Here is a 48,208-nt window from a genome sequence, read left to right as displayed (position 1 = left end):
TCGGGACCGTTGAAAAATTTGCGCGGGCCGCGAAAACTTTCAGGCATAGGATTACGAAGTTCCGTCAGTGTCTCATCTGCGTTATCAAACCATCGATGAAGCCTTCGTCATCCAGCTCTTTCACCCAGTGGAGATCCCATAGAGTCAGCGGATTGATTTCGGCGGCGCCGAATTCCCCGGTCGCGATCTCGAAAGTATTGGCGATCGCCTGCGGCGTCGGATAAGGCTTCAATTGCAGTCCCTTGACAATAGAGGCGAACTGCCTTTCCAGCTCCGCTCGATCCGAGATCTTCATCCGCCTCATCGGTTCCTGAGCGACGATCTCCAAAGCTTCGTCTTTTCTGAGGATCATCAAACAAACACCGTGGATCACCGCTTTGATGTAATCTCGCAGAAGATCGGAGTTCTCCCTGGCAAACTTCGAGAGACAGGCCTGGGCGTAATGAGCGACCACCGGGAGATCAGGAACCGGAAGGACTTGCAACCCGGCAGCAAGAGCGTGAGGCAAGTAAAGCGAAGACATGAAGGTAGCAACGCATTCGCCGCTCTGGACTTTCTTCCACTGGCCCCACCTGCCGACCTCATCATCGTGGACGGTCAGGAGCTTCACATCCTTCTCGAGCCCCATCATCCTCAGCCACAGCACGAGCGAGTGCGGCCTGCCGGAGGCGCGCACCGCCAGAGTTTTGCCCCTCAGGGCCTCTACGTTGCGCACGTCGGCGGGGACAACCAACTCCAAACCGCGCCCCAGGCTCGGGGCGCAGAACATGACCACCTTCTCGCCGCGCGCGGCCGCTGGATACAGGTACTCGGTGTGCTCAATGATCACGTCGCAAGAATCATTGAACAGCGCCGCTTCGTATTCTTTCGTCCCTTTGATGCGCAGGACCTCAACATCCACGCCATAGTGCCGCCGCGCCATCTCTTTGACGCAGAAAATGACCGGCGTTCGGTCATCGTCTCTATAGGCGAGCCTTACGGTTGGCATGAGCGAAGCTCGGGCGCAGGATGGATCAAGTCCGGACCGGAGAACCTTGCGCATCCTGCCGATGAATCATCTCGTCTTTTGTCCATGCAGCCGGGCAAAGAATCCCTCGCTTTCCAATTCCTTCAAAAGCGACGTATCCATGAAGTCGGAAGCCTTCTTGCCCCTGAGCTCGGTGATGCTCGAACTCAAGTCTTCTATATCCGCCTGAATGGCGTCCTCTATAGGATAGGGTTTGGGAGGGATGGAGATCAAAAAGTAGTTCCGATGCATCGATTCGAGCAGCTTGGGCTCTTCGATCCTCATATATTTGCGGTAAGCGCGAAAGGCCGCTTCTTTGTCATTTCTTCCCAGCCAGATCGCTTCGCAAAAAGCCTTGAGAAAGGCCTTTGCCCGATCGCGGTGTTTGGCCAAAAACTGGCGCGTCGTGGAGATGTCGCTGGCGGGAGTCGGGACTCCCAATTCCTGCGGGTCCGCCAGAACGTTCACCTTCAAGCCTTTCAACTCGATCTGCGTGACGTTGTCTACGGTGCCGAGCGTCGCCTGTATCTTGCCCTGAAACATCAAGAGCAGTCTGTCGTCGGACCGGCTCAGTCCGGTCGGCAGGACCGTGACATCTTTTCCGGGCACGAGGCCGAGCTTCAAGAGAAGCCGCTGGAGCACGAAGTCCGTCGTCGTGCCGGGCCGAAGCCCGCCGATCACTTTGCCTCTGAGCCCTTCGACGGAGGAGATCGAAGGATGCGCCATGAGCTTGTAGGCAATCGGCCCCAGAGTCGCCACCATCACCACGGGCGCGCCCTTTGCGGCCGCCGCCGCGACCACCGATCCGCCGGTGGCGATGAAGTGAACATCGCCGCTGATCAAAGCGCTCACGGAAGGGTAGCCTGCGGGGACATAGATGGGTCTGCCGTCCAAACCATACTTCTCAAAAATGCCCATCTCTTTTGCGACCCACAAGGGTCCGCGGCTGCCCGAGACCGAGGCATAAGAGACTACCAGAGGCTCCAGTTTTTTCTCCTGGGCGTGGACCGGCTGCGAAGAGATCAAGAAGACGATAACGAAGAAGCGAACTTTTCTCGTCAGCTTCACGCCGGATCCGCGTCTCATTTCCCACCTACCTAGTCTCGCGTCTTAAAGTTCGTTTAAAAACATAGACGGCTGACCGTGCGTGAGATCCCCCTTTGAAAAAGGGGGATTTAGGGGGATTTGGTCTGCCGCCGGGCTCGAAATCCCCCCTGACCCCCCTTTGCCAAAGGGGGGAATTCCGAGATGAACCAGTGAGATATTCAGCCAGTCTCTGAGACCACACTGTCGCTTCTAAACATTTCCACTTAGACTTCTTCCCCCGCCGCCTCGGCGGCTTCATGGTAAACGTCGTAGTTGATCCATTGTTTTGCCTGGCTTCGTTTCAGCCTCAGCCACATCTCGGTCTGCGCTTCCCTGGTTGCGGCCCGGCTCAGAACCACCCTCTGGCCGACTTTTCCATGATCTTCGTCGACCGCGTGGGCGTAAAAGAAATCCAACGCCTTCTCGGGAACGTGATACTTGTCGCGCAAAACCTCGGCCCAAATCGGGAAGACCAGGGCATTGATTCTTTCGCCTAGGCGAAGGTTGGACGGCAGTCCGCCGATCGTAAGGCGCAACCCCCGATAGCGCTCTTCGTCGATGATCAACTGCATCAGTGCCGAGGGCTCGGAGTTGAGAATCTCCTCCCGCTTCAGTCCGAGCCCCTCTCCCATTCTGACAAAGAGCTCCGGATGGGCCGGGTACTTGCCGCCGCAGATATCCTCGCCCGCTTCTTCAATCAGGACGCCGAGCTGCTCGCGGATCTCCTCCAGTGTACCGGCATTGGCGACAATATGCGCGTCGTTTCTGAGCGTCTGCATGACTGCGTGGTACTCCTGCTTGATCCAGCCGTGCAGCTCTTTCACCGTCCACTCGCCGCGAAATAATTTGACGCAGAAGGGATGATTGATCTTGGTGTGGTGCGCCAAGACGGCTTCTTTGGCGAGCTCCAGAAACTTTTCCGGCGGCAAAAACTCCGCGGGCGGCTCCGGAAAACGCGGCCGCTTCCAAGGGTTCTTGATCGATCTGTAGAGATCGCGTACTCTCTCCATGTCTTCGGCGGTCGTTCCCATGATTGAAATTCTCCTTGAGGCTGCGTTAATCTACGCCTCTAACACGGTCTGAAATCACGCGTCAAGACGAGTCGGACTGTATTCGTAAGGACGCCAAGGAGGCTAAGATGAGATTCGGATTCTTACCGAAGCTGTTCGCTTTGGCTCTGGCGTGGGCGGCGATGCCGGCTCTGGTTGCAGGCGCGGAAAAGCCCAAACGCGGCGGCGTTCTGACCCTGGCGATAGGCAAGGACATCACTGCGACTAATCCGCTGATACGGACCATCTCGACGGACGAATCGGTGCGCGATCTCATGTTCGAGTCGCTGCTGGCGGTCGACGAGCGCGGCAATATCCAGCCGAACTTGGCCGAGTCCTGGGAGGTGTCGGGCGGCGGGAAGACGTATGTCTTCAAGCTCCGCAAAGGGGTTAAATTTCACAACGGCCAGGAGATGACCGCTGAAGACGCGAAGTTCGCCATGGATTACACCATGAATCCCAAGAACGGCGCGCGCGGCTACGAGAGACTCACCATAGTCGAGCGGGTGGAAGCCGTGGATAAAAACACTTTGAGAGCCACCTTGAAAAAGGTCAGCGCCGCGTTCCTTTACGACCTGAGCGAGATTCAAGCCTTCTCGGTGGTTCCCAAGGGATCGCTCCAGGAGGGAGTCGATAAGCCCAATCAATTTCCTGCGGGAACCGGGCCGTTTAAATTCGTCGAATGGCAACCGCAGCAGAGGTTGATCCTGGAACGGTTCAATGACTATTGGGGGCCCAAGGCTTTTCTGGATAGAGTTATTCTCAAGCCGATTGCCAATACCACGGTCCGGATGAACGCCCTTCGCGCCGGGGACGTCGACATGATCGAGCGCTCCCCTTACGAGTGGGTGGAGCAGATCAAGTCGGGAAAAATCAAAGGACTGACCACGGTCGAGGCGCCTTACGCCGCTTATCATCAGCTCGTTTTCAACGTCGTAGTTCCGCCCTTCAACAATAAAAAATTCCGTCAGGCGATCGCCTATGCGCTGAACAAGAAGGAGATTCTCCAGGCAACCTTCTACGGTTTTGGCACGGTTGCGGATCAGAAGTATCCGCCGGGGCACGCCTGGAATATTAAAGGAATCCCGACGCCCACGAATGACCTGAACAAAGCGCGGGCCCTTTTGGCCGAGTCCGGCTACGATGGGAAGCCTGTCGACATCATGATCAGACAGGGCAGCGATGCCGAGACCGCGGCCAGCACCATCCAGGCGCAGCTCAAAAGAATCGGGCTGAACATCAACATCAGGCTCTTCGAGTATTCGGCGCACCGAACGCTCATCCAAAAAGGCACTTTCACGTTCGATTTTATGGGAAGCGGCCTGCATCCCGACCCTTCGTCAACTTACGGCGTCGAACTGGGCTGTATACCCGACCTCAAGAGCCGAGCGAGCAATTATTCCGGCTGGTGCGACAAGGAAGTGGACGGGCTCTTGGAGAAAGCCGAGGTCGAGCTGGATGCGCAGAAGCGAAAGGAGCTGTTCAAGCAGATATTGACTCGAACCAGCGAAGAGGTTCCGGTCATCCCGATTACTTTCGTTTCGCGCTTCTTTGCTCTGCGGGATTACGTTAAAGACTTCAGCACCGGACAGGATGGCGAGTTCCGCGTCTATAAAGGCGGGCTCAATTACACCTGGCTGGATAAATAGGTGGCCGGGATTATCGCCGTTTCCCTTCGCGCCCCCTTCGACTTCGCTCAGGACATGCTTTGCGCCTTTGCGCGCGAGTTTGCCCTCTCCCTCACCCTCTCCCGCGAGCGGGAGAGGGAAGGGGTGAGGGACGCCAAGATCGCAAAGAATGTTTTCTCTTCAATCTCCCCTGCGCCACGAATAACGCGGCTGCCACTGAAGCGATCGCTTGGCGCGCTCGTTGGTCACACCCGGCCGGTCTCCGGTCAATGTTTTCGCCATGTCTCCCAGAACAGGCATGAGACGCGGGAGGATCTCGCACAGGGGCTCGGCAGCGGTGCTGTCGTCTGCGGCGACAAAGAATACGCTGGCACCAAGGTCAGGGAGTTCTACGGCTCGACGGTAAGCGCCGGCGAGATCGCGCGCGTCAATGTACCCGCAAAGATCAAATTTTTTTGGGCGGGTTCCCCCTTGCTCCCTCAGTTGCTCGGCCCCGTCCGGGAACAGAACCCTGGGCGGACGGAGCGCGATCGCCTCCATACCGCACTTGAGAGCGTAGGCCCGCGCGATTTCTTCTCCGCATAACTTGGACATCCCGTACGGATCATGAGGGCTCACCGGGTGGTCTTCGTCAATCGGCAAATATTTGGGGATCAGTTCCCGCTCTCCATAGGTCCAACCGAGAACGGCGCCGCTGCTGGTTGAAACGACGCGCTTGATGCCCAAGCGATAGCAGGCTTCGTGCACGTTGTAAGTGCCGAGCGTATTGGTGCGGAAAAGAACATGGTCGGGGACTTTGCCGGGTATGGGGATCCCGGCCAGGTGGACAACCGCATCGGCGCCGGCCAATGCTTGAACGACTTCGTCGAACTCCTCAATGTTGCCCCTGATCCATTGAGCGTCTTTGGCATCGGCTGGAGGCAGCCGATCAAAAACTGTAACGGTATGGCCGGCGCTCAGCTCACGGATAACATAGGCCCCGATTTTACCGGAGCCGCCGGTGACAACGATTCTCACGTTCTATAACACTTTCTCATCACGAAGATCATGAAGGCCACGAAGGATTCGTAAATTTTATAACTCTTGAACTTCGTGCTCTTCGTGACCTTCGCGGTGAAATGTCTATTTCTACTTTGGTTGCGGCGTAGCCGCGCTAGGTCCTTCGTGGTGAGATCAGCCTTTCTGCCTTGGTTCCGGCTATGCCGCGGTTGAGGAAGACGCTAAAGCCGTTCGCTCCCTCCCAGCGCAGTACCTTGGTCTGAAGATTTTTCTTCCGCGCCGTTGACGGCGGGGCTGGCCAATGAACGGGCCTGGCGCGCAATCTTCGGGGCGAGACGGCGCCAGTTGATGACGCCCACGTCGCTGGCTGAAAGCGTCTCTCGGCTGCGATCCTGGACCTCGAGCAGGCGTCTGTCCTGGAAAAGGAAACGGCGGTGCATCGGCCAGAAGTAGGCATGGTACCAAGCCGTAAGCAGCGACTTGTGGATGATGTTCTTGGGGTAGGTGACGATGAAGTTGAGATGGCGCGTGGAATTTTCGTCCACCGGAACCGGCCAGCCGAGATTGGCCATCCGGACGCCGAAATAAGGGTCTCGCAAATTCAGGACGATGTAACCGGGCATGCGGATGTCCGCGCCGGCGGTTCGCGATTCGCTTCTGCGCGCGAGAACCCGCCACCAGAGGCGGCGCGGAAATGTGCCGAGACCGGGATAGTTTGCTTGCATGCTGCCGCCCACTCCCTGGACGTATATTCCCTTTTTGTCCGGCAATAGCTCCATCTTCATCTTGCCCCACACGGGGAGCTTGTTGAAAAGCACCTCAAGGGATGTGCGGTGAACGTAAAAAGCGTGGAGCATATCGGGATAGTTATCCTCCACGTAACGCCAGTTGCATTTCCATTCCGTGAAGGCAAAGAACGTGAAGAGATCCGGTTCTTTCAGCTCGGGCGGCAAGTCTTCTTCCAGAGGCGGCGGATCGCCTTCGCCCATGTAGATCCAGATAAGGTTGAAGCGCTCCTCGGTCGGATAGACGCGAGCGCAGACCTTCTTTGGGCCGAGCGCTTCGGGGCCTTCGACGATGGCGCCGACGCACTCGCCCTGCGCATTGAAGGTCCAGCCGTGGTAACCGCAGCTCAATGTTCCGGGGAAGATAATACGCCCGCGCGATAGCTTGGTTCCCCGATGAGGGCACCGATCGGCGAGCGCGCTCACCTTTGCTTCGGCGCGAAAGAGGACAATCTCGTCGCCGAGCACGCGGACTGCGACGGGCGCTTTGTCTACCTGCCGCGAGCCGATGGCCGGATACCAGTAGTTGCGAAAGCCAAGCAACGGCAAGTCGTCTGCTTCGTTCCTGCTTGGCTCAGCGATCTCCGTTTGACCTTCCACAGCCGGCTCGACCTTTGAGTGGACTTTTATGTTTTTAACACTCCGTCTGCGCGGCGGTCAAGCTGCGTATTCGAAGCGGCCGCCCAATCGAGGCTACACGGTACCGCGCCAAGACGCCAAGAACGCAAAGAATCGAGAAATCCCCCTTCATCCCCCTTTGACAAAGGGGGAAAGAGGGGGATTTGAGAAACCTTGGCGCCCTTTGCGCCTTTGCGCGAGTCACTGCGAGTGTTGCGCGTAAAGTCCCTTTGCTTAAGGTTTAAAATGGATGTAGATTCGCGTGCGGGAGGCTGTTAAAAAACTATTCTCGTGCTTCGACGGGCTCAGCACGAACGGAAATTTGTTTGCGATATCAAAAACTCCTCCGTTCGCCCTGAGACTTGTCGAAGGGTGAACGTACGTTTTTCAGCAGCCTCAATACCGAAACAAAAGAGGAGGGCGAAGCAATGAGCGAATACGAAAATCTGGCGCCGTCGAGGCTGGCGGGAATGTACAACGCCGTCAACCATGAGTTCAAAAGACTTCAGGAGGCGCTCGCCGGCAGGCGCGCCGAAGACCGCCACGTCATCAAAGCCAAAGATTGGGTGTGGAAAACATCGGGAGAAACGATCGGTCTCGACTTCAAGAAGACGCATCAGGTGGCTTATCTCGTCGCGCCGGAGCTTGGGTTCAACATTTATAACTTTCACGCCTTTGTCGTCGAGATCCCGCCGGGCGGGCAGGAGGGAGCGTATCATTCCCATGGCGAAGCGGTAAAATTTTACTTGAAGGGCCGCGGCAGGGAGATTATCGGAGACAAAGTGTATGAGGTAGAAGCCGGTGACGCCATGTTTGTCCCGGCCGATGTCTGGCACGGCACCCAGAACCCGTACGACGAGGCCTTTCGCTTTTACGCCGTGGCCTATACCGACATCGGCGTTCCGCTCATGCGCTCGGTGATATTCCGCTCGCGCAAGGACTTGGAAAGCGATGAGTTCAAGAAGACTGCCATTGCCAAGCCGGTACGAGGGAACTATGAGCGGATGGATGCCTGGGAAATGATCTCGGCGCGGCGCGCTCTCCTCAAGCAATTGGGCCGGCTGGAGGAAGAGATGGAGCGGCGGCGCAAGCTGGACCGCCACCACGTCAAGGCCGCGGAGCTAAACTGGGAGCCCTCCGGGCGCTCGACCGGCATGAAAGAGCGCTCCGGCCGGCGCAACGCCAAGGTGGTATCTCCCGAGATGGGCTTCAACGTCCACAATTTTCAATCCTTCTTCGTCGAGATCGATCCGGGAAAAAGCGAAGGCGCCTACCACAGCCACAGCGAGGCGTTGAAGCTTTACGTCAAGGGGCGGGGCCGGGAGATTATCGGCGGCAAGGAATACGACGTCGAGGCGGGAGATCTCGTCTTTATCCCCGCCAACACGTGGCACGGCAGCCAGAACCCGTCCACGGACGAGCCTTTGCGCTTTTTTGCCGTGACGCAGGGGCGCAGGACCCCTCTAGCGGTTCAGGTTCCTTTTAAAATACGCGAGGACTTGCAGGATTAAAAAGTTTTGACGGCTGTACTTCATCGACCCTATGCTGCTGACAGCGGACTTACCTTGACAGTCGTCGATTGTTTTGGGTATACGGCAACGAACCATTTATGGAACGAAACGTGCGCAGCCCGACAAAGCCGGAGCATCAATCTTGCGAAGTGGCGCCGGAATACGAAGCGCGGCCGTCGAGTGAGCTCCTGAGCCGCGCTTGCGCTTCAAATCTGCAGCGGTATGACTGATCAATACGGCACGCTAAAGGAATGGGTGGAGTCCTGCCGCAAGACGGGCGGCGTCGTCGAAGTCGGCGGAATCCATTGGGACCGCGAGATGGGCGTATTGGCCCAGCTCGCGCGGAGACAACATCAAGGGCCCGCCTTTCTCTTCGACCGCATCCCCGACTACGAAGCCGGCCACCGCGTGCTGGTAAATACTTTAGGATCGACTCGAAGGCTTGCCCTTACCTTGCGCCTTGGCGAGGCTTCCGGCCATCGGGAGCTCTGCGCGCAATGGAAAGCCAAGTGGAACGAGTTAAAGTTGGTCGCGCCGCGGCGGGTTACAGATGGCCCAGTTTTGGAAAATCGACTCGTCGGCGGCGAAGTGGACCTCGGTATCTTTCCCGCTCCCCGGTGGCATGAGCTGGACGGCGGACGCTATCTCGGCACCGGCTGCGTCGTTATTTTGAAAGATCCGGACTCGGGCTGGATCAATTTAGGTACTTACAGGATTCAGCTCCAGGGCAGGAAAGAGGTGACCTGCTTCATCGGCGCAACGCACCACGGCGCCATGATCCGTGAGAAATACGCCCGGCGCGGTGAATCCTGTCCGGTTGCAATCGTGCTCGGAGCCGATCCTCTTTTTCTGCTCTGCGCGGGTTCCTTAGGCGTTCCGCAAAATAAAAGCGAATACGAGTACGCCGGCGCCATCCGTGGAGAAGCAATCCCGGTAATAGAGGGGGAAGTGACCGGTCTCCCGATTCCTGCCGAGGCCGAAGTCGTCTTGGAGGGTGAATTCGATTTTACCGAGCGCCGGACCGAAGGTCCTTTCGGCGAGTTTACCGGTTACTATGCATCGGGGCAGCGCGAGGAAGCGCTCGTCCACGTGAAGGGGACCTATTACAGTTCCCGGCCGATTCTGTTGGGATCGCCACCCACCCGCCCGCCCAACGAAAGCACATTCATCCAATCGATCCTTCTTTCCGGAGCGCTCGAAGAGGAGCTCAAAGGCGCCGGGATTCCGGCTGTCGAAGGCGTCTGGTGCCACGAGGTCGGCGCCGCGCGGATGCTCATCGTCGTCGCCATCCAGCAGCGCTATCCCGGCCACGCCAAACAAGCTCTGGTCGCGGCGTCCAACACTTACACCGGCATTCTGAGCAAGATCGTCATCGTGGTCGACGACGACGTTGACATCACCGATCTGGAGGAAGTGATGTGGGCGGTGTGCACGAGGATCGATCCGGCGCGCGATGTCGAAATCCTGCGCCGCTGCCCGAGCAACTATCTCGACCCGGCGGTCGCTCCGGGGCAACCGACGATGACTTCGAGGCTGCTCATCGACGGCACCAGACCCTACGAATGGCGCGAACGATTCGCCCCCGTGATCTCGCTGGACAAAGAGGCAGAACTCAAGGTGCGTGAGAGATGGGGTCACATTCTCGCGTTGGACAAATGAAGGAAATCTCCCCTTGCCCCTATTTTCCAAAGAGGGGAATCGGTTGAGAGGAGGAACTGAAGACTGGAGTTTTTTCTAACGTCGTGCGTGAAATTTCTCCTTCCTGCTCCCCCTTTGAAAAAGGGGGATTAAGGGGGATTTTGGGTGAAGGAGAAGATTGAGAGAACTGGAACGTAACTTGACTTATGATGTTCTGACGAGCACACGGAGAAAAAATGTTTGAACATTCACTGCGCCTTCTATTTGCGTCGGTCGTCGCCGTCATCGCCGTAGCCGGCCTGGTTTCGGCCGCGGAGGCGCCCAAGACAAACTGGAAGGCGGAATGGGATAAAGTCGTCGCCGCGGCCAAAAAGGAAAGGCGTGTGGTGGTGGCAGAGTCCGGCGGCGCGGGAGCCGAGACCCGGCGCCTCTACACCGAGGGATTTCAAAAGCAGTTCCCGGAAATCAGAGTGGATCTCACGGTCTCCGGCGGCGAGGGGAGCATTGCGCCCCGGATGCTCACAGAGAGAAAGGCGGGGAGATTCGAATGGGATGTGCTTACCGGCGGCACCACGACGCCGATCGAATACTTGCTGCCCGCAGGCGTGCTCGACCCGATTCGCCCCGCGCTGATGCTTCCTGAAGTCACCGATCCGAGCAAGTGGTTCGGCGGGCAGATCGACTTCGCCGACAAAGCCGGCAACCACGTCCTCGTCTTCGGCGGCTACGTGAAGCCTCCATTCGCATTTAATTCAAAACTCGTGAGCAAAAAAGACATCGATTCCTACTGGGACCTGCTCGAGCCGAGATGGAAAGGAAAGACCGTCCTGCACGACCCGCGGCGTCCGGGTTCCGGCCTGGCGGCCGTGACGTTTTGGTACGGCTGGGGCGATAAGGGGAAGGAATTCATCCGCCGCTATCTGACCGAGCAGGACGTGAAATTGACAGGGAACTACCGGCAACAGTTGGAATGGTTGGCGCGCGGGGACTATGTGATCGGCATCGGACACAACAATTCAGTCATGCAGGACCTTCTGAGCAAAGGATTGCCGCTCGCGCAGTTCACCGCCGACGATATCAAGGAGGCCAACTATGTGACGGCCGCGATCGCCAGCGTGAGTCTCGTGAACCGCGCCCCGCGCCCGAATGCGGCCAAGGTCTTCATCAACTGGCTGCTCACCAAGGAAACGCTAGCCGCATGGAGCAAAGTGACGGGATTTTGGAGCCGGCGAACGGACGTATCCCACGACCATCTGGATCCGGGCTTGATCCCCAAGATAGAAAAGATGTCCAGTTACCAGTTGAACTACAAAGAAGACTGGGTAGAGAAGCGCGAGGAAATCGTCAAGTTTTTAAACAAATTGATCAAGCAATAACATTCCATGCGCTGACTTATCGTGGAAAAGAGCGTGTTCTTCGAAGCGGCCGCTTCCCAGTGGCGCTTAAACATCCAAGCCTTGCTCCTAACATTTCTTTTGGGCTTCGTCTGTCTCCTGGTTCTGACGCCTCTCATCTGGACCCTGTTAAACAGTTTTCTCGTATCCAAGCCATGGGAGCCCGCGGTTTATGGTCTCCAAGGCTGGCGCGTCGCTTTTTCCAGTCCCGGTATCCTGGCCGCGGTCTACAATAGTTTCTCGCTCGCGATCGTCAGGCAACTCATCGCGCTGGTCGCGGGGGTTTTTCTCGCCTGGCTCCTGGCGCGAACCGATGTGCCCATGAAGCGGTGGCTGGAATTCATGTTCTGGTTTTCCTTCTTCATCCCCGCGCTTCCGGTGACGCTCGGATGGATTTTGGCGCTCGATCCCAAGACGGGACTCGTCAACACCTGGCTCAAAAGTCTTTCCCTCGTGGACGGTCCGTTATTCAACATCTACTCGTTCTGGGGGATCGTCTGGGCTCATCTGACCGCGGGCTCGCTGGGCGTTAAAGTGATGTTCTTAACGCCCGCCTTCCGCAACCTGGACGCCGCCTTCGAGGAGGCCTCGCGGGTGTCGGGCGCGGATACCATGACGACTCTGTGGCGGATTATCTTGCCGGTGATGCTGCCGAGCATCATGGCGACCACGACCCTGGGGTTGATTCGTTCCTTGGAGACCTTCGAGATCGAGCTGATTCTGGGCGTTCCGGTGGGCATCGACGTCTATTCGACCAAGATCCACGATATGATCGCGCTCGATCCCGCGTCCGGTCTTGGACCGGCTGCGGCGTTGAGCACTTTTTTTCTCGTCTTCCTGCTCTTGCTGGTCTTGTGCCAGAGAATTCTTATTGCCCGGCGAATGTATGCCACGGTCACGGGCCGTTTCTCCAGCCGGCCGACCTCCCTGGGACGTTGGAGATATCCGGTGTTCGTCCTGGTTTTGCTGGTAGTGTTGACGATCACCGTGGTTCCTCTGGGGTTCCTGCTCATGGGGACCTTCATGAGCGTTTTTGGCTTTTTGAATATTCCAGAGCCCTGGACACTTGAGCACTGGCGTGAAGTTCTCCGCGACCCGATTTTTTTTCGCTCGGTCGTGAATACGTTGAGGGTGGCCTTCGGGGCCGCGCTCGGCGGCGTGATTATCTATCCGCTGATCGCATACTTTATTGTCAAAAGCCGATTTTCAGGTAAAGCTATCCTTGACTTTGTTTCCTGGCTTCCATGGGCGGTGCCCGGGATCCTGCTCGGCGTCGGTCTTTTGTGGACCTTTCTCAACACGCCCGGGTTGAACGCACTTTATGGAACCGCTTACTTGATGATTCTTGCGATCGTGATCAAGAGCATGCCGGTCGGGGTTCAGTTGACCAAGAGCGTCATGATTCAACTAGGAAATGAGCTGGAGGAGGCGTCGAGCGCTTGCGGCGCGTCGTGGATGCAAACTTACCGGCGCATTCTCCTCCCTCTGCTATCGCCCATGCTGATGGTAGCCGGGCTGCTGGTTTTTAATTCCGCCGCGAGGGATATCAGCACCGTCGTGCTTCTGGGAACGGCGGATTCGAGAACGCTCTCATTGCTCATGTTGGAATGGGCCATGGGGACGGGCGCAATCGAAAAGGCAACCGTGATAGGAGTGATCGTCGTCCTTATTGTCGCGCTGACTTCCATCGTCGCTCGGATGCTGGAAACAAAGGCCGCGATAAAATCGTAAAATCCCCCTCTTTCCCCCTTTGTCAAAGGGGGATAAAAGGGGGATTTCTGGATTTCTTTGGGCTGTTCAATGTTGAAGCGGAAAGATCTAGATAAGGGAGAGGAGCCATGGACATAGAGCAAGAGCGGGAAAGAGTGAGACAGATGTACCGGGCCATCAAGACGCCGTGGCAATACCCGCAGTTTCCCGACCCGCCGAGGGAGTTTCTGCCGCCGAGAGAGTTCGTCGATCGGGTGAAGGAAGTCGTGCTGGTCCATCACACCAAGATCAACCATCCGTTCTGCGTGAAGCTCTTCAACGGCGAGTGGTCGGTCAAGCAGTTGCATGCCTGGGTCAAGCAGGAGTATCACGGGGTGATGCAGACGCTTAGAAACGACGCTAATATCGTCGCCAACGCCGGCACACTGGAAGAGATCCGAAAACAGCTTACGGTGCTGATCGAAGAGGCGGGCGAGGATCTCTGTGGAGGAAAGTATCCGGCTCATCCCGAGCTTTTCATCAGGTTTGCCGAGGGGCTCGGTTTGACGCGAGAGGAAGTCATGAAATCGGAGCCGTCGGCTCTCATGCAGTTGATCATCAACGACGAGCGCTACAGAGGTTTGCGCCTCACGATCGGCGGACTCCCGACCAATCTTCGCTTGGGAGAAAGGATCAACGCGCTCGTCTTCCCGATCTGGGCCGAGGTTTTGAACGGTAAATACGGCGTGAGTCATGAGGCGTTGACGTTTTTTTACGCGCATGCCGTGGATGTCGATCATGGAAAGGTCGGCGAGGACATAGTCCTCTCCAGGGCGGGGACCTTGGAGGCGCAGCGGGAGATGTGGACCCATCTCAAGCGCGGCCAGGCGCGGCAGTGGGTCAATTTCGACGCTTACTATCAAGCTGCGATGCAAGTGCAATAAGAGGAGGACTGCCATGAAGCCACGAAGAAAGGGCGCGGCGTCGCCGGACTACTACGAGGAGTGGATGAGCGGCGAGGGCATCCCGATCCATGAGGCCGTCGCCGGCATCGATGATGTTACAGAGCTTCCGAGGAAATCGTGGGCGCGCACGGGCGGCGCCGGGGTCTTTATTCAGTTGCTCGGTCCGCAGCAGGCGGAGCGCGGCATCTATGTCGGAGAGATTCCCGGAGGGAAGGCGCTGGAACCTGAAAAACATCTCTACCAAGAGGTTATTGTCATCCTCAGGGGTCTCGGCTCGACGGAAGTTTGGCAGGAGGGAATGCCGAAGCGGACTTTTGAATGGGGCGAGGGCAGCGTTTTCGCGCCGCCGCTCAACTGCTGGCACCGGATGATCAACGGGAGCCGGGAGCCCGCGCTGTTCCTTGCGGTGACCACCGCCCCCAAGGCCATGAATCTTTTCTGCGGCGACGACGTCGTCTTCAATTGTGAGCACCGGTTCTTGAATCACTTCAATGGCGAAGCCGACTACTTTGTCCCGACGCAGAAGCGCGAAAAAATGGGCAGGTACTCGACCCTGTGGTACACAAATTTCATCGCCGATGCCAAGGACGTGCTGCTCGACAACCAGGAGCAAAAGGTCTCGGGCGGCCAGATCACGGGATACCGGATGGCCAATGGCTTTCCCAGCGGCCATATTTCTGAATGGCCCGCGGGAAGATATCACAAAGCGCATTACCACGGGCCGGGCGCGATCCTCGTCGGGCTCGAGGGAGAAGGCTACGTCCTGGTGTGGCCCCATACGATCGGAATTCACCCTTACCAGAATGGCGAAGAGGACAAAGTTCTCAAGATTAACTGGGGGCCGCGCAGCATCTACAGCCCGCCGGACGCGTGGTTTCATCAGCATTTCAATGGCGGCAGCCGGCCGGCCCGCCACCTCGCCGTCTACGGCGCGAGTTCGGGAGTGCCGGGATACACGGACAGTGTCGGCCAGGACTTTAGCGGGACGGTGAGCTTTCGCGAGGGCGGGACTCTCATCGATTACGCAGACGAGGACCCTCAGATCCGCAAGAATTTCGCAGAAGCTCTAAAGCAAAAAGGAATCCCTCTGCAGATGCCGGCGGTAAAATATATAGAGATCGATACAAACGTATAGTGATTCCCCCGTAAGCGATTCCTCAAGGCGCAAGTCTTCGGGCCGCGGCGGATAGGGTCGTTAAAAAAATCTTTGAGGCTGACTAGAAGGCGTCCATGTCACAACCGGATTATCCGGATTATAATGACTTCGTCCATACAGGGCCCGACACGGCCGCGGGCCGGTATTTGAGACGTTTCTGGCAGCCGGTCCATCGCTCGGAAGATCTGGCGCAAGGGCAGGCCGTGCCGATCCGGATCATGAGCGAGGACTTCACGCTTTTCCGAGGAGCGAGCGGGAAGCCTTACGTGGTGGCGTTCAGGTGCGCGCACCGAGGCGCGCAGCTGTCCACCGGATGGGTGGAGGGAGACTGCATTCGCTGCATGTATCATGGGTGGAAGTATGAAGGGAGCGGGCAGTGCGTGGAGCAGCCGGGGGAAGAGGACGGCTTTGCCGCGAAGACAAAGATCCGGAGCTATCCGACGGAAGAGTACCTGGGACTCATCTTCGTCTATTTCGGCGAGGGAAATCCGCCGCCGCTTAGAAAACATCCCGACTTCGAGCGCCCCGGCGTCCTGGAAACCGGGTTGCCGGAATACTGGCCATGCAACTATTTCAACCGTCTCGACAACGCCTGCGACGTGGGCCACGTGAGCTTCACGCACAGAGAGTCCGCGCTCCGCGCCGGACGGCCGGAGCAACTTGCCCTAAGAACGGTTTCTTCGTTCGAGACCGAATATGGAATAAGAACCAGCGTGAGCGTTCCGGGAAGAGCGCCGTTCCATACTCACTTTCACATGCCCAACACCAATCAGACCCGGTCCAGGGCGAGAATCGAAGGCTCGTTGAAAGACGCCGCGACGCTCTGGGTGGACCGGCTCTTCTGGCGCGTGCCCGTCGATGATGAAAACAGCGTGAGCTTCGTGATCGACTGGATGCCGCTCGCGGGAGAAGAAGCCAAGGCCTATAGACAGCGCCGGCAGCAGGCCCGCTCCCAGGTGCGAGTCTCTCCCAATGAATACGGCCAGAGCGTCATCGCGGGGAAAATGCGCCTCGAAGATCTCGATCCGCAGATGAGCACCTATTATCTCTTTTGGATCGAAGACTATGCCGTTCAGGTGGGACAGGGCAGGATCGCGGACCGTCCGAACGAGCACCTGGGCCGCATGGACGTGGGCGTGATTCTGTTAAGAAAAATCTGGCAGCGCGAGCTTAGCAATGTCGCGGCGGGGAAGCCGCTTAAAGAGTGGGTAACTGCGGCGGGACTCAATGATTTCCCTCGCCCTCTCCCTGGGGGAGAGGGTAGGGGTGAGGGTTTCGCAACGGCAAAGCACGGCGATTCATGAACATTTCCGTGAATAAAGTACTGGCAATCGCCTTGTTGGCCTTTAGTCTTCTCGGTATCGGCAATGCCGCCGAGAAGGCGCCCTGGCAGGCGGAGTGGGAAAAAGTCGTCGCGGCGGCAAAGAAAGAAGGGCGGCTCGATTTATTGACCAGTCCCGGTCCGACTTACCTTGAGGATTTTTCGAAAGCGTTTCCGGAAATCAAAGTATCCGATCTCGCGATGGCCGGCGGCTCTCAGGCGCGGATTAAAGTGTTGGCCGAGCGGAGGGCAGGAAAATACCTTGCCGATGCGGACGTTGGAGGTCCGGACACTCCGATTTCGATTCTGCATCCCGCCAAGGCTCTGGATCCGATCAAGCCGTTGCTCTTGCTGCCTGAAGTTACCGATACTTCTAAATGGTTCGAGGGAAAACATCAATACATCGATCCGGAAGGACAGCACATTTTTCTCTTCGAGGGAACGGCCCAGGCCTACGTCGCCTACAACACCGATGCGGTCAAGCCGGACGAGATCCGCTCTTACTGGGATCTCCTCAACCCGAAGTGGAAGGGCAAGATCGCCGCTCAGGATCCGAGGTTTCCGGGCACGGTTTCTCAAGCAGCGCGGTTTTTCTTTTACCATCCCGAGCTTGGGCCCAAATATTTGCGCCGGCTCTTGACCGAGATGGATCTCGTTCTCTCGCGGGATAACCGCCAGATGATCGATTGGGTGGCCGGAGGAAAATACGCTTTTTGTCTTTTCTGCCGGACGACCGAGGTCTATCAAGCGATGAAACAGGGATTGCCGTTTAAACTGGTCGGAACTTACGACTTGAAGGAAGGCGCGAGCATCGTCCCGATCACGGGCGCCATCGGTTTCTTCAATCGCGCTCCGCATCCTAACGCCGCCCGGCTTTTTATCAACTGGTTTCTCTCGCGTGAAGGGCAGACGGCTTATCAAAAAAGCAAAGTTGGCTTCGGCGGAGCCGATTCCTTGAGAGTGGATATTCCGAAAGACGATGTGCCGCCGCAGGCGCGGCGCCAGCCCCAGGGAAGGTATCTGATGGTCAACAAACCCGAGTGGTTCGATATGACGCCGATACTGAGCCTGGTTAAAGAAGCGCTCGGCGAAGCAAAACAGAAATAAGCGACCTAAGACAGCACGGAAGGAGAAACTATGGCTTTAAACAAAGTTCGGATGCTCTGCAGCGATATTTCCCACATGCCTTTGCACACGATTTTTCGTCATTCGGGAGTGACCGAGAAATACGGCTTCGAGCTGGAAGTCGATATCGCCAATTTGAAAACCGGAGATTCGGTCATCAAAATGTCGGAGCGCGCGCCGGGGCTGCTCACCGGCAAATATGAATTTCTCAGCGGCTTGCATCACGAGACTTACATCTATCGCGCCAAAGGAGACAAACGGCTCGTTTACTTGGCGCAAACCCAAAACGACTGGGACGATCGCCTGATCGCAAGGCCCGAGATCAAGTTTCCGAAGCAACTGGAAGGCAAGAGAATTTTGACCGGCAAGGCGCCGTGCGTCGGCGGCAATCTCGAACAGTCTCTCAAGCGCGCGGGCGTGGACACATCGCAAGTCGAGCTCGTGTACGGCCCGCGCGAGCGGAGGTTACAGGCGCACGAAGCGGTGGAAATGGTCGCTCGCGGCGAGGTCGACGCGGCGAACGTGGATATCCCGTTCGATCTTCAGGGCCGGAAGAAAGGCTTGAACGTGATTCAGCTTCCGGCTCTTCCGGTCATTCACAACACGACGATTTGCGCCAACATGGACTACGTGCTCAAAAACGAAGATACCGTGATCGCCTTTCTCAAAGCGCTGATCGAGGCGATCCACTTCTTCAAGACCGAAAAACAAAAATCGCGCGCGCTGCTAAAAAAGCATTTGGTTCCGCTGCTTCATCTCGAAGGCGACGATGAGGTGGATTACCTCCATGACCAGTGGAGCAAGCTTCTTTCGGCCAAACCTTATCCGCACCCGCTGGCCGTTTGGAACGTTTACGACCTAGACGTGGGGCACGATCCCAAAGTGAATTTTATCGGCCCATTGGAAATTTGGGACACGCACTACCTGCGGATCGTCGACGACAGCGGCTTCATCGACGGACTCTACGGGCAGAGCGCGAGGGCGTGAGGCAAAAAAGATTGAACTTCCTCACCCGCGGCCCTGTTCCACCGGCTTGAGTCTGATCTCGATGCCGTTTTTCTCCAGCTCGTTGTAATATTCCTCGCGTATAGCCGGATCCTCTTTTTCATGGCTGATCTTGAACGCGAGCGCATGGGGATCTTTATCCTGAGCGGTCAGGGCCGGATTGAACGCGATTCCCGTTCCGTATCTTAAGCCGCTCCCGCGAAACGCCAGCATCCGGTATTCTCCTCGGCCCGTGTTGAAGTGTTGATGGAACTCGTTGTGCTTGGGCGCGACCACCGCGTAAGGATTGGCGGAGATCCGGCGCCGATTCTTTTCCTCGCCGGGCATGAAGAAAAGCTCGTAGCCCTGACCTTTGATGACGATCACGTGCGCACCCGCGCCGTGCCTGTGCGCCGTCACGTAGGTGCCCTCGGCGACGCCCATGACATGCGCCCCGAGCGAACTGCTCGCTATGGCGAGGCGCAAGATGGAGGTCCGGTTGCCTCTTTCCGGATAAGGGTCGAGCGCCAGGCTCCGGATGTCCGGAACAAAATTGGTCTCCGACAGCCGCACGTTCCAGTGCTTGCCCTTGCCGGCAAAAAAACTTTGCATGGAATATGAATATCGATCCTTAAAAGAGAAAGGATTATCAAAGATGAACTCAATATTGTGGTAGAGGTTCATGACGTGGGCCATGTTCGTGCCGAAGAGGATCCGGCATGGCTCGCCGGCCGAGCTGTTGAACTCCTGGTGCCATGCGTTGAGCGGGATTCCGAGCAGCGACCCCTCCTCCCATTCGACCGTGTGCTTGGGTTCATTCTCCTGCCATATCGTGGTCGCGCCTCTCCCGCGCATCACGTACATGATCGCCTCGTAGATGTGGCGCTCAGGCTTGAGCTCTCCCTTGGGCGGTATCTCGACGACTTGCAGGTTGTTGTTCTCCTGGTTGCCCAGGCGGGTGTAGGCGACTTTGCCGCCCCTTCTCTCCCAGTCCGCCAGGGGTAACGACGCCAGGTCTTCGAGAGCGCTGCCTTCGTAAAGGGGCGCTCCTTCCCTCTGGACAAACTTCTGGTAGGAGCTTTTGACGAACCATTCGTCGAAGGTTGCCGGTTGTTGCGCCATGGCGTTTACTCCACTCGATCAGTCCTGAACCGTTCTGGAAAAAAAAGTTTTCGCCGCTCTTTTTCACCCGGCTCCCGGAACCGGAACCTGATGCGACATCGTGATCTCGCGCCGCTCAGCGGCGGATTGTAAAATGGCCAGGCATACTTCCAACGTCGCCTGGCCCCACCGGCCGTCGTGGAAGATCGGTCGATCATTCATAATGCCTTCGTAGAACTCCCGCAATTCAGCCTCTCTGGCATCTACCCCTTTGGGAAGGCATATTTCCCTCTTGCCTTCATCGTCGTAGAGGAAAAGACCGTCGGGCGACTGACGGATATCTCCTTTCTCACAGGTGACGACGGTCAAGCCAAAAAATGGCTGATGCTGTTTGCGTTCGCCGCTGTCGCCGCCGGCCCACGCTCCCGGTTTCGAACCTCCGTAGCGCCATTCTTCGAGGCGGGCTTCCAACCGTTGCGTTCTTTCCGGCTCACTCCCAAGAGAGTTAAAAAATTTCCTGGCTTTCACGTGTCTCTCCGGGTCCTTCTGTTCGCCTCCTTCGCCAATTCCCCAAATGAGTTCACCGGTGTCGAAGTAGGCGTAGCCGCTGTAGACCAAGCTCGCGGGCACGGCGTCTTCAAACTCGAGGTAGCAGGCGTAATGGCCCTCGCCCGGACGGGACGGATTGCCGACTTGAGCCATCGCACGCACGCGCTGCACCATGCCGCCGGCTAAGAGACGCACGATATCGACCTGGTGCGGTCCCTGATTCAAAACCACCCCTCGACTCATCCGAATGTCATGATCGGGAAAAGGTCTGTAGATGTGGTCCTTGTAATAACTGCTGCTGATCATGAGCAGCCTGCCGAGCGCTCCGCTCTTGATGATCTCGCGCATCTTTCTGATCGGCGGATCGAAGCTATGGGTGTGGCCCGACATGAGCTTGACGCCGTTTTCTTCGGCCGCCGCATTCATCGCCTCCGCCTCTGCCATCGAGATCGCCATCGGCTTTTCCACGATCACATGCTTGCGTCTCTTGAGCGCCGCGATCGCGTGCCGGGCATGGAACTCATGCGGCGTGGCCACATAGATCGCATCGACGTTAGGGCTTTCGCACATCTCCTCGACGCTCTCGTAGACCTCGGCGTTGAATTCCTGGCGAAAACGCCCCAGGGCGTGCGCGCGCAGATCCGCGGCCGCCGTGAGTTTAATATAAGGCAGCCGGGAGATCTCCGGGATGAGCCGGCCCGCCGCCATGCCGAGACCGGCAAATCCCAACCTCAAAACCTTAGACAAGAATGACTCCAATATCTTGTTGCGATTATTGCTTGCGGAACCTTCAGAAATATCTATCCTCGCCCTCCTTTGGAGGGAGAGGACAAAGGTGAGGGTGGTACGCACGGATTTGCCCTCACCCTCTCCCGAAACGGGAGAGGGAAATAATTTCGCTCCGGAAAAAGATTATATCGGATCAAGTTCACGTTTCTTCGAACAGGTTCTTCCATTTTGTGAAAATTCGCTGCCGCAGCTCTGGGCTGTTGACCGCCACCGGCGGGAAATCACCGATCCACTCGTAAGGCCGACAGGCATTGATCACGAGGTTGTGCGCGCTATAGCGCTTTCTTCCGCCTTTATCGGGGCCGGAACGGTCTGCCGGCGGAATCCTGGGATCGAGCTGCCAGACCGCAGTCCCGGCGATGACCTTGACGGCGTGTTCGGGAGCGCAGCGCGTGGCGACGGCCCAGAGAACTTCTTCCGTATTCGTGATGTCGATATCGTCGTCAACCAGGATCCAGATAGCATTGCCGGCGTACTGCTCGCCGCCCGGAACCAGCACGCGAATGACATCGTCCACGTGACCGGCGTACATCTGCTTCAAGCCCAAGGCGCGGAGTCTCGGCTTGGCCAGAGTAAAAATCCCCTTGACGCCCGGGATGCCCGCTTTTTCCAGCCGGCCCATCGATTCGAGATCTTCGTTTCCCAAGTTGGCGAAATAGTCGCCGCCGATCGGCCGGGACGGCGGCGCGCCAAAAATGATCGGATCGTTTCGATGATAGATCGCCTTGACCTCGATGATCGTCTCCGGCCGGCGTCCATGGGCGTAGTAACCGGTCCACTCACCGAAAGGTCCCTCGGGCACCATCACTTCCTCGGCAGATGGAATGAAACCTTCGATGGCGATCTCGCCGAACGCAGGGATGGGCAGACCGGTGAACTCTCCTTTGAAAACCGGATAGGGGCTTTTGTGGAGATAGCCGGCGACCTCGAGCTCCGAGACGCCCTCCGGCGAGTAGTAAAATCTCGAGCCGGCCAGCGCCGGCAAAATCGGCTCTTGGCCGACCGACACGACCACCGGACATTTCTTCGCGGCGGACCAATACTTGCGCCGGATTACGTCCCCGTGCTTGCCGTGCTCGATAAAAATCGCGCAGGTTTTTTTGTCATGAATGGCGACGCGATAGGCGCCGACATTGGTAAAGCCGCTCTCCGGGTCCTGCTGAATGACGCAGCATCCGGTGCCGATGTAACGCCCGCCGTCGTTTTCATGCCACTTAGGAGTTGGGAATTTGTAGAGATCGATCTCGGCGCCGGTCAAAACGTTTTTCTGGATCGGACCGGAACGTATGACCTCGGGCGCGATCGGGCGCAGCTCGGCCATCAGCTTGGCGCTCCGTTGCGCTACACTCCCCAATGAAGGATCGGGGTCCAGGCCGAATGCGACGGCGGTGCGGCTGATCGTGTTGAATAAATTCGCCGCGACGCGGTAGCCCTTGGGATAATCTTTGATTTCATCGAAAAGCAGCGCGGGCCCGCGCCGCTCGACCATCAGCTCCGTGATGCCGCCGATGTCCTCCTCCCAGTCGGCGCCGTTGACTCTTTTCAGCTCACCCAGTTGTTCGAGCCGGGTCAGATACTCGCGCAGATCTTGCCAAAGCATGCGGTGAGCAATCCTAATCGGTAAAATTTATTTCAGTGCGCGCAGGACTTTCGTTCTCTCGAGGCGCAGGTTTTATTCCCCTCTTTGGAAAAGAGGGGCCAGGGGAGAATTTTGCCCTCACGCATCGCTCCATATCTTTTCAAGTACTCCATCCAAATTCTCAAAAACTTCTCTATCCGAAAATCGCAAGACTCTTAATCCTACGCTCTCCATGTACTTGTCAATGATCTTCTCCTCTGATTGCCTCAGAATAGTGCTGCCCTCCATCCAGCTCGATGACCAGATTTGCCTTAGGACAGTAAAAATCAACGATGAAACTACCTACCGGCTTCTGTCGATAAACCTGAAAGCCCTTGAGTTGTCTTCCTCTTATCCTCGACCAAAGCAATTTTTCAACGTCCGTCATGTTCTTTCTCAGCTTACGTGAGTTCGGTTTTAGATAGTTGTTGTAACGAAGCACAAATCCCCCTTAATCCCCCTTTGCAAAAGGGGGAACTCGCTCGCGATCTACATCCTTGGTAACAATACAGTTTCTCGTCGCGTGAGAGCAGGCTCTGAATTACCGCACCGCTTCGGCTTCCAGGCGCTTGCAGTGCTCGCGCCACTCCGTCGCGCTCGGCACGACTCCATACCAGACGATCATGTGCGGGAAACGGTTTAGTTTGGCGTCTCTAGTAACGTGCTGGGGATCGCGCCCTTCCTGGACGTCCCGGATCGCCTTCAACAAGAGCTTGCGTTCCGCCACGATCACTCTATCCGACGATGCGAGGTGCTCCTGGGTTCTGTCCTGAATCGGCCCCTCACCCTCGACAACGCAAGTGTCCTGAGCCGCAAAGCTGCCGATGCCGGTATAGCTCTCCGTTGCCATCAGCCGCCGCTCCTGCATGTATCGGTTCTCTCTACTCCTCGTCAATCTGTAATCCGGCGTCATCTCGGGAACGACCCGCTTGATGACGTCGCTGTCCAGCGGCGCTTCGCGGTTGAAGATGAAGCTGTACTTCCAATGCTGCGTGTCGTCGATAGGCACGTGCCAGTTCACCGAGTATCCGGCTCTGCTCTGGAGACCGCCGGGAAAAGTCGTCAGGTTGGGCAGGACGAAGTTCCAGATCCGAAGATCCTTCTTGTCGCTGCCGACGGGGCAGGCGCGGCACAGCCTCACGCCGAAGTCGGTCACTTCGGCGTCGATCGATTCGATGCCCGGCGCGACGCCTCTGCCGCCGCGAAAGCCCTGGTATTCAGGAATTCCGGTGTGCCTTAGATTATAGTTGGGGTGGTGCAGAAAAGAAGCGTGAATCGGATCGATATTCCCCTCGTTCGCCTGCAGGTAATTGCAGGATTGGAAATACTTGGTGACAAAGCGCTGCTTTTCCGGTACCGTGAGAAACTCGTAGTTCGGGAATAGCGGCGGCTCGCCCGGTCCCATGTAGGCGAAGATCGCCCCTCCGCGCTCAAGACAGGGATACGCCTTGTGACAGATCGAATCCCTAAAACTCGCCCCTCCATCGACTTCGCCGGGCATGTCCATGATATTGCCGTGTATGTCATAAAGCCAGCCGTGATAAATGCACCTCAGCCCGCCGTCCTCTAATCTGCCGTAGCTTAAATTCGCGCCGCGATGCGAACAGTGCAGCTCCAATAAGCCAGGACGACCCTGATCATCGCGAAACAACACCAATTCCTCGCCGAGCAACTTAACGGGCAAAGGCGCGCCCCCGGACGGGAGCTCCTCGGCCAGCGCCGCTGGCTGCCAGTAGCGCCGCAGCATCTCGCCGCAAGGGGTTCCGGGACCGGTCTGAGTAAGCAGATCGTTTTCGTCTTGGTTCATTGCGTTTCTGCCTTTTAGGTCTGCGCGTCAAGAAATGATTTGTACGTGATATTTGTAAAATCCCCTTTCATCCCCCTTTTTCAAAGGGGGAAAGCCTTGCTTGAGCGTGCGGCCATTCACTGAACTTTCCTGAAACATTTCCCCTCTTTGAAAAAGAGGGGCCAGGGGAGATTTGTTTGTCACGCGCCGCTGTATAGCCAGAGTCTCTCATCGAAAAACACCTAACTTCCAATAATATCCGCTCAGCGCGCTTGCCCCACGCCTTCTTGTTGGACCCGGCGCACGAAACTGTTGTCGACAAGCTCCGAAACCTTTAAATCACGCAGCTTGGGATTGCTTTCAGCCAGAGCCGCGAGGTTTGACTGCAGGTCATCCACGTTGGTGTGAGGGAAAAGCGCCATGGGCTCGACGTAGAGCTTGTAGTTGAGCTCCAGCACGGTAGCATCGTCAGTGCGCAGATAACGGCTGTAAATGCGGATGGCCTCCGCGCGGTTCTTTGGATCTTTTATCCAATGGGTTGCCTCGATGACAGCTCTGACGAATTTCTGCAGGACTTCCCGGTTCTGATCCCGGAAACGACGCGTGGTCATGTAAGAGCTGCCGATGATCCGGATTCCCGTATCGATGGCGTCGATCAAATAATGGTAGGGGATTTTCGCGCGCTCGAAGCGCTCTATCGTCGAAGCGACGGCGCTGACTATACCGGAGCGGAAAGCGACGACTCTTTCGGAGCCCCCGCCGGTAATCGACAAAAACTCGACGTCGGAAGACTTAAGACCCAGCTTCTCCAGCATCCGTCGAGTCGCATAGTGGCTCGATCCTCCGAGGCGATCGATGCCCACTTTTTTCCCTTTGAGCTCCTCCGCGCGTTTAATGCTGGGCTGGACGATGAGCTTGTATTGGGTGGGTTCATTGCTGGCGATGATGACCAGGTCGGCCCCGCCCGCGGCGGCCTGAGCCCCGGTCTCGGGACTGCCGGAAAAAATGGCGATTTCTCCCGCGATCAACGCCGGCATCCCGGCGGCGGAGCTGGCGATGAAAATGAGTTCCGGTTGGAGGCCGCTGCGGCTGAAAAATCCCTTTTCCTGAGCCGTCCACAGCGAAATCCGATTGCCGGTGACCGACGCGTAACCGATTTTGAGCCGGTTCGGCGCGGCGGCCGCAAAGAGACGCGCGTTGCAGGGTAAGAGCAGCGCCACGATCAGGCAGAATGGGAAAACGCGCCTGAGAATTGTAGCGAGATTCATTCCAGATCCCAGTAACCGACGCCCATACCCATTATCGCGCTGTAAAACGCCTCGTAGACGAGGAGTTGGGGAACGGCCTTTCCGACCGCGCCCAGCAGAACGAGCCAATTTTTCATTTCCAGACCGCCGTTATCGAGCAGGTCCTGCGCGCTCAGCTGACCCAGCTTGTCTCCTTCTCCGCGCGCGATAAGCTCCACCGCTCTTTGATCGAAGTCGACGCTGATCGAGCCCAAAGTACGCGGGCCTTGATAGTGGCGGAAGGGATAACTGGAGGGAAAGTGCGAGAGACCGCCGGAAGCGTACAGCGCGATGCGCTCGCCGGAGAGGAGGCCATCGATGATCTCCTTGATCGCCTGGCCCAGGCGGTAGCATCTCCGAGGAGTGATGGCCGGCAAATTAATCGCGTTGACAAAGACGAGCACGACAGGGATGTCGGCTCCAGGCGTCATAGTCCGCAGGATCTGGCAGTGGGCATGAGAGAGCAGCTCGTCATTGGGGAACGACCGTGAAAACGAGAGGTCGAACTCGCGCTCTAAGAGCCCATCCGCCAGTTTCTGCGCAAGCTCGGTGTGACATGGGTAAAGGGCTCCGCGCTTCCTTCCGTTTTCCGCCGGCTCAGTGGAAAATACTTTTTCCCCGAGGTAGAGCGATATCTGAGGCAGGTTCTCTTCTTTAAAGTTCTCCTCCTGGTCGTCGCCGATTAGAACGAGCGCGTCGGGTCTTTTCTCTCGGATTCGCTCGCCCAGAAAGACCAAGCCTTCTCTCACCCGGGCGTATCGTCTCTCCCGCTCCTCCGGGCTCTCCGCCGCAATCTTGGGATCGACGGGAGCATTTTTTCCATAACGGCTTCGATACCTGGCCCAGGTCCGTTCCCGCATTTTGTCCCAGCCGCGCGGTTCAACCAACGCAAAAGCGTGGGAGGAAGCAAAGCCCGCTACGATTCGAGCCATAGACGGATCTCACCCCGAGCGGTCTTGCCGGGAGCGGACCGGTCTGCCGGCGCGGACATCCTCGGTGAACTTGCGCGCCGCCTCGAAGAGCGCGACTCCAACAGGCCCGTAAGACGCCTTGGGTTTGTCCAATTCTCCCACGTTGAAGCCGACGACTCCGTGCGTCACCCCGATCTGGCCGTCGCAGTCGTCGCCCGCGCCGAAGCCGGCGATGGTCGGGACCTTGGTTTCTTGCGTGATGCGCTTGGCGAGATCCGCCGATATTCCGGTAAGGAGCAGGGTAAAAGCTCCGGCGGTCTCAAGCGCGCGCGCGTCGCGCCACACCTGCTCTTCGTCGATCTGCAGTCCCTCGGAGCGAAAACCTCCCGCGCCGATGGTCGCCATCGGGGTGAGGCCCATGTGTCCCATGACCGGAATGCCCGCCTTGACGATCGCCTCCACGGTTGGCGCATAATCGGCGCCCACTTCAAGCTTGACCGCTTGGGCGCCGCCTTCCTGGATCAGGCGTCCGGCGTTGCGCAGCGCGTCTTCGACGCTGACTTGATAAGACATGAACGGCATGTCGCCTATGACCATAGCTCGCCTGGCCGCGCGGCTCACGGAGCGGGTCATCAAAACCATTTCATCCATCGTGACGGAGTTATTGTCCTCATGCCCTAAGAGATTGCGGCCGCCGCTGTCGCCGACGAGAAGCATATCGACGTTGGCGCGGTCGATAATGGCCGCCATGGAGTAATCGTAAGCGGTCATGACGACGATCTTTTTCTTTTCCAGCTTCATCCTTTGAACATCGGTGATCGTGACGCTTGCCATCGCTGCTCCTTTCGCCGACCAAACGGCTTCGGACTTCTCTATAACACGGGCGGTTTATACTGAAAAGTCGTCAACGCCTTTTTTGTTTCGGATCTTGACGTGTACAAACGATTTACAAATGTTACATAAGGCCGCCTTGAGAGGGGGACGAGCCTGAAGGGCGCAGACGAGCCGTTCGGGATCTCAAATGGCAAATCGCAAATCTGAGATCTGTCCGCCACGAAACTTTGGCGGAGAAATTCCGAGCACAGCGAGGACCTGGCCGAACGGCTTGTTCCCCTCGACTGTCAATTTATTTGAGACGTCCGTATTAGCGCTACGGTTTGGAAGTAATTGATTTTTCAGAAGGAAATTGGAGCGGGCGACGGGGATCGAACCCGTGACGTCCAGCTTGGGAAGCTGGCATTCTACCGCTGAATTACGCCCGCTCAAGGAGCGCGGCAGCAGATTTTTTATAGGGGATTGCCCCCACCTTGTCAATCCAATATTCCAATATCTGGAGTATAAATGGAGTGCTGGAGTAATGGAGCAATGGATTTGGAGGCCTTGCCCAACACTCCAGGACTCCACTACTCCCATACTCCATTCCCCCGAAAGACACCCTATTGACAAACCCCCGGACGAAAAGTACGGTTGAATCAGTCTCATTGGTATTAGGCCTTCTGATGAGAGCAACTTAAAAAAGGGCGAAAGGCCTCTGTGAGTCTCACCTTGGAGAACGCGATTAGTGGTTAGAGCAGCATCCGACCGGAGCCGAGTTCCTTCCGTGCAAGCTCTCATGTTCTTCTCCCATCAATAATCCGTGTCTCAAGGCAAAGACCTTAAATGACGTTCTCAGTTGGAGGAGAATATGAGCAATAAGTTATACGTGGGCGGCCTGCCCTATTCCGTGACGGAAGGGAGGCTCGAGGAAATCTTCGCCGAGTACGGCTCCGTAACCTCGGCGAGAGTCATCTCCGACAAGTTTACCGGGCAGTCACGCGGTTTCGGCTTCGTGGAGATGAACTCTTCGGAAGAAGCGCAAAAAGCGATCGAGGCGCTGAACGGAACGCAGTTGGACGGGCGCACGCTGGTCGTTAATGAGGCGCGGCCTCAGGAAAGACGTCCGGGCGGCGGTGGCGGCGGGGGCGGCGGCGGGGGCAACCGCAGAGGCGGCGGCGGGGGCGGCGGCGGCGGACGCAACCGCTGGTAATCTTTTCTCTAAGCAAAAAATTAAAAAGGGAGCGAGAGGTCGGATCGCTCCCTTTTTTGCGTCTTCAGCCTGCGCCGTTAATTTTCCATATTGTAGAAGCGCTTGCCGTTGTCGGAAAGAATCTTCCTCTTCGCCGAGTCTTTCAAATCTTTTCGCGCCTCAAACTCTCGAATTGCGTCCGCCAGATCGGGCTCATGCGGATAGTCGGAGGCGTAGAGAAATAAATCCTCGCCTAATCTTTCGATCGCCGTGGGAAGCATTTCTTCCCAAAGTTCCGTGTGGTAAAAGACCTGCCCGCTCTTCATATAATCGCTGGGTTTTTTCTTGAGCAGCGGCGCCTGGTGCGGCCGGTTCTTGTATTCCATGTCGAGCCGGTCCATGAGGAACGGCAGCCAGGCGCAACCCGCCTCCAACGAGGCGATCTTGAGCTTGGGAAATCGCTCCAACACGCCTTCAAGGATAACACTCGTAATTTGAATCATTTGAGCGAAGGGATGAGAAAGAGCCCGCGCCTCGATCAACGAGCGGAAGAAATCGAATCCGAGCCCGCGCGACGGCGCGCCATGGATGGCCAGAGGCGCGCCGAGCTTTTCCGCCTCGGCGTAGAGCGGATCGAAGTAAGGGTCGCCGAGCGGCGTGTGAAAACCGACGGGCGCGATCACACCGCCCACCATGTGCAACTCCTTCACACCGCGCCGCAACTCTTTCGCCGCTTCTTGAATATCTTGGATCGGCAGCAGCGCCACAGCATGGAGTCTACGGTTATATTTGATGTAGCGCTCGCCCATCATATTGTTGTACGCGCGACAAACAACCACAGCCCAATCCGGGTCCTGAATAAAACCTTCCGCGAGACCGGCCGTGGGAAAGATCACCGCGCGGTCCAGGCCTTCCCTGTCCAGAACTTCGAACCAGCTCTTCGGATCGTCGGGACCGATCACGTAAGGCCGTCCATCTCCGACGCGGCGCGCCATGCGCTGAAAGCCGTCGAGTGTCGGAAAGAAAGGCAGCGAGAGCAACTCTTTCCTGCCCCGGTACGGCGCCTCCATATACTCGGCGATGTCCTGGTCTTTCTCGAAAATATGACCGTCCGTGTCGACGACTTGCGTGGCCATAAACGTTCCTCCCTGGTCCTCTGTATCTTTTCCCGGCAAGAAACTCAATCGCGAGCGCCGGGCCGGGAGTTTCTCGGAGGTCCGATGCGTGGGACGCGGAAGCATCAAGCGTACTTCAGATGTTCTCTTAGAATTCTCGTGCCGCGTAACACTGTCGTATCGCATCGGACCGGAGAGAGACTCCCGGCCCGGCTGATAGCAGGTGGACCTTTATGGCCGGTCTTAATCTCTGATGTTCTGGGTGAACCACTCCGTGGGAATATCGCGTCCTATCCCCTTCTTCTTCGCCTCGTTGTACGCCGCCGTGCAGACTGCGGCGAACTGCACGCCCATGACGCCGAGATTCAAAAACCAACTTGTCTGCTTGTCGCTCGTTCGGCCTTTCACCTTTCCGGAAATAACGTCGGCCAGCGGCGGCATCTTGAGAATTTCCTCGCGCGGCGGGCGGCGCGGAATGATCGCCTTCTCCTCCGGCTGGCCGGCGACGTAGCCCAAAAATCCGTGCGCCGCGTAGAACGCTCCCGGCGGAGGATTTTCCAGATGCGGCGTGCTCTCGCCCATCTTGACGGCGACGTCCACAGCCTTAGCGAAGTCCGGTTCGGTCTCGTCCCAGGTGACGTCGGTCACGTGCATGCCCGGCTCGAGCCACTCGGTTTTGAACACCGGATCGATCGAAGACGTGGTGCAGGAGACGATATCGACGCCTTTGACCGCTTCGCGCGCGGACGCGACCGGCGTGACTTCGATGCGAAACTTCTCGCTCATCTCTTTGGCGTATTGCCGGGCGTTCTCCTGGTTCGGACTGTAGACCTTGACCTTGGTGATTTTGCGCACGCACGAGAACGCTTCCAGATAGCTCCGCGCCATTCCGCCCGAGCCGATCATGCCGACTGTGTAGCTGTCTTGCCTGGCCAGATATTTCACGCCCAGTCCCGCGCCGGCGGCCACGCGCATGTGCTGGAGGAAACCGTCGTTGATGAGAGCCGCCGGCATGCCGTCCCGGGCGCTGAACATGAAAAGAAGCCCGCAGTACGTGCCGGGTTGAATGCAGTGCTTGTTCTCCCTCTGATCGCCTTCTTTGCCCGGCCAGCTCACGATGTCCGAGAGCATGCGCGCGACGACGAAGCCGTCCCTCCGCGCGCCGCCGGTCATCAACGCCCAGCGGTAGTAGCTCTCCGGCCGCTCGCACGGCAGATAGACGTCGATCCGGCCCATGGTCGCCGCGTCGCCCTTGACGATCTCCTTTTGCGTCTCGTCGAGCGCCGCGAGCGTCATCGGCATGGTCAAAATTTTCTGCACGTCCTCGTCTTTCAAAAGCAGCATGAAGACTCCTTCTAAGTTTTTCGGTGATCCGAAGGACCGAGAATCGATTTTTTCTCGGTCTCTTCGATGTGGCGGATGAAGCGGTATTTGTTCTCGACTTCGTCGACGCGGATCGGCGGAAGCTTCGGCTGTCCCTGCTCGACTTTGGCGGCGATGAAGCTGAGCTCGTTCCGTTTCCAGGCCTGGAGAAATTCCTGCCGGAATTTTTCAGGGCTTTTCACCCAGCAGGCGTGCTTGTAGCCGGCGCCTTTGGCGAGCGCGACCGCGTCCGTTCCCGATACGGTCGCGGTCTCGGTCGCGCCCGAAGCCTCGTAGCACTGATTGTCGAAGAGAAAATGGATCAAATTCGGCGGATTCTGCCATGCGATCGTCGGCAGGCCGCAGAGGTTCATCAGAAACGCGCCGTCGCCGTCGATGGCGATGACTTTGCGATGGGGCAGGACGAGCGCGATGCCGAGAGCGATCGACGAAGCGAGCCCCAGCGTGCGCGGCCGAAAATTCCCGTCGCCCGGCCTTAGCGCCTGCCATTCGCGTGCCGCCCATCCCGCCGCCACCGCCAGCGCGTCGCCAGCGTCGCCCGCGATCGTCTTCAAATAATCGTAGCGCTGCATCACTCCGCTCCCAGGACCGTTCTCGTGAGCAGCACGGCCGTCGGTTTCCGCGAATCCTCGGCGAGGATCTGCGCGCCTCTCAACGTTTCCGCGACCTCGTCCGGTTTTCTCAGCACGTAGGTGCGAATGCCGAGCGCTTCGAGCACCGGCTCCGTCACCGAGCCGACGGTCGCAAAGCCGCGGTCGCCGAGATCGCCGGCATAGTAAATCAGCAGGAGCAGCGGAATTTGGAATTGCAGGCAGGTCGTGGTGAGGGCGTTGCAGCTATTGAGAAGGCCGGCGTTCTGCATCAAAAGCGCCGGCTTTTTCCCGGCGAGATAGGCGCCGGCGCAGATGCCGACGCCCTCTTCCTCGCGGCAAAGCGGCACGTGCTTCAGCTCCGGATCTTTGTCGATCGCCTTGACCAGCTCGACGATCTTCAAGTCCGGAAGTGTGGCGACGAAATCTACGCGCGCGCGCTTCAACGCGCCGATGAAATTCTCGGTGGCTTCTAAGGCATTCATTCTATTCGCCGATCATTTTCCAGACGGGCATTCGGACCGCTCGACGAACGTCATCGACTCAACCCGGATACTAAAAGCGCGCCGATTATTCAAGAGAAAGGGAGGAATGCGCCGTTTCTTCCGGGCCTCGTTTGAGCCTTGACAGAAGAAAAGCAATCCCTATAGTGGTGAAGTTGCCGGTATGGAGCGGACTTTAAAAGTCAGCGAGCAGCACGTTTGGATCGGCATCGAGGACCAGCAGGTATTTTTCGGCGTCACCAACTACGGCCAGAGCGAGCTCGGCCGCGTCATCTCGGTCGATCTTCCCGAACTGGGAGACAAGGTGGAAAAAGGCGAAGCTTTCGCGGAGGTGGAATCCAACAACACGGTGGCGGAGCTGATCGCGCCGGTTTCGGGAACGGTCATCGCGGTCAACCCTGAATTGGAATCGCATCCGTCGATCATCAACGAAGATCCGTACAACGAAGGGTGGCTGATCGAGGTCAAGCTGAAGGATTTTTCCGAAGTCCGGTCCCTGATGGATATGGACGAATACTACCACTTTGTTTTCAAGCCAACCTCCTGATAGATTTTTTCGCGCCGGCTCGACCTGTCTTCTTCTGCTCTGGCTCTGGGCCGTCGCTCCCGCTCGGCTTCCGGCGCAGGCGCCCACCTCAGAGGACAGGTTCACCCGCGCCCGGCGTATGATGGTGGAGCGGGATCTCGGCGCCCGGGGCATCAAGGATCGCAAGGTGCTTGACGCCATGGGACTCGTGCCGCGCCATCTCTTCGTCGCGGCGACGGACTTGGGGGCCGCGTACGAAGACCGGCCGCTTCCCATCGGCGAAGGCCAGACGATCTCCCAGCCTTATGTCGTCGCGCTGATGAGCGAGCTGCTCGAACTTAAAGAAAGCGAAAAGCTGCTTGAGATCGGCACCGGCTCCGGCTATCAGGCGGCGGTCTTAAGCCGTCTGGCGAAAGAGGTGTACACGATCGAGATCATTCCGTCGCTCGCCGAGCGGGCCAAGGAAACTCTGGCGCGTCTCGGCTATAACAATGTCCAGGTCAAGACGGGAGATGGATTTTACGGCTGGGAGGAAAAGGGGCCGTTCGATGCCATCCTGCTGACGGCTGCGGCGGAAAGAACTCCCGAACCGCTGTGGCGCCAGCTCCGCGAAGAAGGGCGCCTGGTGATGCCGATGGGAAAAGAGCGACAGACTCAAAAGTTGGTGCGGGTGAAAAAGATCGCGGGGCAACAGCGCATCGAGCGGATCACCGAGGTGGTTTTTGTCCCGATGACCGGGGAAGTACGGAAGGAGGGTCGCTGACGGCGCTGTTCTTGTTTCTCTTCGGGTCGGGCGCGGCGAAGCGGTAGACCATTTCGCCCGGCCGGACCAGGCCCAGCTCTTCGCGCGCGATCTTTTCGAGATAAAGATCGTCGTGGCGAATGCGGGACACGCGCTCGCGCAGCGCGTCGTTCTCTTTCTGGAGAAGAAAATTTTTTTCCTCCAGATGTTTTTTTTCGCCCCATAGACGCCAGAGGTGGAATACTCCCCTTTCTCCGAACGCGGTGAAGAGAACCAGGGCGACGAGCAGGCTGGAAAAGATATAAACGGCGCGGCGCTGAGTCGATCGGGATGGAAGTATGGCCAAAGTGATCCGTAGTGTAGCATACTTTTTTGCGCCTTGCTCATGCATGAGGAAACCAACCGGCACGAAGGCATTAGCGAAGTCGCCATGCGGAGGTGAAGATGAAGATTCGGGAAGTCCATGCGCGAGAGGTTTTGGATTCTCGCGGCCAGCCGACGGTGGAAGTCGATGTCATGCTGAAAAACGGCGTCCGCGGGCGCGCCACGGTTCCGTCGGGCGCTTCGACGGGAGAACACGAGGCGGTCGAGCTTAGGGACGGCGACGGCCGCTTTCTCGGCAAAGGCGTGAAGCAGGCGGTGTTGAACGTCGATCGCGTCATCGCGCCGCGACTGCGCGGCAAGGACGCGAAGCGCCAGCAGGAAATCGACCGCCTGATGATCGCGCTCGACGGTACCCCGGACAAAAGCCGTCTCGGCGCAAACGCGATTCTCGGCGTCTCCCTGGCGGCGGCCAAGGCCCAGGCCGCGGCCGAGAGATTGCCGCTCTATAAATATTTGGGCGGGCCACGGGGAAGAACTCTGCCCGTGCCGATGCTCAACGTCCTGAACGGCGGTGCGCACGCCGACAACAACGTGGACTTTCAGGAGTTCATGATCGTCCCACTGGGATTGAAAACGTACTCCGAGGCGCTCAGGGCAGCCGCGGAAGTTTTTCAAACGTTGAAGAAAGTGCTCGCCAAGCGCGGTTACTCGACCGCCGTCGGCGACGAAGGCGGATTCGCGCCGCGTCTCAAGACCAACGAGGAAGCGGTGCAGCTTTTGCTGGAGGCGATCACGCAGGCGAGCTATCGCCCGATGGACGACGTCGCTCTGGCGCTCGACGTGGCTTCGAGCGAGCTGTATGAAAACGGCGCCTACGTGTTTAAAAAATCCGACGGCGCGACGCGCGGCGCCGACGCGATGGTCCGGCTGTACGAAGATTGGGTGCGGCAGTATCCTATCGTCTCGATCGAAGATCCGTTCGCCGAAGACGATTGGCAGGGATGGAAGACGGTGACCGATGCGCTGGCTAAAAAAGTCCAGCTCGTCGGCGACGATATCTTTGTGACGAACAAAAAAAGATTCGCTCGCGGCATCGAATCCGGCGTCGCCAATTCAATACTGATCAAAGTCAACCAGATCGGCACCCTCACCGAGACGCTCGAAACGATGCGCCTGGCAAAGAAAGCCGGCTACACGACCGTCATGTCGCACCGCTCCGGCGAGACCGAGGATACCACCATCGCCGATCTGGCCGTGGCCACCAACGCCGGCCAGATCAAGACCGGCGCGCCGTGCCGCGGCGAGAGAACGGCCAAGTACAACCAGCTTCTGCGGATTGAAGAAGAGCTGGGGAAAAAGGCCGTGTATGCCGGGAGGAAAGCTTTTAAAACGATCTGAAGTGAAAAAGAAAACCGCCGAGGAAAAAAAGCAGAGAGCGCACGCCATCGCGGCGCGTCTCGCCCAAGCCTATCCGGAGCTTCGCGTCCCGCTCAGTCATCGCAACAACTTCGAGCTGCTCGTCGCCGTCATTCTCTCCGCCCAGTGCACGGACGAGATGGTTAATCGAGTCACGCCCGAGCTTTTTCGCCGCTATCCGACCCCGGAGGCGATGGCGCGCGCGCCGCTCGATCGGATCGAAAAATTTATTCATCGCGTGGGTCTGTTCCATGCCAAAGCGCTGTCGCTAAAAAAGTGCAGCAAGCAGTTGGTCGAGAGCCATGCCGGTGAAGTGCCGGCGACGATGGAGGAGCTGACGCGGCTTGCCGGCGTCGGACGCAAGACGGCCAACGTCATTCTGGGCCACGCGTTCGGCATTCCCGGCATCATCGTCGATACCCACTGCAAGCGAGTGTCACGCCGCCTCGGTCTTACGAAGCAGGAGGACCCCAATAAAATCGAGCAGGATTTGATGAAGCTGCTGCCGCCGGCGGAGTGGACGGGATTTTCCCACCGCCTGATTCTTCACGGCCGCAGGATTTGCCACGCGCGAAAACCCGACTGCAAAGCCTGCATCGTGAACGACCTTTGCCCTTCGGCGCAACTCTGAAAGGATGAAGGATGAGGGATGAAGGATGAAAAAATCATCGAGCCGGTGAAAGCAGCGGAAGAGGCGGTTCGACAGCACGAGCATTTCACCGGTCGTAACACATCGAGGCAAAAAGATGGTAGGCTCTGTGGACTATATCAACGGAGGCGGCCATGGGAAATCACAAAAACATCGCTCACCTGTCCAAAATCCCCATCGAGCAGATGAAAACTCCCGGTGGTTCGTCGTTCGCGGCCCAACGCCAAAGAGTCGGCACGGCCATCGGGGCGAAGAAGCTGGGCTATAGCTTCTTTACCGTCCCTCCGGGAAAAACCGCTTTCCCTTTCCACCTGCATCATGCCAACGAAGAGATGATCTACGTCCTGGAAGGCGAAGGAACGCTGAGACTCGGAAAAGAGGAATCGAGGGTTTCGGCGGGAACGTTCATCGCCTTCGCGCCCGGAGCGGATCATCCGCACCAGCTGATCAACACATCCGACGGCGATCTCAAATATCTGTGCGTCAGCACGATGGAATATCCGGACATCACCGAATATCCGGACTCGAAGAAGGTCGGCGCGGTGACGTGTAATCCGCTGGAGTCAGGATTTCGCGCTTTTTACCGCAAAGACTCGAATCTCCCATACTACGACGGAGAAAACGGTGGCGATATCGAGCGGGTTAAAAAATCAACGAAGTAGGCCATGCAGGTTGCTCCAAAGACCGGTTTCGTGCTTCGACTGGCTCAGCACGAACGGATTTCCTTGCGATATCAGTAACTCTGCCGTTCGCCCTGAGCTCGTCGAAGGGTGAACGGACAATTTTTGAGCATCCGCTAGGCAGGTCTCGAAGAACGGATCGCTTTTTCCAATTCTTGCGAGCTGATCTCTCCCGCGCGGATGATCCGGAGCTTACCCTTAATCACCTCCGCCACCGTCGAGCCGGTTCCTCCGGTGAGCGTTCCGCCGTCGAGAAAAACCTCGATATGCTCGGCGAAGTAAGTTCGTGCCTGTTGAATCGTTCGCGCCGGCTCTTTCCCTGACGGATTGGCGCTCGTGGCCGTGAGCGGGTGGCCCAGCTCGCGCGACAGGCGCGCGGCGACCGGATGGCTCGACACCCGCACGCCGATTTTTCCCTCGCGGTTGAGCAGCAGCGCGGCCAACCCTTCCTTTGCCGGTAGAACCAAAGTCAGAGGGCCGGGCCAGAAACGGTCGATGAGCTTCTGCGCCGCCGGCGGAACTTCGCTGACGATTTGAGAAAGCATTTCCCGATCGGCAACGATCACGGCGATGGGGCTATCGGGATTTCGGCCTTTTAGAGACACGATGCGCGCTACGGCATTCTCGTTGAGGGCGTCCGCGCCCAGGCCGTAGAAAGTCTCGGTAGGAAAAACGATGACTTCGCCGCGCCTGCAAGCCTCAAGTGCGGCGGAGAAATTCTCAGCGCTTTTGTCTTTCACTCTGGAGTTTCTTGTCCTTCTCCAAGACCCCGGCGATCATCTCCTGTTTGAATTGAGAGAGCTTGGCCGCGATCTTTGGATCTTTGCGGCCCATGATCTCCGCGACAAAGATTCCCGCGTTGGCCGCGCCCGCCTTGCCGATCGCCATCGTCGCGACCGGGATGCCGGCGGGCATCTGCACGGTCGCCAGCAGCGCGTCGAGCCCTTTCAAGCTGGAAGAATCGATCGGCACGCCGATGACCGGCAAGGTCGTGTGTGCGGCGATAACGCCCGCCAGATGTGCGGCGGCGCCGGCACCGACGATGATCGCCTCGAGGCCTCTCTCGGCGGCCGACTCGGCGTACTTTCGGGTTTCGTGCGGCGTCCGATGCGCGGAGAGAACGCGCGTCTCGTAAGCGATGCCGAAATAATCGAGCCGCTTTTCCGCTTCGCTCATGACCTCCAAGTCTGAATCGCTGCCCATCAAGATACCAACTTTAGCTGCCGGCATTGATTTCTTTCCCCTTTCATCCCATCCCTCATCAGCTCCCCTCTCCCTCGCCCTCTCCCTATGGGAGAGGGAAGGGGTGAGGGCTCTTTGCGCGATATCTTTGCGGTAGTGCATCCCTTCCCATTTAATTTGCTCGACGGCTTGGTAAACCTCCGCGACCGCAGCGCCGATATCTTTTCCCACCGCTGTCACGCCCAGAACGCGGCCGCCGGAGGTCAGCCACCTTCCGTCTTTCTTGATCGTTCCGGCGTGAAAAACGGCGCCCTTGCGCCAATCCTTCAGCGCGTCCAATCCTCTGATCTCTTTTCCCTTCTCGTACGATCCGGGATAACCGCCCGCGCAGAGCACCACGCAGACGGCCGCGTCGTCCGTCCATTCCGTCTTCACGCGGTCCAGCTTGCCGTCTATAGTCGCTTCGATCAGCGTCACGAGATCGCTTTTAAACCGGAGCATCAGCGGCTGGCACTCCGGATCGCCGAAGCGCGCGTTGAACTCCAAAACTTTCGGCCCGTCGGCGGTGAGCATCAATCCGACGTAAAGTACGCCGCGATACCGGATGTCTTTTTTCTTAAGTCCGCGGAGCAGCGGCTCGAGAATCTCCTCCATGATGCGGCGGTGAATTTCCGGGGTGACGACTGGAGCCGGCGAGTAGGCGCCCATGCCGCCGGTGTTCGGTCCTTCATCTCGATCGAAGACCCGCTTATGATCCTGCGACGAGGCGAGCGGCAGGATGTGCTCGCCGTCGGTCAGGACTATAAAGGATGCCTCTTCGCCTTCGAGAAACTCTTCGATCACGAGCTTGTCGCCCGCGGCGCCGAAGAGCCTGCGCGTCAGGATATCGTCGATGGCGGTCTCCGCTTCTTGCCGGCTCGCGCAGATGAGAACGCCCTTGCCTGCCGCGAGGCCGTCGGCTTTGATCACGTAAGGCGGCTTTTGCGTCCCGAGATATTTTTTCGCCGCAGCCGCGTCGGAGAAAGTCGCGAAGCCGGCCGTAGGAATCTTGTTCTCTCGCAGGATTTCCTTGGCGAAAGCCTTGCTGCCTTCCAATTGCGCCGCTTCGCGCCCGGGGGCGAAAATCCTCAGTCCCTTTTTTTGGAAAAACTCCGCGATCCCGAGCGTCAGCGGCAGCTCGGGACCGACGACGGTGAGATCGATCTTTTCTTTCTCGACGAAAGCGGCAAGCTGGTCGATCTCATCGGCGCCGATCGGCGCCAGCTCGGCGATCTCGCCGATGCCGGCGTTGCCCGGGGCGCAAAAGATTTTTTCAACCCGCGGGCTTTGGCTCAGCTTCCAAACCAATGCGTGCTCTCTTCCGCCGCCACCGATGACGAGAAGTTTCATTTCTGCCTCAGGAGTGCTCTCCTCCGCTTCTACTCATGCTCTCGCGAACGGGTAGAGTCTAGAGTTCGTCGAACTCCTCGATCGACAATCCTGCCTGCTCGATGACAATGGCTCTTAATGTTCCGAGCGGAATGTCGCTATTGCCGTGTACGTGTACGGAGGTAAGTCTGCCTGTCTGCGGATGCCTGAGATAATACGCGCTGCCTTTTATTCGTATGATTTCGAACCCGGCCTTTTTGAGCTTTCGGAGAACCTCTCGTCCTTTGGTTGGCCGCAGCCGGGCAGCCATTTTATCTTCGAGCCCGTTTGGCCTTTGAACCTGCCTTTGTTGCCAAAGAAATCGACAAAAAGACTCCGCCCTTCTCCGTCTTGTCGCTCGGGGGAACTTCTTTCCCTTCGTCCCAAAGTACCTCAATGAGGCCGCTTGCTAATTTTCTAAGATTCGTGAGCGCTTCTTCGGCGGTTCCCCCAAAGTCCGCGGTATGGTTCAAGGTTGGAAGCTTAGCGGTGACCTGCTTAGTCTCCGGGTCGGTTTCAAATTCCACCCTGTATATTCGTTGCAGCATTTGGGAAAAGAATACTCGCTACGAAATCATTGTCAATCGGACCTTGGACAGGAATTGCTAATGCCGGAAGTGGCGCATCCCGGTAAGAACCATTGCCATGTCGTTCGCATCCGCCACCGCGATGACCTCGGAATCTTTGATCGAGCCGCCGGGCTGGATGACGGCCTTGGCGCCGGCTTTCGCCGCCTCTTCGACGCCGTCTGGAAAAGGAAAAAAAGCATCCGAGGCGACCACCGAGCCGCGGAGGTCGAGGCCGTGAATCCCCGCGCGCATCACCGCGAGCTTCACAGAATCGACCCGGCTCATCTGTCCCGCGCCGACGCCGAGGACCTGGTCGCGCGACGTGAAGACGATGGCATTGGATTTCACGTGGCGGCAAACGCGCCAGCCGAAGTCCATCGCGCTCAATTCCTCCGCCGTCGGCTGCCGTTTGGTCACGACTTTACACGTTCGCACATCGATAGTCCCCGTATCCCAGTCCTGAACCAGGAGGCCGCCGCGCACGCGGCGTAGATCGTTACCGCCGACCTCTTTGTCCTTGATGTCCAATTCCAACAGGCGGATGTTGAGCAGCCGCTTCGCCGACGATAGGACCGCCTTCGCCTCCGGCGTGAACGACGGCGCGATCACGATCTCGAGAAAAATCTCCTTCAGCTGGTTGGCGGTCTCTTCGTCCACGGGACGGTTGAAAGCGACGACGCCGCCGAAGATCGACACCGGGTCCGACGCCCGCGCCTTGCGAAAAGAATCGGCCGGCGACTTTTGCGACACCGCGACGCCGCAGGGATTGTTGTGTTTGATCGCCACCGTGGCGATGTCGGAAAATTCCAACACCACGCGCAGCGCCGCGTCGGCGTCGAGGATATTATTATACGACAGCTCTTTTCCCTGAATCTGCCTGGCGCGGGCAAGGGAAGGGCCGCGGATCTCACCGTCGGAATAAAAAGCCGCGCTCTGGTGCGGATTCTCTCCGTAACGAAGGTCTTGAATCTTCGCGAACTGAAGGCTCAAGGTTTGGCCGAATCGGCCGGGTTTCTTCTCGGCGTCCAGAGAATCGAGATAGTTGGAGATCGCGCTGTCGTAGCGCGCCGTGTGGCGAAAAGCCTTGCGCGCCAGATTGAAGCGCGTCGCGTCGGCAAGCTCGTCTTTCTCCCTGAGCTCCGCGATCACCGCCTCGTAGTCGGCCGGATCGACGACCACGCCGACGTGGGCAAAATTTTTCGCCGCCGCCCGGACCATCGACGGGCCGCCGATGTCGATCTGCTCGACGATCTCGCGAAACGGCGCCCCGCGCCCGACCGTGGCCTCGAACGGATAGAGATTCACCACGACCAGGTCGATGCGCCCGATCCCGTGGGCTTTCATCTGCGCGACGTGCTCGGCATTTTCGCGCAGAGCGAGAATCCCGCCGTGGACCTTGGGATGCAGCGTTTTGACCCGCCCGTCCATCATCTCCGGGAAGCCGGTTATTTCCGCGACGTCTTTCACGGCGACGTTTTCTTTCCTGAGCAGCGCCGCCGTTCCGCCGGTGGAAATGATTTCAGCTCCCAGCGCCGAAAGCGCGCGGGCGAACGGCACGAGCCCGTTTTTATCCGACACGCTGATCAAGGCCCTCTCGATCTTGCCCACGCTTCGCTAACCCTCCTTCGAATTTGAATGAATGCGCGGCACCCGCGCGCTGATCGATGTGAGAATTTCGTAAGAGATGGTATCCGCCCAGCCGGCCATCTCGTCAGCGGAGATCGTCTCCTCTCCCTGTTTGCCGAGAAGAACGACTTCATCTCCCTGAGTCACTCCTCGTATATCGGTAACATCTATCATAGTCAAATCCATGTTGATTCTGCCGACGACCGGCGCTCTCTTTCCGCGCACCAATGCCGCGCCGCGGTTCGACAACAGCCGCTGATAGCCGTCGGCGTAGCCGACGGGAAGGATCGCGATCGCGCTTTTTCGCTTCGTCACAAAAGTCCGTCCGTATCCTATACTGGAATCGGCGGGCAGTTCTTTCAGTTGCAAGATGCGCGTCCGCCACGAGAGCGCGGGTCTCAGCTCGACGCGACAGACCATCGCCGGCTCGGGATGAACACCGTAGAGCATCAGCCCGGGACGGACCATGGTGAAGTGAGCGTTCGGAACACCGATGATTCCGGCGCTGTTGGCCAGGTGAATGAGAGGGGGGTTGAAGCCGGCGACACGCAGCCGCCCGATCACACGCGCAAAATTCTCAATCTGCGTGTGCGTATAATCGCCCGAGGCGTCTTCCGCGTGAGCGAGCTGAGAGAAGAGTCCTCCGAGATGCAGCGCTTCCCACTTGAGGATCTCGGGCAGCCAGGAATCGATCTCCGAATGCAAAAGACCGAGTCTTCCCATACCCGTATCGACCTTGAGATGGAACTTGAGCATGCGCCCGCTCTTTTGCGTGAGCTTGTCCAACTCAAACAGCGTCGGAAGATCGCTCACGGCCGGGGTCAGATCGTGGCGAAAAAATTCTTCGAGCTGTTCGGGGTAGATGGCGGTCAGTACGAGGATCGGCGCGTGAATCCCCGCTTCTCTCAGCTCGATTCCCTCTTCAAGCGTGGCCACGCCAAAGCCGTCGCTGCCAGCTTCCGCCAACGCCGCCGCTGCCTCGGGCGCGCCGTGACCGTAAGCGTCGGCCTTGACCACAGAAAGGATCTTGATTCCCGGTCCGATGACGCTTCTGACCTGCTCGAAGTTCCAGCGCAGGGCCGCGAGGTCGATCTGACAATGGGTGGGGCGGCCTTTTGGTAGCTTGCCGATTAAAGAGGAGGGGCTTCCTTCGCTTTGTGCCATCGGATTAACAAATATGCCTTGTATCCCTCGACTTGTAAACCCAAGAGCGGAGCCGCATTTGCGCTTGTCTGTTGTTTTCTTTCCCGCTTTGCCCTATTTTCCAGCCGGATCTTTCTCACAAGGAGCGCAGCGAATGACTCTGGGCCTCAACACTGAAGAGGTCGTGCAGGCGCTGGATGCCAAGGGGTATATCGACGCCATGGAAGAAGCCTTTACCGAGTTGGGAAAAGGCGCAGCGATCAATTCGCCGCGCACCGAGACCGGCATTCCGCTGCTGAAATATGGCGCCGACGAAAGGATCAAGACGAATGCGCGAGAGCTCTTGCGCGACATCGTGGTTAGCGCTACGACTTCACTCACGCCGGTGTTTGAAGCCAAATGGCTCAATGAAGGCACGCACCTCGGCAGCATCAACATCGTCGAAGCCGACCGACAGAGCTTTACACGCTGCGATCTGGTCGTGGTCAACGCGCGGCCCTTCGCCGGCGCGCAAGCGACCTCGTGCGCGATTACGTCATGGGCAAGCACATGGACACGGTGGGCAGCAACATCAACAAAAAATCCAAGAAATTAAATTGGCAATCGATGCGCGAGTTGGGGGAGCTGCTGACCGGAAAAATTAAAGGCCGGCAGAGCGAAAACGAGATCACCTTTCACTGCAATGACATCGGACTCGGCGTCCAGCACGCCGCCACCGGCTCGCGCATCCTCGCCAACGCGCGACGCTTGGGCCTCGGCAAGGAAATCCCGACGGATTGGTTCCTGCAGAAAGAGCACACGTAACGGTTCTTCCCTATAAATCCTAGCCTTGACTGGACCAGCCGGGGTCCCTAAAATGTTCTCTCACGAGCGTGGATAATGAAATCATACGGAAGCTGGTGCAGTTGGGGAATGAATTTTCAAAGCATGCCGAATGTGAACGCCAAGCCGATCGGATTACTATTGCGGAACTTGAACAGGCTCTCTGCATCTGTGAGGTTATAGAAAACTATCCTGACGATCCGCGAGGTCCGAGCTGTTTGACATTTGGGTTCGCTGGGGAGCGTCCTATCCATGTTGTCTGCGCCGTGAAGAGCGAACCCGATGAGGTGCTGTTGATTACGGTTTACGATCCGTCAAAACGACCGGAGAAGTGGACGGACGATTATCGGCTGAGAAAGGAGTAAGAGATGGAGCGATGGGCTAGAGATACGGCGCGAAGACGGTCTACAGATATTGCACCGGGACAGCAAAGATAACTTAGGCTGGCACATTGTAATAGAAGCCGATCAACCATCGTTTCTTAAAGACATCATTAAAACCTCTTTGGACAAAAAATATCCGCTTGTCAAGTTAATTCCTGAGAGTTACAGACAAAAAATGTTGTCAGAAGCTGAACAAACTTCGTCAGACGACGAATCAATATCTGACGAACCTGAAGAAGCCAATGAGCCGCGGGTTTCAATAAGGCTGACATCTTACGAGGGTTCGAAGGGATTGTCAGCGCAACATGTGTTCGTGGTTGGTTTGCACGAAGGAGACCTGCCACGCAAAGCGGGCGATATCACTGACCTGGAGATTTGTAAATTTCTAGTGGCCTTAACAAGGACCCGCAAGCAATGTCACCTTATGCACACACTCCGTTGGAGCGGTCAGAAGAAAGTAGCATCAACGTTTTTAAGCTGGATTAAGCCCCAAAGACTTACACGAATCAGAGTAGACAAGAAGTACTGGGATTTGGAGTAATTTGAGAAATACTTAAGGCTGAATTGGTATCGGCGGCTGGTGCTATGGCTCGCAAGCTGCAACGACTCTCCGCCCGTTCAGCGCCCTTTCACGATCTTCCTGCCCAGAGTGAGATTATCGTACTCAGGCGGTTGGTGAAAAAATAGTCGCGTCCTCCTGCGGTACGCAGTTTTCAAATTTCGAAAGACGGTTAGCAACTCACTTCCCCGCCTTCTTCAGCGCCTCTTCGACGATCTTCCGGCCCGGAGTCAGATCATCGTATTCGGCGAGGTTGGTGAAAAGATACTCGCCGTCTTCCTGCGGCACGCGGTTTTTCCGCCTCTCTTGACCGATATTCGCAATAATGCGAACATCCTAGGGTGAGATGCCCAAAATCGCGGTTGTCTTCTACCAGGAGGACGAAAACACCGTGCCGGTGCTCGATTGGTTTGATGGTCTTCCAGCCAAACTCCAGGATAAGCTCCGGGTACGCATCGAGCGATTGCGAGATCTCGGCCATGAATTACGTCGTCCCGAAGCGGATTACCTGCGAGACGGCATTTACGAGCTGCGTGTCGGATTCCGGGGGATGAATTATCGCATCCTATACTTTTTTCACGGCCGGATGGCAGCGGTGCTCGCTAATGGGCTGGTCAAGGAGCGCGAAGTGCCGCCGCGCGATATAGAGGAAGCGATACGGAGAAACCGCAAGTTCGAATTGGAGCCGCAACGACACACCTACAAGGAGAGCTGATATGCGGAAAAGAAAGAGAAGACCGACGACGGATGCAGTAAAAATTCTCCATCGCCGTTACTATGAGGACAAGCCGTTACGGTTTGCCGGTCTGGAGACGGCGCGGGCAAACGATCAGGTAGCGCGAAAAATCGCCGCCTTACGGACTCACGCCGGTCTTAGTCAACGGCAGCTAGCAAAACTGGTCGGCACCACGGCATCGGTCATCTGTCGCCTCGAGAATGCGGATTATGAAGGCCATTCCTTGGTAATGCTCAACCGGATCGCGGCGGCTCTGAACCGCCGCGTCGAGATTCGTTTCCTCCCGGTGGAACGACGATCGGCATGATACGAACGCTATGGAACGCGAAGAGCTTTATCTAACTCTCACTTCCCCGCCTTCTTCAACGCCTCTTCGACGATCTTCCGGCCCTGAGTCAGATCGTCATAATCGGCGAGGTTGGTGAAAATATAGTCGCCGTCTTCCTGCGGCACGCGGTCCTTCCAATGGGTGAGGACGTCTTTGGGAATATCCGTGCGGAGCGAGTTGCGGTCGTTGTGCTTCTGCCAGGCCATCTGTCCCTGGCGCGAGAGAAACCAGTTGATGAAAACTCTCGCGGCGTTCGGATGCGGCGCGCGGTTGATAAGCGCGATCGAGCCGGCGCCCGTCGCTAGATGCGCCCCCTCGGCTCTCAGCGAGGGCAGGTCGTCGATCGGCAGTCCCTGCTTTTTCGCCGTGTCCACTTCGCGGCCGACAAAAAGCGCGAGCGCGTATTTTCCGGTGGCAAGCCAGTCAATGACCTGGCGCCGGTCGGCCGCGATCGCGACCTCCATCTCCCCGAAAAGCTTTTGGATGAATTTCGGCCCGAGCTTGGGGTTGTAGTAGAGAAACCGCATGTCGTTGCTCGCGCCGCCGGGAAGTCGCGGATCGTACGCGGCGATCTTGCCTTTCCACTTGGGGTTGGTGAGATCCCAGAACGAGCGCATCTCGTCGGGCTTCACGAGCTTCGTGTTATAAACCGCGATGTCGTTGATGACGGTGCCGGCGGCAAGCAAAACGTATTGAGCCTCGCGGTCGGCGAAGTGGAATTTTTTCTTGAACCAAAACGACTCGTCCGCGACTTCGGGAAGAATGAACGCCGGGCGAATCGGATCGAGCGCCTTGGCCGGGACCAAAACCTGTGACGGCGAAGTGGTGCCGCCGTTGAAGACATCGGCCAAATACTTCTCCGCCCGCCGTTCGGCGAGCACACGGTTGGCAAAATCGCGCGCGCCGATGGGCGCGAGCTTGAGCTGGATGTCGGGATACGCTTTGGAAAATTCCATCACGGCGGCCTGGTTGTCAGTCCCCGGCTCGCACCCGACCATCACCTCCTTTTCCGCTTTGGCGCCTTTGACGATCTTCTCCCACTCGGCTTGCCAATTTCGGGGCTGCGCTCCCGCAACGCCCGCCGTCGCCAGGAAAAGACCCAGCAATAAAAACAATGCTTGCATCAGGCGCCTCCGGTCATTGCAGCTTTTGCGACGCAGCCGCGGCCACGATCGTTAATTTTTCCTGCCTTCACCCAGAGTGTCTTTGATGACTTGCAGCGCAGGAGCGGGATCCAAAAAATCCTGATCGTCCACGTCGAGGTAACGCACGCCTTCGACGCGCCGGTCCGCTATCGGGATATAATCTTTGGCGATGTCGATCCTGAGAGAATCGACGGGGTTGCGCGCATGGAACTGGACTTTCTGGAATGACTCCTGTCCCTCGCGCGAAAGAAACCAGTTGATGAAGACTTTGGCCGCGTTGAGATGCGGCGCGCGGTTCATCAGGGCGATGAAACCGACGCGCGAAGAGAGGCCGACTCCCTCCTTCATCGCCGCCTTGAAGGGCTCGACCGGCAGCCCCTTCTCTTGCAGCTCCTCGGGGCTCTGAACGAAAAAGGCGATGGGAAGTTTTCCGCTGGCGAGCCAGTCCAGAGCCAGGTGGTTGTCGCGAAACAACGTCGCATCCATCTCGCCGTAGAGCTTGCGCAGGTACTTTGCGCCCATGTCCGGATTGTAATAAAAGAACCGCGCCTGGGTGCTTCCCGGTCCGCCGCCGCGGAGATCCTGCACGGCGATCTTCCCGCGCCATTTGGCTTGCAGCAGATCCCAATAGGAGCGGAACTCTTTTGCATTGACCAGGTTGGAATTGTAAGCGATCGAGCCGTAGTCGGGGCTCTTCGCAAACGTAAAGAGATGGCTCCGCTCCGTATCGGCATAGAGCTGGCCGCCTCTCCACCACTTGGAGGGATCGACCACCTCGGGCAAAGCCAGAGCGGACTTGATCGGATCGAAAACCTTCGCCTTGTGGAGCACCTGCATCGAGGCGATGCCGGCTATATAGATGTCCGGAATAAATTTCTCGCCTCTGCGCTCGGCCAGGATGCGCTGCATGAGCTGGGTGCCCATGCCTTGTATGGTCGTGATCTTGATCTCCGGGTAGGCCTTCTGAAATATTCCCGCCTCGAGGATCAGCGGCGAGCCCCAGAAATAGACGGTGAGCTGGCCTTCTTTTTTCGCCGCCTGAACCGTCTTATCCCATTCCGCCTTCCAATCGCTTTTGGGTTCGGCGGCGAGGACAGGCAAGGAGTCAACGAGGATGAATAACAGCGCCGCAATGAAAAAAGACAAAGAGAGATTCTTCGCTGCGCTCATCAGAATGACAGAAGTGCGTCTCGCCATCCTTACCTTCCACGATTGGTGCAAGCTTCCCCCTCTGTCATCCTGAACGGAGTGAAGGATCTCTCCGAAATTCTTTGCCCGGAGATTCGGAACGACATCGCTTAAGCCCTCCGCACGAGTTTCAGCTCCTGAATTTCAGGCACTGTATCCTTCAGATGAAAGAACTCGACGGCATTGCCGGCCA

General features: G+C 57.6%; 47 protein-coding genes and 1 tRNA gene. 20 read left to right on the top strand and 28 right to left on the bottom strand.

Features of this window, described 5'->3' with window-relative positions:
* Positions 1-64 precede the first annotated feature (64 nt).
* The 3 genes from VGL70_09545 to VGL70_09535 all read right to left on the bottom strand — a co-directional run bounded on the left by VGL70_09545 (position 65) and on the right by VGL70_09535 (position 3,123).
* On the bottom strand, positions 65-988 hold the full coding sequence (locus VGL70_09545; protein HEY3303763.1) for a hypothetical protein: 924 nt from the start codon (positions 986-988) through the stop codon (positions 65-67).
* A 66-nt stretch (positions 989-1,054) separates the two neighbouring features.
* Entirely contained in the window at positions 1,055-2,092 is a 1,038-nt protein-coding gene (locus tag VGL70_09540; GenBank protein ID HEY3303762.1) for an ABC transporter substrate-binding protein, read from the bottom strand.
* A gap of 224 nt (positions 2,093-2,316) precedes the next feature.
* A complete protein-coding gene (locus tag VGL70_09535) occupies positions 2,317-3,123 on the bottom strand; it encodes an iron-containing redox enzyme family protein (GenBank protein HEY3303761.1) in 807 nt (268 codons plus the stop codon).
* Positions 3,124-3,230: 107 nt separating this feature from the next.
* Here VGL70_09535 and VGL70_09530 point away from each other — a divergent pair, with 107 nt between their 5' ends.
* Positions 3,231-4,790 (top strand): ABC transporter substrate-binding protein, encoded by a 1,560-nt coding sequence (locus VGL70_09530; GenBank protein ID HEY3303760.1) that lies wholly within the window; start codon positions 3,231-3,233, stop codon positions 4,788-4,790.
* A 159-nt stretch (positions 4,791-4,949) separates the two neighbouring features.
* Here VGL70_09530 and VGL70_09525 read toward each other — a convergent pair whose 3' ends face one another.
* A complete protein-coding gene (locus tag VGL70_09525; GenBank protein HEY3303759.1) occupies positions 4,950-5,786 on the bottom strand; it encodes an NAD(P)-dependent oxidoreductase in 837 nt (278 codons plus the stop codon).
* Positions 5,787-5,989: 203 nt separating this feature from the next.
* Positions 5,990-7,153: an aromatic ring-hydroxylating dioxygenase subunit alpha gene (locus VGL70_09520; GenBank protein HEY3303758.1), complete on the bottom strand. Its 1,164-nt coding sequence runs from the start codon at positions 7,151-7,153 to the stop codon at positions 5,990-5,992.
* Between the two features lie 446 nt (positions 7,154-7,599).
* Here VGL70_09520 and VGL70_09515 point away from each other — a divergent pair, with 446 nt between their 5' ends.
* The 9 genes from VGL70_09515 (at position 7,600) to VGL70_09475 (ending at position 18,957) form a co-directional block, all read left to right on the top strand.
* Positions 7,600-8,682 carry a cupin domain-containing protein gene (locus tag VGL70_09515; protein ID HEY3303757.1) on the top strand — a complete coding sequence of 361 codons (1,083 nt, stop codon included), beginning with the start codon at positions 7,600-7,602 and terminating at the stop codon, positions 8,680-8,682.
* Positions 8,683-8,904: 222 nt separating this feature from the next.
* The gene (locus VGL70_09510; GenBank protein ID HEY3303756.1) at positions 8,905-10,341 is read left to right on the top strand and encodes a UbiD family decarboxylase; all 1,437 of its coding nucleotides are present in this window, start codon (positions 8,905-8,907) and stop codon (positions 10,339-10,341) included.
* A 215-nt stretch (positions 10,342-10,556) separates the two neighbouring features.
* The gene (locus tag VGL70_09505) at positions 10,557-11,696 is read left to right on the top strand and encodes an extracellular solute-binding protein (protein HEY3303755.1); all 1,140 of its coding nucleotides are present in this window, start codon (positions 10,557-10,559) and stop codon (positions 11,694-11,696) included.
* Between the two features lie 21 nt (positions 11,697-11,717).
* Entirely contained in the window at positions 11,718-13,445 is a 1,728-nt protein-coding gene (locus VGL70_09500; GenBank protein ID HEY3303754.1) for an iron ABC transporter permease, read from the top strand.
* A 107-nt stretch (positions 13,446-13,552) separates the two neighbouring features.
* Complete coding sequence (locus tag VGL70_09495; GenBank protein ID HEY3303753.1) at positions 13,553-14,347, top strand: iron-containing redox enzyme family protein; 795 nt, start codon at positions 13,553-13,555, stop codon at positions 14,345-14,347.
* 13 nt (positions 14,348-14,360) lie between these two features.
* A complete protein-coding gene (locus tag VGL70_09490) occupies positions 14,361-15,503 on the top strand; it encodes an ethanolamine ammonia lyase-activating protein (GenBank protein HEY3303752.1) in 1,143 nt (380 codons plus the stop codon).
* A 95-nt stretch (positions 15,504-15,598) separates the two neighbouring features.
* Positions 15,599-16,828, top strand: coding sequence for a Rieske 2Fe-2S domain-containing protein (locus tag VGL70_09485; GenBank protein ID HEY3303751.1), 1,230 nt, complete (start codon positions 15,599-15,601; stop codon positions 16,826-16,828).
* Complete coding sequence (locus VGL70_09480) at positions 16,825-17,952, top strand: extracellular solute-binding protein (protein ID HEY3303750.1); 1,128 nt, start codon at positions 16,825-16,827, stop codon at positions 17,950-17,952. The genes VGL70_09485 and VGL70_09480 overlap by 4 nt, the downstream gene beginning before the upstream one ends.
* A 30-nt stretch (positions 17,953-17,982) precedes the next feature.
* Positions 17,983-18,957, top strand: a complete 975-nt coding sequence (locus VGL70_09475) for an ABC transporter substrate-binding protein (protein ID HEY3303749.1) — start codon at positions 17,983-17,985, stop codon at positions 18,955-18,957.
* Positions 18,958-18,978: 21 nt separating this feature from the next.
* Here the strand turns inward: VGL70_09475 and VGL70_09470 are convergent, their stop codons facing one another.
* The 10 genes from VGL70_09470 to VGL70_09425 all read right to left on the bottom strand — a co-directional run bounded on the left by VGL70_09470 (position 18,979) and on the right by VGL70_09425 (position 28,256).
* The gene (locus VGL70_09470; protein ID HEY3303748.1) at positions 18,979-20,076 is read right to left on the bottom strand and encodes a cupin domain-containing protein; all 1,098 of its coding nucleotides are present in this window, start codon (positions 20,074-20,076) and stop codon (positions 18,979-18,981) included.
* A 63-nt stretch (positions 20,077-20,139) separates the two neighbouring features.
* Positions 20,140-21,351, bottom strand: coding sequence for a Gfo/Idh/MocA family oxidoreductase (locus VGL70_09465; protein ID HEY3303747.1), 1,212 nt, complete (start codon positions 21,349-21,351; stop codon positions 20,140-20,142).
* Positions 21,352-21,532: 181 nt separating this feature from the next.
* Positions 21,533-22,993 (bottom strand): UbiD family decarboxylase, encoded by a 1,461-nt coding sequence (locus tag VGL70_09460; protein ID HEY3303746.1) that lies wholly within the window; start codon positions 22,991-22,993, stop codon positions 21,533-21,535.
* A 117-nt stretch (positions 22,994-23,110) separates the two neighbouring features.
* On the bottom strand, positions 23,111-23,206 hold the full coding sequence (locus VGL70_09455) for a DUF559 domain-containing protein (GenBank protein ID HEY3303745.1): 96 nt from the start codon (positions 23,204-23,206) through the stop codon (positions 23,111-23,113).
* A 7-nt stretch (positions 23,207-23,213) separates the two neighbouring features.
* A complete protein-coding gene (locus tag VGL70_09450) occupies positions 23,214-23,399 on the bottom strand; it encodes an endonuclease domain-containing protein (GenBank protein HEY3303744.1) in 186 nt (61 codons plus the stop codon).
* Positions 23,400-23,552: 153 nt separating this feature from the next.
* A complete protein-coding gene (locus tag VGL70_09445; protein ID HEY3303743.1) occupies positions 23,553-24,818 on the bottom strand; it encodes a Rieske 2Fe-2S domain-containing protein in 1,266 nt (421 codons plus the stop codon).
* A 242-nt stretch (positions 24,819-25,060) separates the two neighbouring features.
* A complete protein-coding gene (locus VGL70_09440) occupies positions 25,061-26,065 on the bottom strand; it encodes an ABC transporter substrate-binding protein (protein HEY3303742.1) in 1,005 nt (334 codons plus the stop codon).
* Entirely contained in the window at positions 26,062-27,015 is a 954-nt protein-coding gene (locus VGL70_09435; protein ID HEY3303741.1) for an extradiol ring-cleavage dioxygenase, read from the bottom strand. Before VGL70_09435 ends, VGL70_09440 begins: the two co-directional genes overlap by 4 nt.
* A 9-nt stretch (positions 27,016-27,024) precedes the next feature.
* Complete coding sequence (gene panB / locus VGL70_09430; protein HEY3303740.1) at positions 27,025-27,828, bottom strand: 3-methyl-2-oxobutanoate hydroxymethyltransferase; 804 nt, start codon at positions 27,826-27,828, stop codon at positions 27,025-27,027.
* A 353-nt stretch (positions 27,829-28,181) separates the two neighbouring features.
* Positions 28,182-28,256: transfer RNA gene (locus VGL70_09425), tRNA-Gly, on the bottom strand.
* A 422-nt stretch (positions 28,257-28,678) separates the two neighbouring features.
* Here VGL70_09425 and VGL70_09420 point away from each other — a divergent pair.
* Positions 28,679-29,020: an RNA-binding protein gene (locus VGL70_09420; GenBank protein HEY3303739.1), complete on the top strand. Its 342-nt coding sequence runs from the start codon at positions 28,679-28,681 to the stop codon at positions 29,018-29,020.
* Positions 29,021-29,097: 77 nt separating this feature from the next.
* Here VGL70_09420 and VGL70_09415 read toward each other — a convergent pair whose 3' ends face one another.
* The 4 genes from VGL70_09415 to VGL70_09400 form a co-directional block, all read right to left on the bottom strand.
* Positions 29,098-30,135, bottom strand: coding sequence for an amidohydrolase family protein (locus VGL70_09415; protein ID HEY3303738.1), 1,038 nt, complete (start codon positions 30,133-30,135; stop codon positions 29,098-29,100).
* Positions 30,136-30,357: 222 nt separating this feature from the next.
* Positions 30,358-31,458: an ornithine cyclodeaminase family protein gene (locus VGL70_09410; protein HEY3303737.1), complete on the bottom strand. Its 1,101-nt coding sequence runs from the start codon at positions 31,456-31,458 to the stop codon at positions 30,358-30,360.
* An 11-nt stretch (positions 31,459-31,469) separates the two neighbouring features.
* A complete protein-coding gene (locus tag VGL70_09405; protein ID HEY3303736.1) occupies positions 31,470-32,069 on the bottom strand; it encodes a thiamine pyrophosphate-dependent enzyme in 600 nt (199 codons plus the stop codon).
* Positions 32,069-32,572 (bottom strand): thiamine pyrophosphate-binding protein, encoded by a 504-nt coding sequence (locus tag VGL70_09400; GenBank protein HEY3303735.1) that lies wholly within the window; start codon positions 32,570-32,572, stop codon positions 32,069-32,071. The genes VGL70_09405 and VGL70_09400 overlap by 1 nt, the downstream gene beginning before the upstream one ends.
* A 181-nt stretch (positions 32,573-32,753) precedes the next feature.
* On the opposite strand from VGL70_09400, the gene gcvH reads away from it, so the two are divergent.
* Together gcvH and VGL70_09390 are read left to right on the top strand one after the other, a co-directional pair.
* On the top strand, positions 32,754-33,137 hold the full coding sequence (gcvH, locus tag VGL70_09395) for a glycine cleavage system protein GcvH (protein HEY3303734.1): 384 nt from the start codon (positions 32,754-32,756) through the stop codon (positions 33,135-33,137).
* A gap of 118 nt (positions 33,138-33,255) precedes the next feature.
* The gene (locus VGL70_09390) at positions 33,256-33,879 is read left to right on the top strand and encodes a protein-L-isoaspartate(D-aspartate) O-methyltransferase (GenBank protein ID HEY3303733.1); all 624 of its coding nucleotides are present in this window, start codon (positions 33,256-33,258) and stop codon (positions 33,877-33,879) included.
* On the opposite strand, the gene VGL70_09385 is transcribed toward VGL70_09390, so the two are convergent.
* Positions 33,824-34,204 (bottom strand): septum formation initiator family protein, encoded by a 381-nt coding sequence (locus tag VGL70_09385; GenBank protein HEY3303732.1) that lies wholly within the window; start codon positions 34,202-34,204, stop codon positions 33,824-33,826. The two genes, VGL70_09390 and VGL70_09385, sit on opposite strands and share 56 nt — an antisense overlap.
* Before the next feature lie 98 nt (positions 34,205-34,302).
* Between VGL70_09385 and eno the strand changes: the two genes are divergently transcribed.
* From eno to VGL70_09370, 3 genes are all read left to right on the top strand, one after another.
* Positions 34,303-35,580, top strand: a complete 1,278-nt coding sequence (gene eno, locus VGL70_09380) for a phosphopyruvate hydratase (protein ID HEY3303731.1) — start codon at positions 34,303-34,305, stop codon at positions 35,578-35,580.
* Between the two features lies 1 nt (position 35,581).
* A complete protein-coding gene (gene nth / locus VGL70_09375) occupies positions 35,582-36,229 on the top strand; it encodes an endonuclease III (GenBank protein ID HEY3303730.1) in 648 nt (215 codons plus the stop codon).
* 152 nt (positions 36,230-36,381) lie between these two features.
* Complete coding sequence (locus VGL70_09370) at positions 36,382-36,909, top strand: cupin domain-containing protein (GenBank protein HEY3303729.1); 528 nt, start codon at positions 36,382-36,384, stop codon at positions 36,907-36,909.
* Between the two features lie 134 nt (positions 36,910-37,043).
* Here the strand turns inward: VGL70_09370 and VGL70_09365 are convergent, their stop codons facing one another.
* The 6 genes from VGL70_09365 to alr form a co-directional block, all read right to left on the bottom strand.
* Positions 37,044-37,667 carry an L-threonylcarbamoyladenylate synthase gene (locus VGL70_09365; protein ID HEY3303728.1) on the bottom strand — a complete coding sequence of 208 codons (624 nt, stop codon included), beginning with the start codon at positions 37,665-37,667 and terminating at the stop codon, positions 37,044-37,046.
* On the bottom strand, positions 37,648-39,498 hold the full coding sequence (gene purD / locus VGL70_09360; protein ID HEY3303727.1) for a phosphoribosylamine--glycine ligase: 1,851 nt from the start codon (positions 39,496-39,498) through the stop codon (positions 37,648-37,650). The genes VGL70_09365 and purD overlap by 20 nt, the downstream gene beginning before the upstream one ends.
* A 58-nt stretch (positions 39,499-39,556) precedes the next feature.
* The gene (locus VGL70_09355) at positions 39,557-39,787 is read right to left on the bottom strand and encodes a type II toxin-antitoxin system HicA family toxin (protein HEY3303726.1); all 231 of its coding nucleotides are present in this window, start codon (positions 39,785-39,787) and stop codon (positions 39,557-39,559) included.
* A gap of 1 nt (position 39,788) precedes the next feature.
* Positions 39,789-40,043, bottom strand: coding sequence for a hypothetical protein (locus VGL70_09350; protein HEY3303725.1), 255 nt, complete (start codon positions 40,041-40,043; stop codon positions 39,789-39,791).
* A gap of 78 nt (positions 40,044-40,121) precedes the next feature.
* Positions 40,122-41,693 (bottom strand): bifunctional phosphoribosylaminoimidazolecarboxamide formyltransferase/IMP cyclohydrolase, encoded by a 1,572-nt coding sequence (gene purH, locus VGL70_09345; protein HEY3303724.1) that lies wholly within the window; start codon positions 41,691-41,693, stop codon positions 40,122-40,124.
* A 6-nt stretch (positions 41,694-41,699) separates the two neighbouring features.
* Positions 41,700-42,875, bottom strand: coding sequence for an alanine racemase (gene alr, locus VGL70_09340; GenBank protein HEY3303723.1), 1,176 nt, complete (start codon positions 42,873-42,875; stop codon positions 41,700-41,702).
* A gap of 133 nt (positions 42,876-43,008) precedes the next feature.
* On the opposite strand from alr, the gene VGL70_09335 reads away from it, so the two are divergent.
* The 4 genes from VGL70_09335 (at position 43,009) to VGL70_09320 (ending at position 45,661) form a co-directional block, all read left to right on the top strand.
* Positions 43,009-43,449: a hypothetical protein gene (locus VGL70_09335; protein HEY3303722.1), complete on the top strand. Its 441-nt coding sequence runs from the start codon at positions 43,009-43,011 to the stop codon at positions 43,447-43,449.
* Positions 43,404-43,658, top strand: coding sequence for a hypothetical protein (locus VGL70_09330; GenBank protein ID HEY3303721.1), 255 nt, complete (start codon positions 43,404-43,406; stop codon positions 43,656-43,658). Before VGL70_09335 ends, VGL70_09330 begins: the two co-directional genes overlap by 46 nt.
* Positions 43,659-44,964: 1,306 nt before the next feature.
* Positions 44,965-45,333 (top strand): type II toxin-antitoxin system RelE/ParE family toxin, encoded by a 369-nt coding sequence (locus tag VGL70_09325; protein HEY3303720.1) that lies wholly within the window; start codon positions 44,965-44,967, stop codon positions 45,331-45,333.
* A 1-nt stretch (position 45,334) separates the two neighbouring features.
* Positions 45,335-45,661 (top strand): XRE family transcriptional regulator, encoded by a 327-nt coding sequence (locus tag VGL70_09320; GenBank protein HEY3303719.1) that lies wholly within the window; start codon positions 45,335-45,337, stop codon positions 45,659-45,661.
* A 38-nt stretch (positions 45,662-45,699) separates the two neighbouring features.
* Here the strand turns inward: VGL70_09320 and VGL70_09315 are convergent, their stop codons facing one another.
* On the bottom strand, positions 45,700-46,806 hold the full coding sequence (locus tag VGL70_09315) for an extracellular solute-binding protein (protein HEY3303718.1): 1,107 nt from the start codon (positions 46,804-46,806) through the stop codon (positions 45,700-45,702).
* 51 nt (positions 46,807-46,857) lie between these two features.
* A complete protein-coding gene (locus VGL70_09310; protein ID HEY3303717.1) occupies positions 46,858-48,024 on the bottom strand; it encodes an extracellular solute-binding protein in 1,167 nt (388 codons plus the stop codon).
* Between the last annotated feature and the right edge of the window lie 184 nt (positions 48,025-48,208).

The sequence above is a fragment of the Candidatus Binatia bacterium genome, assembly GCA_036504975.1.
Lineage (GTDB): Bacteria > Desulfobacterota > Binatia > UBA9968 > UBA9968 > JAJPJQ01.
This window is presented reverse-complemented; position numbering and strand designations above follow the sequence as displayed.

Coding starts and splice junctions, on each gene's coding strand:
- VGL70_09545 (HEY3303763.1), bottom strand. CDS start 988: ATGCCAACCGTAAGGCTCGCCTATAGAGACGATGACCGAACGCCGGTC.
- VGL70_09540 (HEY3303762.1), bottom strand. CDS start 2,092: ATGAGACGCGGATCCGGCGTGAAGCTGACGAGAAAAGTTCGCTTCTTC.
- VGL70_09535 (HEY3303761.1), bottom strand. CDS start 3,123: ATGGGAACGACCGCCGAAGACATGGAGAGAGTACGCGATCTCTACAGA.
- VGL70_09530 (HEY3303760.1), top strand. CDS start 3,231: ATGAGATTCGGATTCTTACCGAAGCTGTTCGCTTTGGCTCTGGCGTGG.
- VGL70_09515 (HEY3303757.1), top strand. CDS start 7,600: ATGAGCGAATACGAAAATCTGGCGCCGTCGAGGCTGGCGGGAATGTAC.
- VGL70_09510 (HEY3303756.1), top strand. CDS start 8,905: ATGACTGATCAATACGGCACGCTAAAGGAATGGGTGGAGTCCTGCCGC.
- VGL70_09505 (HEY3303755.1), top strand. CDS start 10,557: ATGTTTGAACATTCACTGCGCCTTCTATTTGCGTCGGTCGTCGCCGTC.
- VGL70_09495 (HEY3303753.1), top strand. CDS start 13,553: ATGGACATAGAGCAAGAGCGGGAAAGAGTGAGACAGATGTACCGGGCC.
- VGL70_09490 (HEY3303752.1), top strand. CDS start 14,361: ATGAAGCCACGAAGAAAGGGCGCGGCGTCGCCGGACTACTACGAGGAG.
- VGL70_09485 (HEY3303751.1), top strand. CDS start 15,599: ATGTCACAACCGGATTATCCGGATTATAATGACTTCGTCCATACAGGG.
- VGL70_09480 (HEY3303750.1), top strand. CDS start 16,825: ATGAACATTTCCGTGAATAAAGTACTGGCAATCGCCTTGTTGGCCTTT.
- VGL70_09475 (HEY3303749.1), top strand. CDS start 17,983: ATGGCTTTAAACAAAGTTCGGATGCTCTGCAGCGATATTTCCCACATG.
- VGL70_09470 (HEY3303748.1), bottom strand. CDS start 20,076: ATGGCGCAACAACCGGCAACCTTCGACGAATGGTTCGTCAAAAGCTCC.
- VGL70_09460 (HEY3303746.1), bottom strand. CDS start 22,993: ATGCTTTGGCAAGATCTGCGCGAGTATCTGACCCGGCTCGAACAACTG.
- VGL70_09455 (HEY3303745.1), bottom strand. CDS start 23,206: ATGGAGAGCGTAGGATTAAGAGTCTTGCGATTTTCGGATAGAGAAGTT.
- VGL70_09450 (HEY3303744.1), bottom strand. CDS start 23,399: ATGACGGACGTTGAAAAATTGCTTTGGTCGAGGATAAGAGGAAGACAA.
- VGL70_09445 (HEY3303743.1), bottom strand. CDS start 24,818: ATGAACCAAGACGAAAACGATCTGCTTACTCAGACCGGTCCCGGAACC.
- VGL70_09440 (HEY3303742.1), bottom strand. CDS start 26,065: ATGAATCTCGCTACAATTCTCAGGCGCGTTTTCCCATTCTGCCTGATC.
- VGL70_09435 (HEY3303741.1), bottom strand. CDS start 27,015: ATGGCTCGAATCGTAGCGGGCTTTGCTTCCTCCCACGCTTTTGCGTTG.
- panB (HEY3303740.1), bottom strand. CDS start 27,828: ATGGCAAGCGTCACGATCACCGATGTTCAAAGGATGAAGCTGGAAAAG.
- VGL70_09420 (HEY3303739.1), top strand. CDS start 28,679: ATGAGCAATAAGTTATACGTGGGCGGCCTGCCCTATTCCGTGACGGAA.
- VGL70_09415 (HEY3303738.1), bottom strand. CDS start 30,135: ATGGCCACGCAAGTCGTCGACACGGACGGTCATATTTTCGAGAAAGAC.
- VGL70_09410 (HEY3303737.1), bottom strand. CDS start 31,458: ATGCTGCTTTTGAAAGACGAGGACGTGCAGAAAATTTTGACCATGCCG.
- VGL70_09405 (HEY3303736.1), bottom strand. CDS start 32,069: ATGCAGCGCTACGATTATTTGAAGACGATCGCGGGCGACGCTGGCGAC.
- VGL70_09400 (HEY3303735.1), bottom strand. CDS start 32,572: ATGAATGCCTTAGAAGCCACCGAGAATTTCATCGGCGCGTTGAAGCGC.
- gcvH (HEY3303734.1), top strand. CDS start 32,754: ATGGAGCGGACTTTAAAAGTCAGCGAGCAGCACGTTTGGATCGGCATC.
- VGL70_09390 (HEY3303733.1), top strand. CDS start 33,256: ATGATGGTGGAGCGGGATCTCGGCGCCCGGGGCATCAAGGATCGCAAG.
- eno (HEY3303731.1), top strand. CDS start 34,303: ATGAAGATTCGGGAAGTCCATGCGCGAGAGGTTTTGGATTCTCGCGGC.
- VGL70_09370 (HEY3303729.1), top strand. CDS start 36,382: ATGGGAAATCACAAAAACATCGCTCACCTGTCCAAAATCCCCATCGAG.
- purD (HEY3303727.1), bottom strand. CDS start 39,498: ATGAAACTTCTCGTCATCGGTGGCGGCGGAAGAGAGCACGCATTGGTT.
- VGL70_09355 (HEY3303726.1), bottom strand. CDS start 39,787: ATGGCTGCCCGGCTGCGGCCAACCAAAGGACGAGAGGTTCTCCGAAAG.
- alr (HEY3303723.1), bottom strand. CDS start 42,875: ATGGCACAAAGCGAAGGAAGCCCCTCCTCTTTAATCGGCAAGCTACCA.
- VGL70_09335 (HEY3303722.1), top strand. CDS start 43,009: ATGACTCTGGGCCTCAACACTGAAGAGGTCGTGCAGGCGCTGGATGCC.
- VGL70_09330 (HEY3303721.1), top strand. CDS start 43,404: ATGGACACGGTGGGCAGCAACATCAACAAAAAATCCAAGAAATTAAAT.
- VGL70_09325 (HEY3303720.1), top strand. CDS start 44,965: ATGCCCAAAATCGCGGTTGTCTTCTACCAGGAGGACGAAAACACCGTG.
- VGL70_09320 (HEY3303719.1), top strand. CDS start 45,335: ATGCGGAAAAGAAAGAGAAGACCGACGACGGATGCAGTAAAAATTCTC.
- VGL70_09315 (HEY3303718.1), bottom strand. CDS start 46,806: ATGCAAGCATTGTTTTTATTGCTGGGTCTTTTCCTGGCGACGGCGGGC.
- VGL70_09310 (HEY3303717.1), bottom strand. CDS start 48,024: ATGGCGAGACGCACTTCTGTCATTCTGATGAGCGCAGCGAAGAATCTC.